This window comes from Pseudomonas sp. PONIH3 (assembly GCF_002934345.1).
Taxonomy (GTDB): domain Bacteria; phylum Pseudomonadota; class Gammaproteobacteria; order Pseudomonadales; family Pseudomonadaceae; genus Aquipseudomonas; species Aquipseudomonas soli.
In genome coordinates, this window is the sequence record NZ_CP026386.1 from 2,105,466 (window position 1) to 2,161,742 (window position 56,277).

Genomic DNA, 56,277 nt, shown 5'->3' on the forward strand with positions numbered 1-56,277 from the left:
CGAATGGTCGGGCAAAGCAATTTGACGCCAATGGGCGCAGGTTATAGCTTGGACCTTATCCGCGGCGTTTGGCCGCCCCCAGCCACTTCAATGTCGAGCGCGAACGTGGAAAAGAACGCCCAGGCCCTGATCGACGGTTTCAACCGCAAAGTCGATTACCTGCGGATGTCGGTTACCGACCGCTGCGACTTTCGCTGCGTCTATTGCATGGCTGAAGACATGCAGTTCCTGCCGCGCCAGCAGATTCTCAGCCTCGAAGAGCTGTACCAGGTCGCCGAGCGTTTCGTCGCCATGGGCACGCGCAAGATCCGCCTGACCGGCGGCGAGCCGCTGGTACGCCAAGGCATCGTCGAGCTCTGCGGGCGCATCGCCGCCCTGCCCGGCCTGCGCGAACTGTGCCTGACCAGCAACGGCTCGCAGCTCGGCCGCCTGGCCCAGCCGCTGTTCGATGCCGGCGTGTCGCGCCTGAACATCAGCCTCGACAGCCTCGACTCCGAGCGTTTCCGCGCCCTGACCCGCACCGGCGACCTTGCGCAGGTGATCGCCGGCATCGACGCCGCCCGCGCCGCGGGCTTTCGCCGCACCAAGCTCAACGCGGTGGTGCTCAAGGGCCGCAACGACCACGAGATCGTCGACCTGGTGCGTTTCGCCATCGACCGCGAACTGGACATCTCCTTCATCGAAGAGATGCCCCTGGGCGTAATCAGCGAGCACGAGCGCGGCGAATCGTTCTGCTCCAGCGACGACGTACGCGCACGCCTGGCCGAGCACTTCACCCTGGTCGAGTCGGCCGAGTCGTCCCAGGGCCCGGCGCGCTACTGGCGCCTGGCCGAGGCGCCCAACACACGGGTCGGTTTCATCTCGCCCCACAGCCACAACTTCTGCGCCACCTGCAACCGCGTGCGCCTGACCGTCGAAGGCCGCCTGTTGCTGTGCCTGGGCAACGAACACTCGGTAGACCTTAAACAGGTCATGCGCCAGCACCCCGGCGACAGCGCCCGCCTGGAAAAAGCCATCCGCGACGCCATGCAGCTCAAACCCTACCGTCACCACTTCGAAGTGGGCGGCGAGGTGCAGATCCTGCGCTTCATGAACATGACCGGCGGCTGATCGGCCGCCTCTGGAACTGCCTTGATCGTCCACTCACGCCCCGACATGCTGCGCGTGCTGTTCACCCTCAAAGGCTCGATCGTCCAGCGCATCGCCCTGCGCTGCCTGGCGGTGACCTTGCTCGCGGCGCTGATCGTGCTGGTCGAGCGGCACTACCCGGCGCTGTTCTACCCGGTCAGCGCCACGCCCTTCACCCTGTTGGGGCTGTCGCTGTCGATCTTCATGAGCTTTCGCAACAACGCCTGCTACGACCGCTGGTGGGAAGGCCGCAAGGCCTGGGGGCGGATGATCATCGAGGTGCGCTCGTTCGTGCGCGAAAGCGTGGCGATCAAGGACGCGGCGCTGCGCGAGGAACTGCTGCGCAGCCTCTGTGCCTTCGCCCATGCCCTCAATGCCCGGCTGCGCAACGAAGACGAGCTCGGCGCCGCCCGCCCCTGGCTGGGCGAGAGGGCGCAGATAGTGACGCACAATGTCTGCGACGGCATCCTGCGCGAGGTGGGCGAACATTGTTCACGGCTGGCGGAGCGTGGAGCGATCAGCGAGTTCCGCTACACCTTGCTGGAGCAGCGCCTGGCCGGCCTGTCGGACGTGCAGGCCACCTGCGAGCGGATCAAGGGTACGCCACTGCCGTTCCCCTACACCCTGCTGCTGCACCGCACCATCTACATCTTCTGCCTGCTGCTGCCGTTCGCCCTGGCCGAACCGCTGGGCTGGCTGGCACCGCTGTTCACCACCATCGTCAGCTACACCTTCTTCGGCCTGGATGCGATCGGCAACGAGCTGGAGGACCCCTTCGGGCGGGATGAGAACGACCTGCCGACCGATGCGCTGGTGCGCACCATAGAGCGTGATGTGCTGTCGGCGCTGGGGCATGAGCCACTGCCACCGGCGTTGGTGCCGGTGGATCATGTGTTGAGTTGAAGTCTCATCGCGGGGCAAGCCCGCTCCCACGCCAGCGTGTGTGCTGAAATAAGATCGGCGTGGGAGCGGGCTTGCCCCGCGATGGAGCCCTGAGGTCAACCGCGGCTTTCGCAGGCCCCGATCGGCTTCAGGTGCGGGACGAAGTTGCACGGCCGGTGCCGCGCATCCAGCTGCTCGGCCAGGATCCCCTCCCATGCCGTGCGGCAGGCGCCGGTCGAGCCCGGCAGGCAACACACCAGGGTACCGTTGGCCATGCCGGCCAGGGCCCGGCTCTGCACGGTCGAGGTACCGATATCGAGAATCGACAAGGCGCGGAACAACTCACCGAACCCGTCGATGCGCTTGTCCAGCAGGCAGTCCACCGCTTCCGGCGTGCTATCGCGGCCAGTGAAACCGGTACCGCCGGTAATCAGCACCACTTGCACCTGTTCGTCTGCGATCCAGGTGGCGACCTGGGCGCGGATCTTGTACAGGTCGTCCTTGAGCAGCTCGCGCGCCACCAGGCGGTGGCCCACGCCGACGGCGCGGCTGGCCAGCAGCTCGCCGGAGGTATCGTTCTCGAAGGTGCGGGTGTCGCTGACGGTCAGCACCGCGATGTTCAGCGGTACGAACACCGCGTCCGGTTTCACGCTCATGGCCTTTGCTCCAGGATTGGCTTGGCGGCCACGTTAGAGAGAAGCCCCGGTAGCGTCCAATCGATAGAGCGTACCGGGTGATCGACGGTTTCTATCGCCTGCCCGCCACGGGCCGACGAATTTGTCAGCAATGATTAGCCAGGTGCTTCACTCTTGGTTAAGGTCTACCCACCCCGCAACCCAGGCCGCACCATGGACATCAAACAGCTCAAGTTCCTCATCGCCCTCGACCAGACCCGCCACTTCGGCCAGGCCGCGGCGCTGTGCCACATCACCCAGCCGACCCTGTCCATGCGCCTGCGCAACCTCGAAGACGAACTCGACCTGGTGCTGGTCAAGCGCGGCCAGCGCTTCGAAGGCTTCACCGAAGCCGGCGAACGTATTCTGGCCTGGGCCCGCACCCTGCTTGCCGCCCACGACGGCCTGCAGGCCGAGGCTGCCAGCTGCCGGGGCCAGGTGGTCGGCAGCCTGCGCCTGGGTACCGTGCCGCTGGCCAGCTTCAACCCCATGCAACTGCTAATGCCGTTGCGCGCAAAGTACCCCGAGCTGCATTTCCAGCTGTCGTCGCTGAGCTCCGAGCAGGTGATCGACGGCCTGAGCCGCAACCAGCTCGACCTGGGCATCTGCTACCTCGACCAGGTCAACACCAGCTTCTTCGAAGTGATCGAACTGAGCATCACCACCATGGGCCTGCTGCACGACACCCGGCACTTCCAGTTCGAGGCCGACAGCCTGCACTGGGAAGACCTCGGCGACCTGCCGCTGGGCCTGCTGAGCAAAGGCATGCACTACCGCCAATCCCTCGACCTGAGCTTCCGCAGCCGCGGCCTTACGCCCAACGCCGTGCTCGAGAGCGACTCGACCTTCCAGCTGATCCAGGCGATCAACACCGGCGTGTGCTGCGCGATCATGCCACTGGACTGCGGCCTGGAAGAGCTCAGCCAGCACATGCGCATCATTCCCGTGCAAGAGGCGAGCATCCACAGCCCGGTCGGCCTGCTGCTGCGCCGCAGCGAGCCACGCTCGGCCATCGCCGAGCAGTGTTTCGACGAAGCCCGCGCCCTGTTTCAAGCTTCCTGAGCCGTCGCTTGACGGTACTGGCGCGGGGTAAACCCGGTCAGTTGCCTGAACTGCCGGCTGAACGCGCTGTGGTCGGTGTAGCCACAGCGCAGCGCCACCTCGATGATCGGCAGGTCGCTGTGCAGCAGGTGGTGCGCATGTTCCAGGCGGGCCTTGTGGATCATCTGCCGGGGGGTGAGGTGGAACACCCGCTTGCAGTAGCGCTCCAGTTGCGCAACCGAGATGCCGGCGATGCGCGTCAGCTCGCCCATGCTGATCGGCTGGTGGAAATGCGCGCGGATATGCGCGTCCACAGCGGCCAGGCGCTGGTAGGCGGGGTGGGTGTCGGCGGCTGACTGCAGGTCGACCGAAATACCCACCAGGCCGATGATCGCCCCCGCCGCGTCATACAGCGGGCGTTTGTGGGTCAGGCACCAGCCCGGTTCGCGGCTGCCGTACAGGTGCAGCTCGAGCTGGTCCTCCAGCACCTGGCCCTGCTCCAGCACCCGGCGATCCTGCTCGGTGTAGCCAGGGCCCAGGCGCGCCGGGAACACCTCGGCGCTGGTCTTGCCCAGCAGCGGTTGCAGGCGTTTCAAACCGCAGCGCTGGACCAGCGTGCGGTTTGCCAGCACATAGCGGGCGTGGTCGTCCTTGATGAAGATCGCCGCATTGGCGATGACGTCCAGCATCGGCAGCAGCCAGACCACGCCGGTCAGCAAGGCTTCGAGGGATTCGGGGCGGTGCTGGTCGAGGTGCTGGTACAGGGCAGTCAACGGTTGCTCGGACATGCGGTTATCTCTAGTGGTTCTGGCGCCCTGCAAGCCTAGTCAGCAGCCCCCTCCGAGCGCCAGCACTTGCTCCCGACTATGCCGATTTCGTCACCCACCTTGCAGAAAACCATCAAGAACCGAGCCCCCGATCGGTCCACTCTATGCCCCACGCAAGCCGCCCCACGACCTACAAGAACGCGGCGCATGCCGCCGCATCGTGACATCAGACCTGCCTATCCAAAACCTACAAGAAGGCGCCCCCATGTCAGGCAAATTCAAAAAACAGCTGTCACTGCTGGACCTCACCTTCATCGGCCTAGGTGCCATCTTCGGCTCGGGCTGGCTGTTCGCCGCCAGCCACGTCTCGGCCATCGCCGGGCCGGCCGGCATCCTCTCCTGGTTCCTCGGCGGTTTCGCCGTGCTGCTGCTGGGCATCGTCTACTGCGAGCTCGGCGCCGCCCTGCCACGGGCCGGCGGCGTGGTGCGCTACCCGGTGTACTCCCACGGCCCACTGCTCGGCTACCTGATGGGTTTCATCACCCTGATCGCCTTCTCCAGCCTGATCGCCATCGAGGTGGTCGCCTCGCGCCAGTACGCCGCGGCCTGGTTCCCGGCCTTGACCAAGGCCGGCTCCAGCGACCCGACGGTGCTTGGCTGGCTGGTGCAGTTCGCGCTGCTCGGGCTGTTCTTCCTTCTCAACTACCGCAGCGTGAAGACCTTCGCCAAGGCCAACAACCTGATCAGCGTGTTCAAGTTCATCGTGCCGCTGCTGGTGATCGGCGTACTGTTCACCTTCTTCAAGCCGGAGAACTTCGAGGTCCAGGGCTTCGCCCCGTTCGGCCTGTCCGGGGTGGAGATGGCGGTGTCGGCCGGCGGCATCATCTTCGCCTACCTGGGCCTGACCCCGATCATCTCGGTGGCCAGCGAGGTGAAGAACCCGCAGCGCACCATCCCCATCGCGCTGATTCTCTCGGTGCTGCTGTCCACCGCGATCTATGCCCTGCTGCAACTGGCGTTCCTCGGCAGCGTGCCGACCGAGATGATCGCCAACGGCTGGGCCGGGGTGACCAAGGAACTGGCCCTGCCCTACCGTGACATCGCCCTGGCCCTGGGCGTCGGCTGGCTGGCCTACCTGGTGGTGGCCGACGCGGTGATCTCGCCCAGCGGCTGCGGCAACATCTACATGAACGCCACCCCGCGAGTGATCTACGGCTGGGCGCAGACCGGCACCTTCTTCAAGTACTTCACCCGCATCGACGAGCAATCCGGCATCCCGCGCCCGGCGCTGTGGCTGACCTTCGCCCTGGCGGTGTTCTGGACCCTGCCGTTCCCGTCGTGGGAGGCGCTGATCAACGTGGTCTCCGCCGCGCTGGTGCTGAGCTACGCCGTAGCCCCGGTGTCCGTGGCCGCCCTGCGTCGCAGCGCCCCGGACATGGCCCGGCCGTTCCGGGTCAAGGGCATGGGCGTGCTCGGCCCGCTGTCGTTCATCATCGCCGCGCTGATCGTCTACTGGTCGGGCTGGAACACCGTGTCCTGGCTGCTGGCGCTGCAGATCGTGATGTTCGTGCTGTACCTGCTGTGCCGCCGTTTCGTGCCTACCGAACACCTGTCGCTGGGCCAGCAGGTGCGCTCGTCGGCCTGGCTGATCGGCTTCTACGCCGTGACCATTTTCCTCTCCTGGCTGGGCAGCTTCGGTGGCCTGGGCGTGATCGGCCACCCGCTGGATACCGTGGTCGTGGCTGCCAGTGCCCTGGGCATCTACTACTGGGGCGCCGCCACCGGCGTGCCGGCGCGGCTGGTGCGCCTCGATGGCGACGATGAAAGCGAAGCCAGCAGCGAAACCCATGCCGGCCGACAGCCCGCCGCTGTCGCCTCCTGACCCACTACACAATGGACACGCTGATGAAACAGGTTCATGTCATCGACTCCCACACCGGCGGCGAACCGACCCGCCTGGTGATGAAGGGCTTCCCGCCACTGCACGGCCACAGCATGGCCGAGCAGCGCGACGAACTGCGCGAGCTGCACGACCACTGGCGCCGCGCCTGCCTGCTGGAGCCGCGCGGCAACGACGTGCTGGTGGGCGCGCTGTACTGCCCCCCGGTGTCCGCGGATGCGACCTGCGGGGTGATCTTCTTCAACAACGCCGGCTACCTGAACATGTGCGGTCACGGCACCATCGGCCTGGTCGCTTCGCTGCGCCACCTCGGCCTGATCGAACCTGGCGTGCACAAGATCGATACACCGGTCGGCCAGGTCAGTGCCACCTTGCATGACGACGGCTCCGTCACTGTCGGCAACGTGCCGTCCTACCGCTACCGCCGGCAGGTCGCGGTGCAAGTGCCTGGGCATGGCCAGGTGCATGGCGACATCGCCTGGGGCGGCAACTGGTTCTTCCTGGTCTCCGACCACGGCCAGCGTATCGAGCTGGACAACCGTGAAGCCCTCACCGACTACACCTGGGCCCTGCTCAAGGCCCTCGAGGCCCAGGGCATCACCGGCGAACACGATGCCCCGATCGACCATGTCGAACTGTTCGCCGACGACGCCAACGCCGACAGCCGCAACTTCGTCATGTGCCCCGGCAAGGCCTACGACCGCTCGCCCTGTGGTACCGGCACCAGCGCCAAGCTGGCGTGCCTGGCCGCCGACGGCAAGCTCGCCGAAGGCCAGACCTGGGTCCAGGCCAGCATCACCGGCAGCCGCTTCCAGGGCCGCTACGAACGCGACGGCGAACGCATTCGCCCGTTCATCACCGGCCGCGCCCACATGACCGCCGACAGCACCCTGCTGATCGACGAACAGGATCCGTTCGCCTGGGGCATCTGACCCCATTCATTTCCCACTGAATACCGCCAGGAGTGACAACAATGACCGACAACATCTTCACCGGCACCATGCCCGCCCTGATGACCCCCTGCACCGCCGAGCGCAAGCCGGACTTCGACGCCCTGGTGCGCAAGGGCCGCGAACTGATCGACGCCGGCATGAGCGCGGTGGTGTACTGCGGCTCGATGGGCGACTGGCCGCTGCTGACCGAGGCCGAGCGCCAGGAAGGCGTGGCGCGCCTGGTGGCCGCCGGCATCCCGACCATCGTCGGCACCGGCGCGGTGAACACCCGCGAAGCCGTATCCCATGCCGCCCACGCCGCCAAGGTTGGTGCCGCCGGCCTGATGGTCATCCCTCGCGTGCTGTCCCGTGGTGCCTCGCTGATCGCCCAGAAGCACCACTTCTCGGCGATCCTCGCTGCCGCGCCGAAGCTGCCGGCGGTGATCTACAACAGCCCCTACTACGGCTTCGCCACCCGCGCCGACTTGTTCTTTGAGCTGCGCCGCGAGTACCCGAACCTGATCGGTTTCAAGGAGTTCGGCGGTGGCGCCGACCTGCGCTACGCCGCCGAGCACATCACCTCCCAGGACGAGGCTGTGACCCTGATGGTGGGCGTCGACACGCAAGTGGTGCATGGCTTCGTCAACTGCAACGCCACCGGCGCCATCACCGGCATCGGCAACGCGCTGCCCCGCGAAGTGCTGCAGCTGGTCAGCCTGAGCAAGCGCGCCGCCAAGGGCGATGCCAAGGCCCGACGCCAGGCCCGGGAGCTGGAAGCAGCGCTGGCGGTACTGTCGTCGTTCGATGAAGGCTGCGACCTGGTGCTGTACTACAAGCACCTGATGGTGCTCAACGGCGACACCGAGTACCGCCTGCACTTCAACGAAACCGACGCCCTCAGCGACGCCCAGCGCAACTATGCCGAGCAGCAGTACGCGCTGTTCCGCAGCTGGTACGCCAGCTGGTCGGCCGAGCAGAACATCGCCTGATAACGAGGACACTGGTGGGAGCGGGCTTGCCCCGCGAAGCAGGCGACGCAGTACCTGGCACCGGATTGGTCGGTGTTCGCGGGGCAAGCCAGCTCCCACGCCCTCCGCTCCCATACTTGATTCCAAAGGACGCCCCATGACCCTGACAGGCAACCTGCTGATCGGCCAGCGTGCCGTGCCCGGCAACCGCGAAACAATCCGCGCCATCGATCCGAGCAGCAACCAGGCCCTGGAACCCGCCTATGCCGGCGCCAGCAGCGAACAGATGGCTCAGGCCTGCACCCTGGCCTGGGCGGCATTCGATACCTACCGCGAAACACCTCTCGAACAACGCGCCGGTTTTCTCGAAACCATCGCCGAACAGATCGAAGCCCTGGGCGATGCGTTGATCGACCGCGCCCACGCCGAGACCGGCCTGCCCAAGGCCCGCCTGCTGGGTGAACGTGGCCGCACCTGTGCCCAGCTGCGCACCTTCGCCCGGGTGGTACGCGCCGGTGAGTGGCTGGATGTGCGCGTGGACAATGCCCTGCCCGAGCGCCAGCCGCTGCCCCGCCCGGACCTGCGCCAACGCCAGGTGGCCCTGGGCCCGGTGGCGGTGTTTGGCGCCAGTAACTTCCCGCTGGCCTTCTCGGTAGCCGGCGGCGACACCGCCTCGGCACTGGCCGCGGGCTGCCCGGTGGTGGTCAAGGCCCACGGCGCCCACCCCGGCACCAGCGAACTGGTTGGCCTGGCCGTGGCCCGGGCAGTCGCGCAGTGCGAACTGCCCGAAGGCGTGTTTTCCCTGTTGTACGGCGCGGGCCGTGAACTAGGCATCGGCCTGGTCACTGATCCACGTATCAAGGCGGTCGGCTTCACCGGTTCGCGCAGCGGTGGCCTCGCCCTTTGCCAGGCGGCCCAGGCGCGCCCGGAGCCGATCCCGGTCTATGCCGAAATGAGCGCTATCAACCCGGTGTTCCTGTTCGATGGCGCCTTGCGCTCGCGCAGTGAAACCCTGGCGCAAGGCTTTGTCACTTCGCTGACCCAAGGCGCCGGCCAGTTCTGCACCAATCCCGGGCTGGTGGTCGCCCGGCAGGGCCCGGCCCTCGAGCACTTCCTGGTTGTCGCCAGCGCCCATGTTGGCCAAGCGGCGGCGCAGACCATGCTCACCCCGGCTATCGCCAATGCCTATGCTGACGGCGTGGCAGCACTGAGCGAGAACCAAAACGCCCGCTGCGCGGCGAACAGCCTGCCGGCGCAGGGGCCGAACCAGTGCCAGGCTCAGTTGTTCGTCACCACCGCGCAGGCGTTTCTTGCCGACCCTACGCTGCAAGCCGAAGTGTTCGGCGCCGCCTCGCTGGTGGTGGCATGCGACAACGATGAGCAAATCCGCCAGGTGGCCGAGCATCTGGAAGGCCAACTGACCGCCACCCTGCACCTCGACGAGGCCGATCTGGACAGCGCCCGCCGCCTGCTGCCAACTCTCGAACGCAAGGCCGGACGAATTCTGGTCAATGGCTGGCCGACCGGAGTTGAGGTCAGCGACGCCATGGTCCATGGCGGCCCGTTCCCGGCCACCTCGGACGCCCGCAGTACCTCGGTGGGCACTGCGGCGATCCTGCGCTTCTTGCGCCCGGTGTGCTACCAGGACTTCCCCGACGCCCTGCTGCCCGGGGCATTGCAGCAGGCCAATCCGCTGCACCTGCGGCGGCTGCTCGATGGCCAGCGGGAAGCCTGAACCATGACCGCCACTGACACGGACATCGCCGTGGTCGGCGCCGGCATCGTCGGCGTCGCCTGCGCCCTGCAGCTGGCACGCCAGGGCCGCCGGGTGCTGCTGATCGATCGCCAGGCACCGGGCCATGGCGCTTCGTATGGCAACGCCGGGCACCTGGCCACCGAGCAGGTGTTTCCCATCGCCGACCTGTCGATCCTCAAGCGCCTGCCGGCGATGTTGCTGGACCCGATGGGCCCGCTGCGCCTGGACTGGAAGTACCTGCCGCGCGCCCTGCCCTGGTTCACCCGGCTGCTGCTGAACCTGCGCCCGGCGCCGTTCCAGCGCAGCGTGGCCGGCATTCGGGCGTTGAATGAAAACAGCCTTGGCGCCTGGCAACGGCTGCTCGCATCCATCGACCGCAGCCCCTTGCTCAAGGAAGACGGGTCGCTGCTGGTGTTCGAACGCCACGAATCGCGCCAGGCCCTCGCGGCGTTACGCGCCCGCATGCAGGCACAGGGCGTACCCGTGGACCTGTGGTCGGCAGAGGCAGTGAGCGAAGCGGCGCCGCAGTTGAGCCCGTCGATCCTGGGTGGCCTGTTCTTCCCGCGTACCGGTCACTTCCTCGACCCCTATCATGTGGTCTGCGAAATGTTCAGCGCCGCAAAGGCCGGCGGCGTACGCTTTCTTCGCGCCGAGGTCAGTGGCGGTCGGGTGCATGGCCAGGGCGTCAGCCTTGCCAGCGACCAGGGCCCCCTCGAGGCCAGCCAGGTGTTGATCAGTGCCGGCGCCCACTCGGCCAAGCTCACCGCCACCCTGACCGGCCGGCGGGTGCCCCTGGATACCGAGCGCGGCTACCACCTGATGCTGCCGGCGGAGCACCAGCGCCTGCCGTTCGCCGTCACCTCGCTGGAGCGCAAGTTCATCATGACGCCCATGGCCGACGGCCTGCGCCTGGCCGGCACGGTGGAATTCGCCGGACTCGAGGCGCCGCCTAGCATGCAGCGGGCGTGGCAACTGCATCGGTTGAGCAAGGGCTTGTTCCGGCGCGAGCTGGATGCCGAGGGGGCGACGCCGTGGATGGGGTTCCGGCCTTCGTTGCCGGATTCGCTGCCAGTGATCGACCGAGTGGCCGATGGCAAGGTGCTGCTAGCGTTCGGTCATCAGCACCTGGGGTTGACCCAGGCGGCGGTGACGGCGGAATGGATGGGGCGGTTGGTAAATGGCGAAGACTGCCCGCAAATCAGCGCCTACCGATTGAGCCGGTTTTGAAACCGGGGCCGCGTGGCGGCCCCTGCCTCACTCAGCGATAACGCTCGAGCCAGTGCGCATAAGGCGCTGGCAAGGTCCACGAAGCCTTGTCCACGCCCAGGGCCTTGGCAGCGGCATACGGCCAGTGCGGGTCAGCCAGGTGCGCACGCCCTACCGACACCAAGTCCAGCTGGTTGGCCTGCAGCGCGCCTTCGGCCAGCTCCGGGGTGCCGAAGCCCCAGGCCGAGGTCACCGGCAGCTTGGCCTCGCGACGCACACGTTCGGCGATCGGGCCCATGAACGCCGGCCCCCACGGGATGTTGGTCTCGGGAATGGTAAAGCCAACGCTGACGCTCAGCAGGTCCAGGCCACCGGCCTTGAACCGGCGCGCCAGTTCGATGGATTCCTGCAGGGTCTGCTCGTCACGGCCGTCATACTCCAGCACGCCGAAGCGAGCGGTCAGCGGCAGGTTCTCCGGCCACACCTCGCGCACGGCGGCCAGGGTTTCCAAAAGGAAGCGCGTGCGGTTGTCGAAGCTACCGCCGTAGGCGTCGGTGCGCTGGTTGGAATGCTCGGAGAAGAAGCTCTGGCCCAGGTAACCATGGGCAAAATGCAGCTCGATCCATTCGAAACCGGCATCGCGGGCACGCCGTGCGGCATCGACGAAGTCTTGCTTGACCCGGGCGATATCGTCCAGGGTCATGGCCTTCGGCACTTTCGGCAGGTGGGCGCCGAAGGCGATGGCGGACGGGGCGATGGTGTCCCAGCCGCGGGCATCGTCGGCGGCGATGTGGTCGTCACCTTCCCAGGGGCGGTTGGCGCTGGCCTTGCGCCCGGCGTGGGCGATCTGGATGCCCGGCACGGAACCGGCGGCCTTGATCGCCTTGACCACCGGCACGAACGCCTGGGCCTGGGTGTCGTTCCAGATGCCGGCGCAGCCGGGGGTGATGCGCCCTTCCGGGGACACCGCGGTGGCCTCGACCACCACCAGCCCGGCGCCACCACGGGCCAGGCCCGCGTAATGCACCTGGTGCCAGTCATTGATCAGGCCATCTTCGGCCATGTACTGGCACATCGGCGGAACGGCGATGCGGTTGCGCAGGTTGACGTCTTTGAGGGCGTAGGGTTCGAACAATGCGGCCATGAGGTAACTCCAGGGATGGGGTTGGATACGATTGTTCGATCATATTCGAACTATGGCAATTTGTGAAACCCCCGTTATCATGTCAACCATGCGAGCCTATACCCACCCCAATCCCGAAGACCTGACGCTGGAGCGCTTGCTCTACGCGCTGAGCGACCCTGTGCGCATGGATATCGTGCGCCGCCTGGCGGGTGTCGCCGAAGCCAGCTGCGGCGAGCTGGACGGCGGCCGGCCCAAGTCGAGCATGTCCCATCACTTCCGTGTATTGCGTGACTCGGGGCTGGTGTACACCCGCAATGTCGGTACCACGCACATGAACTCGTTGCGCAGCGATGAGCTCGAAAGCCGTTTTCCAGGGTTGCTGGGCAGCATTCTCGAACAACGTTGAACCCCTGCCTGCCGCCGGCGGGGCTGTTTCTCTCGATTATCCAGGCACAAAAAAACCACGAGGCCGCCAGGGGCGATCCTCGTGGTTGGTGTTGCCGGGCAAGCCCGGCCAACATGGGCCTTACAGCGCCATGTCGTTCGCAGGCTTACTCTCGACCGGCGCGCCTGGGGCAGCGGTGGTCTTGACGCTCTGATCGAGCACCGGCGGCTTCTCCAGTTGCAGGACTTCAGCGGTGTAATCCCACTCTTTCTGGGTGGCAGCGGCCGAGTCGTTCAGCTTGGTACCGTAGCTCGGCACGATTTCCTTGATCTTGGCCTGCCATTCAGGGGTGGCGACCTTCTCCTTGAACACGGTTTCGAGCACGTTGAGCATGATCGGCGCGGCAGTCGAGGCACCTGGCGAGGCGCCCAGCAGGCCGGCGATGGTGCGGTCCTGGGAAGCCACGACCTCGGTGCCCAGCTTCAGCACGCCGCCCTTCTCTTCGTCACGCTTGATGATCTGCACGCGCTGACCGGCCTGCCACAGCTTCCAGTCTTCCTTCTTGGCGTTCGGGAAGTAGGTCTGCAGGGCGGCGAAACGGTCGTCGTCGGACTGCATCAGCTGGCCGGCGAGGTACTCGACCAGCGGGTACTGGTCGATGCCGACGCGGGCCATCGGCCAGACGTTGTGGGTGGTGGCGCTGCTCAGCAGGTCCAGGTACGAGCCGTTCTTCAGGAACTTGGTCGAGAAGGTGGCGAATGGCCCGAACAGGATCACGCGCTTGCCGTCCAGCACGCGGGTGTCCAGGTGCGGTACCGACATGGGTGGCGCGCCGGTCGAGGCGATGCCGTAGGCCTTGGCCATGTGCTGCATGGCAACGGTCGGGTTCTCGGTCACCAGGAACGAGCCACCAACCGGGAAGCCTGCGTATTCCTTGGCCTCGGGGATGCCCGACTTCTGCAGCAGCTTCAGCGCGCCGCCGCCGGCACCGATGAACAGGAACTTGGCGTCGGTGGCCGATTCGGTACCGTCCTTCAGGTTCTTGTACTCGACGTGCCAGGAGCCGTCTTCGTTGCGGGTGATGTCCTGCACTTCGGTGGACAGCTTCAGGTCGAAGTTCTTTTTGGTCTGCAGGCTGCCAACGAACTGGCGGGTGATCTCGCCGAAGTTGACGTCAGTGCCGATCGGGGTCCAGGTAACCGCCAGCTTCTGGTTCGGGTCACGGCCTTCCATCATCAGCGGGACCCACTTGGCGATCTGCGCGTGGTCCTCGGAATACTGCATCGGACGGAACAGCGGGCTGGCCTGCAGGGCGTCGTAGCGCTTCTTCAGGAACTTGATGTTGTCATCGCCCCAGACGAAGCTCATGTGCGGAGTGGTGTTGATGAACGAGTGCGGGTTCTTCAGCACGCCCTGGCGTACCTGCCAGGCCCAGAACTGGCGGGAGATCTGGAACGACTCGTTGATCTCGATGGCCTTGGTGATGTTGACCTTGCCGTCTTTGTCTTCCGGGGTGTAGTTCAGCTCGGCCAGCGCGGAGTGGCCGGTACCGGCGTTGTTCCAGCCGTTGGAGCTTTCTTCGGCGACGCCGTCCAGGCGCTCGACCATCTCCATCGACCAGCTTGGCTCCAGCTCGTTGAGCCAGACAGCCAGGGTGGAGCTCATGATGCCGCCGCCAACCAGCAGCACGTCGACTTTCTTGGTGTCGGCAGCGTGCGCTTGCATGAAGCTCGCCGCGACAGCCAGACCCAGCAAGGTCTTGCCAGCTTTCTTGAACATTGATCGATTCCAGTCAGTAGAACGGAGGGTGGGCCTGTGGCTGGCCCAGGTATTCCATGTTCTTCAGCGCAGGCTTGTTGTGATCATTGTTCAGCAGCCAGAGAGACATTGGACGCGCCAGCCTTTGGTCGGATTGACCGACAAGGCTGAAACGATTTACGGATTGTAACCGAATTGCCAGCACAAACAAACGCGGGCCGGGGCGTCAAGACGACAGGTTGCCACGCGACAAGCCACCACGCCCCGGAAAACAAAAACCCCCGGCCACATCCATGGTCGGGGGTCTTGGATCAGGCCGTGAACGGCCGGATCAGGGTAATCCCAAGATTACTGCTGCTGAGGCAGTTTATCGATCGGACCGCAGCCGCCGATGATCTTGGAGATGGAAACCGATGGGTGGAACAGGTAGTCGTACGAGCAGTTCTTAGGCTGGTTGTAGACCTGGCCGGTGCAGCCGGACAGCAGGGCAACGCCCGAAACGACAGCAACAGCGACAGTAGCTTTGATCAGCTTTTTCATAAAAATCCTTTAGTCCATGATCCACCATCAAACGGATGGCGCGCGGATCATACGGAAAAGGGCCGCGCAGTGAAAGCCATTAGTGCAACGCTGGCCCTGGGGTTACATACACTCACAAGTGTCCAGACTAAAACTAAGCCAGTTCAGCCACTGCTTAATCGTTACAGGATCGGTAGTTTGCATCGTCTGCGCCGAGCGGCCTGATCGAAGGCGACCACTTGATGCTTGAACTAGAAGAGGCAATGGAAAGCGCCGAGCTTGAATACGGTATTTTGCGTAGCGATTGGACAAGCCGGCAAGCGATCTCACCGAAATAGGGTTTGCGGCGCTAGTGAATGAAGCTGTTTTTTACAGCGAGGACAAGCAGTTTCCATGGACTGGCAAATGTCGAAATCGTCTCTTCACCGCCGGTTTAAAAAAAAAGCCCGCGCAAGGCGGGCAAAGAAGGGGGGTCGGTTAAATCTGGTGGCTGTAGAACAGCGAGTAGGATTCAATACCGTCGTTGGGCTGCTTGATCCCTGCGTTGGAATAATGAATGGCGCGAAGGCCTACCTTTTGGGTTTCACCAATTTTCAGGCCGGCCCCGAGACGGTCTTCGAAGTTGAACGCCGAGCCGAACTCTTGATCGCCTGCCGCCGTTCCGGAGAATACCGCGACACCAATGCCCGCTTCCACGAACGGTTTAATATGGCCGTTACCGAATTCATAGACAAAGACCGGAGCGAACGAAAGCGAGTGTGCTCCGCCGGAAGCATCACCAGCTTCCCAATAGGTGTAACCCGCGTCCCAGTAGCCAGTCAGGCGCCCTGTGCTCGACTCGAACCAGCTTTTATCCCAGTTAAAACCCAGGCCTGCACGAGCGGTGATGCCGCCTTGGCTCGTCGCGCCAATGGCACCAGATAACTCCGCAGCGCCAGTTGTCGCGGCAAAAAGGGACAGCATCGCCACAGCGATGAATGTTTTCATGATCACGGTCTTCCATGGTTTGTTTACTTAGCTAGCGATCAGAAGCAAAGTGACATCAAAACGTTCAATACTTTTAAATTTTTTTTGTCGCGTTTGCCGGAATGCTTGTAGACGCGGGTGCTCCTGACCGACTCGTCACTTGATTTGCTGAGTGTCCAGCGCCCACCAAACATGCCGAGATGCCACGGCGCCAGCGGCTGATGACAAGCCTCCAGGGCGCGAAGCTGACGTAGGTCGACTATCGCACTCCTTGCTACCCTTCGGCATTCGAGTCGTTCGACAAGGGTCGGTCCAGGTCATCTCTGGCATGTAGCAGTCCAGGGCCCCGACGAGCGCTGTGCTCTCGTCATCGCGCATGTAGACGAAGCGCGCAGGCAACATGTCGCCTTCGGCAGCCCATCGCCGGGCTCAGCCTTGGATCCGGGGGGGCAAGCGGTTGGGTTTTGCCTGCGATGGATCTGGACGCGCCAGGCCTCGCCGCGCTTTTCGTGGTACGCCTCGGCGGGATGACTTCGAATGCTTGGAGGAATATCACCCTCCCCCAAAATGCACCCGGACGAAAAAAGCCCCGAGGGCTATACAGCGCTCGGGGCCTTCAATATGGCGGAGAGATAGGGATTTGAACCCTAGGTACTGTTGCCAGTACAACGGATTTCGAATCCGTCCCGTTCGACCACTCCGGCATCTCTCCAATGGCGCGCATCATACCAGCGATTTCGTTTCTGGCAAATCTTTTTTGAAAAAAATTCGCGTGGTATCAGGCGCTTGCGTGAACGCGCCGCTTACAGCGGCACGCCCAGGCGCTTGGCCACTTCTTCATAGGCTTCGATCACGTCGCCCAGGCCCTGGCGGAAGCGGTCCTTGTCCATCTTCTTGCGGGTCTCTTTGTCCCACAGGCGGCAGCCGTCCGGGCTGAACTCGTCGCCGAGGACGATCTGGCCGTGGAACACACCGAACTCCAGCTTGAAGTCGACCAGCAGCAGGCCTGCGTCGTCGAACAGCTTGCTCAGCACTTCGTTGACCTTCAGCGACAGTTTCTTCATCTCTGCCAGCTGCTCGGCAGTGCCCCAGCCGAAGGCAACAACGTGGGATTCGTTGATGAAGGGATCACCCTTCTCGTCGTTCTTCAAGAACAGCTCGAAGGTGGACGGCTCCAGCTTGATGCCCTCTTCCACGCCCAGACGCTTGACCAGGCTGCCGGCGGCGTAGTTGCGTACCACGCACTCGACCGGGATCATGTCGAGCTTCTTAACCAGGCATTCGTTGTCGCCCAGCAGCTTGTCGAACTGGGTCGGCACGCCGGCTTCTTCGAGCTTCTGCATGATGAAGGCATTGAACTTGTTGTTCACCATGCCCTTGCGATCGAGTTGTTCGATGCGCTTGCCGTCGAACGCCGAGGTGTCGTTACGGAACAGCAGGATCAAGCGGTCGGCGTCGTCGGTCTTGTAAACCGATTTGGCCTTGCCGCGGTAGAGTTCGTCGCGTTTTTCCATGATGGGCTCCGCTTGCTTGAGTAGGTGGGCTAGGCGATTTGGCGCCAGTCGAGCCCTTGATCCTGATTCGCCACCTGGAGCCAGTCCGGGTCGCACCCGAGGGCGTCGACGAAGCACTGGCGGGCCAGATGTGGCAGGTTGTTCTTGCTGCTGAGGTGGGCCAGCACCAGGTGCTGCAGGTTTTGCCAGCCCAACTCGGCCACCAGGCTCGCGGCCTGGTGGTTGTTCAAATGTCCCTGGCTGCCGCCGACCCGCAGCTTGAGAAAGCGCGGGTAATGCCCACGAGCCAGCAGGTCGCGGCAATGGTTGGCTTCGATCAGCAGGGCATCGAGCCCCTGATAGCGCTCCAACAACTGCGCGTCGTAACTGCCCAGGTCGGTGAGCATACCGAAGCGGCGGCGACCGTCGCTGATCACGTACTGCAACGGCTCGTAGGCATCATGCTCGACCCGTGCCGCGCTGACCTGCAGATCGCCGATCTGCACGACATCGCCGCAACCGAGAAAACCGGCCACCTCCACCGGCTTGCGCATGCCGCGCAAGGTGCCCTGGCTGAGGTAGACCGGTACATTGTAGCGCCGTGACAGCAACCCCACGCCATGCACGTGGTCGGCATGTTCATGGGTCACCAGCACCGCGCTCAGCTGCGTGGCCGACACCCCGAGCAGCGACAGGCGCCGCTCGGTCTCGCGCAGGGAAAAGCCGCAATCGACCAGGATGACCGTGTCACCACTGGCGATAAGCGTGCCGTTTCCCTGGCTACCGCTTCCCAGAACCGCGAAGCGCACTTAGCCCAGGTGGTCCTGGATCGCGCTCAGCACGCGGCGGGCGACATCGGCCGGTGCCACGGTGTTGATGTTCTTCTCGACGGTCACCTGGACGTTCTCACCCACCTTGCTCAGGCGTACCTGATAGCGCTCGGCGCGGGCTTCACGCTCTTCCTTGCTCGGCTCGCTGCCGAACAGGCGGCTGAAGAAGCCTGGCTCCTTTTGCTTGTCGTCGGGTTTTTCGGACAGGTTGATGTAGTACAGACCCAGGCTGCGGTTGATGTCTTCGACACGCCACTCGCCCTGTTCCAGGGCGCGACCGACGCCGGACCAGGCGCGGTCCAGGTCGGACCCCAGGAACAGCACCGGGTTGCCGCTGCCGTCCTCGCTCAGGCTGACCTGGCTCGGGGCATCGAAGTCGCGCGCGGCCAGCAGCGAGACCGACCCGCCCTTCTCGGCGCTGCGGTTCATGCTGGCGAGCATTTCGTCGACCAGCAGGGCGTCGGTGCCGGTATTGCTGGAGGCGGAGGGGAAGTCAGGCTCGGCAGTGCTGCCGGCTGGGCGCTCGACGCTGACCACGTACACCTCGGAAGTGTTGCGCTGCACGCCGGGCTCCATGCGTACCCGCACGCGGACTTCGCTGTCCGGGCTGCTGGAGGTGCTGGCCAGGCGCTGGCCGAGGGAGGCCGACAGCTCGTCGAAACGCTGCCAGGTGGTGTTGAATTCGCCGGTCTGCGGGCGCTCTTCAGCGATGCGGAAACCGTTGTCCTCAAAGAACTGGCGAGTCACCGGCCAGACTTCGGCGGGCGAGCGCTGGGCCAGCACCCAACGGCTGTTGCCGCTGCGCTGCAGGCTGAAATCGCTGATGTCGGCGGTGGCCGACAGCGGCTGTGGACGGGGTACCTCGAACTCGCCAGTGGCGCGATCGTCGGCCACGTTGCGCGGGATCGGCAGCAGCGGATCCAGGCGCTTGACGTTGCTGGCGTCCGGCGGCAGCTGCATCGGCGCGGTTGGCTGCGCCTGCAGGTAGTCGCTGCCACGGTCGCGGAAATAGCCATCCTCGCCCCACAGCCAGCCGCACCCGCTGGTGCTGGAAATGATCAGGGCGAGAGCGGAAAGACCAGCCAGTCGCTTCATGCGGTGTACTTCCTCGATTAAACCAGTACGCCGGACTGGCGCAAGGCAGTACGGACTTTTTCGTGACAGCCTTCGCTCAGCCAGGTCAGCGGCAGGCGGATACCTTGTTGCATCAGACCCATTTCAACCAGCGCCCATTTCACCGGGATCGGGTTGGCTTCGCAGAACAGGTCCTTGTGCAGCGGCATGAGTTTTTCGTTGATTGCGCGGGCCTTCTCGGCATTGCCCGCAAGGGCGGCCTCGCACAGGTCGGCCATTTCGCGCGGGGCGACGTTGGCGGTGACGGAGATGTTGCCCTTGCCGCCCATCAGGATCAGCTCGACGGCGGTCGGATCGTCGCCAGACAGGACGATGAAGTCCTTGTCGACGCCGTCCAGGATCTGTTTGGCACGGGCCAGGTCGCCAGTGGCTTCCTTGATGCCGATGATGTTCTTGACTTTCGACAGCCGGATCACGGTCTCGGCCTGCATGTCGCAGGAGGTGCGGCCGGGCACGTTGTACAGGATCTGCGGGATGTCGACGGCTTCGGCGATGTGCTTGAAATGCTGGAACAGGCCTTCCTGGGTCGGCTTGTTGTAGTACGGGACTACCAGCAGGCAGGCGTCGGCGCCAGCATTCTTGGCGTTCTGGGTCAGGTGCACGGCTTCGGCGGTGGAGTTGGCACCGGTACCGGCGATCACCGGGATCGGCTTCTTGCTGTGCTTGACCCGCTCAACCACGTGCTTGATGACCAGGATGTGTTCTTCGACATCCAGGGTGGCGGACTCGCCGGTGGTGCCGACAGCTACGATCGCGTGGGTGCCGTTTTCCAGGTGGAAGTCTACAAGTTTGTCGAGGCTTACCCAGTCCAGACGCCCTTGTGCATCCATGGGTGTGACCAACGCCACCATACTGCCCGCAATCATGTAATTGCTCCTGCCGGAAAAAGAGAGCGGTAATGGTACTGGCGCCATCGGCCTTGCACAAGCGAAGCAGGCGGGCGGAGCATTCCCCTTCGCGCCGCTTTTCGCTACCCTTGATCCTTTGATCGATACAGCGCGGCCCGTCGGGCCGTCGACAGTGCTCCTCGCCTGCGTCCACCGCCGCCTAAACCGGCCGGGGCCCTGCTGGAAAAGGAGGCTTGCCCCCGTCCTGTACCGACCGCTCATCGCTTTAGGAATGCTGCATGTCCACCCCCACCGTTCGCGAACAATTCCTCGTCATCAGCGCCCTGGGCCCCAACCCCATGGAGCTGGCCAACGTCCTCAGCCGCGCGGCCTTCGACAATCGCTGCGCGGTGGTCACCTCGCGCCTGTCGCGCCACGGCGAAACCAGCGCCCTGGTGCTGCAGGTCGGCGGCAGCTGGGATGCCCTGGCCCGCCTTGAGGCCACCCTGCCGGGCCTGGGCAAGAAGCACGGCCTGACGCTGGACGTGGTCCGCAGCGCCGACCAGGAGGTGCGCCCGCAGGCCCTGCCTTACGTGGCCTACGTCAGCGCCGCCTATCGCCCCGACATCATCAACGAGCTGTGCCAGTTCTTCCTCGACCACCGCGTCGAACTGGAAGCCATGACCTGCGACACCTACCTCGCCCCGCAGACCGGCAGCAGCATGCTCAACGCCCAGTTCACCGTGATCCTGCCAGCCGGCACCCAGATCAGCTGGCTGCGCGACCAGTTCCTCGACTTCGCCGACGCCCTGAACCTGGACGCGCTGATCGAACCGTGGCGCCCACAGAACCCTGTCTAAGGAAGCTCCCATGGCCGTAGCAATCGACCAACCCGTCGCCGATTTCCAGGTCCAGGCCACCAGCGGCCAGACCGTCAGCCTGGCTGAGCTGAAAGGCCAGCAAGTGGTGCTGTACTTCTACCCCAAGGACAGCACTCCGGGCTGCACCACCGAGGGCCAGGGTTTCCGCGACCAGCATGCGGCATTCCAGGCCGCCAACACCGTGGTGTTCGGCGTTTCGCGCGATGGCATCAAGTCCCATGAGAACTTCAAGGCCAAGCAGGCCTTCCCCTTCGAGCTGATCAGCGACAAGGACGAGGCGCTGTGCCAGCTGTTCGACGTGATCAAGCTGAAGAAGCTGTATGGCAAGGAGTACCTGGGCGTGGACCGCAGCACCTTCCTGATCGACAAGGACGGTGTTCTGCGCCAGGAATGGCGTGGGGTGAAGGTGCCCGGGCATGTGGATGCGGTACTGGCTGCGGCCGAGGCCTTGAACAAGGCCTGATACCGGATACCGTGGGAGCGGGCAAGCCCGCTCCCACGAGTAGCCCTAAAGCATCGGCGCCACAGACGTTTCCTGCCGCGGCCAGGCATCCAGCACCGCCTTGAACAGCGTCGCCAGCGGGATCGCGAAGAAGATCCCCCAGAACCCCCACAGCCCGCCGAACAGCAGCACCGCGCAGATGATCGCCACCGGGTGCAAGCTCACCGCCTCGGAAAACAGTAGCGGCACCAGCACGTTGCCATCGAGCGCCTGGATGATCGCGTACACCGCCATCAGGTAGATGAACTGGTCGCCCCAGCCCCACTGGAACAGCGCGATCAGGGTCACCGGCACCGTCACCACCACCGCGCCGACATACGGCACCACCACCGACAGCCCCACCAGCAGCGCCAGCAAGGCGGCATAGTTGAGCCCCAGGCTGATGAAGGCGATATAGGTGGCAATCCCGCAGATCAGGATCTCGATGCCCTTGCCGCGGATATAGTTGGCGATCTGCCGGTTCATCTCGTCGCCCACCCGGTTGAGCAACGTGCGCTCACGCGGCAGGTAGCCACTGACCCAGCGCCCGATCAGCTCGCGATCCTTGAGGAAGAAAAACACCAGGATCGGCACCAGTACCAGGTAGATCATGGCATTGACCAGCAACGGCAGGCTCGACAAGGAGAAGGTCAACGCCCACTGGCCGAACTTGCCGATTTCACCGCGCACCGACTCGATGGCGCGCAGCACCTGCTCGTCCGACACCAGGTGCGGGTAGCGTTCGGGCAACAGCAGCAATAGCGACTGCCACTTGCCGAGCATGCCGGGCAGCTCGTTGAACAAGGTGATCAGCTGATGCCAGAGCAGCGGCACCAGCACCAGCATGAACACCGCCAGCGCACCCATGAACAGCGCGAACACCAGCCATACGGCCAGCCGCGTCGGCACCTTCAAGCGCTCCAGGGCATTGACCAGCCCCTGCATGAGAAACGCCAGGACCATGCCCGCCAGCACCGGCGCGAGCATGCCGCCCAGGGTCAGCACCACGGTGAAGGCCAGGAACAGCAGGACCGCCAGCACCACCGCCTCCTCGTCGGAGAAGTAGCGCTGCATCCAGTCGCGAAGTACTTTGAACATTGACGATCCTAGGTTCTGTACGAAAAGCCTTGAGACACAGGTCAGGCAAGGCGAAAACAGCCGCGGAACGGCCGGGGTCGCGCCCGACTGTACTAGAGTACATGAGCATTCCGAGGCTGTTTTCAACGCAGCATGAACAAGTCTCAAGGCTTTTCGTATAGAGCCTAATGAAGGGAATCAGGCCTTGCGCAGCCAGTAGGTGTAGACCCCGGCCTCGGCCGTTTCATGCAGCAGCGTATGACCGGCCAACTGGGCGAACGTGCGGAAATCGCGCTGGGAACCGGCATCGGTGGCGAGCACCTTGAGCACCGCGCCGCTGGCCAGGCGATTGAGCTCCATCTTCGCCTTGAGCAGCGGCAATGGACAGTTGAGACCGCTGGCATCGAGCTCGGCGTCACAAGTCGGGGTGTCACTCATCGGGCAGCGCTCCAGAACCGCATGGGGAAGGCCGCTAGGATACCGCCACTGGTCGGCATCGCGCGACCCGGCTACAGTAAGGCTTTTGACCGACGCGAGCTTCTGCATGAATCTACTGCGCCCCACCCTGTTGACGCTGGCCTGCCTGATGGCCCTCCCCGGCCACGCCGACGACCTGCCGTCACTGGGCGACGCCAGCTCCGCGATCGTCTCGCCACAACAGGAACACCAGCTCGGCCGCGCCTGGCTGAGCCTGTTGCGCGGCCAGGTGAACCAGCTCAACGACCCGCAGCTCAAGGACTTCGTCGAGACCAGCGTGTACAAGCTGGCCGAGACCAGCCAGCTGCAGGACCGGCGCCTGGAGTTCATCCTTATCGACAGCAAGGAACTCAACGCCTTTGCCGCACCCGGTGGCATCGTCGGGGTCAACGGCGGCCTGTTCCTCAATGCCCAGACCGAAGGCGAGTACGCCTCGGTACTGGCCCACGAACTGGCGCACTTGTCGCAACGCCACTTCGCCCGGGGCGTCGAAGCCCAGCAACGCATGCAGCTGCCGATGATGGCAGCCTTGCTGGCCGGCATCGTGCTGGCGGCGGGCGGCGGCGGCGATGCCGGCATTGGCGTGATCGCCGGCACCCAGGCCGCGGCAATCCAGGAACAGCGGCGCTTTTCCCGGCAGAACGAACAGGAAGCCGACCGTTTCGGCATCCTCAACCTGGAAAAGGCCGGCTACGATCCACGCAACATGCCCAGCATGTTCGAACGCCTGGCCCGCCAGTACCGCTACGATGCCAAGCCGCCGGAATTCCTGCTGACCCACCCGGTCACCGAATCGCGTATCGCCGACACCCGCAACCGCGCCGAACAGGCGCCAAAGGGCGGCGTGGAAGACAGCCTGCGCTACCAGTTGATCCGCGCCCGCGTGCAGCTCACCTACGAAGGCACGCCGGGCATGGCCGCCAAGCGTTTCCGCGCCCAGCTCGACGAAACCCCGAACATGGATGCCGCCCGCTACGGCCTGGCCCTGGCGCAGATCAAGGGTGGCCAGCTCAACGAAGCGCGGGAAAACCTCAAGCCACTGCTGGCCAAGGCGCCCAACGACATCACCTACAACCTGGCACAGATCGATCTGGACATCACCAATAACCGCCTGGCCGACGCCCAGCAGCGCGCACAGCGCATGCAGGCGCTGTACCCAGGCAACTATCCGTTGAAACAGGTGCGCGCCGATCTGCTGGTCAAGCAGAACAAGCCGGCCGAAGCGGAAAAGGTGCTGGATGACTTGGTCAAGAACCGCCCGGACGATCCGGACGTCTGGTACGACGTGGCCGAAGTGCGCGGACTGTCAGGCAACACCATCGGTCTGCACCGCGCCCGCGCCGAATACTTCACCCTGGTCGGCGACTTCGACCAGGCGATCCAGCAGCTCGACTACGCCAAGCGCCGCTCGGGCAGCAACTTCCCGCTGGCTTCGCAGATCGACCAGCGCCAGCGCGAGATCATGGAGCAGCAGCGCATGGTCAAGGAAATGATGGGGCGCTGATACACAGCCAGAAAAAATCGCGGGGCAAGTCGGGTCGCCGCATCGCCGCTCCCACGCCAGGTATCACCGTGGCGTGGGAGCGGCGATGCGGCGACCCGCGACTTGCCCCGCGATGGTTTGTGCAACCAGTCAGGCGTTACCGGACAACTTCAAACGCGCCGCCTGGGTGAAGTCGAGCATGCGGTTCAACGGCTTGATCGCCTTGGGGATCAGCGCCGGCTCGACGAAGATCTCGTTGCTGCCATTGCGCAGGCAGTCCAGCACCCGCTCCAGGGTGTTCATGGCCATCCACGGGCAGTGCGCGCAGCTGCGGCAGGCCGCGCCGTTGCCAGCGGTCGGCGCCTCGACGAATTCCTTGTCCGGGCACAGCTGCTGCATCTTGTAGAAGATGCCGCGGTCGGTGGCGACGATGAAGGTCTTGTTCGGCAAGGTCTGCGCCGCCTTGATCAGCTGGCTGGTGGAGCCTACCGCGTCGGCCAGCTCGATCACCGCTTCCGGCGACTCCGGATGCACCAGGATCGCGGCGTCCGGGTACAGCGCCTTCATGTCGGCCAACTGGCGCGACTTGAACTCTTCATGAACGATGCAGGCGCCATCCCACAGCAGCATGTCGGCACCGGTCTGCTTCTGGATGTAGCGGCCGAGGTGTTGGTCCGGCCCCCAGATGATGGTCTCGCCGTTGTCCATCAGGCTTTCGACGATTTCCAGCGCGCAGCTGGAGGTCACCACCCAGTCGGCCCGGGCTTTAACTGCCGCGGAAGTGTTGGCGTAGACCACCACGGTGCGCTCGGGATGCTGGTCGCAGAAGTCCGAGAACTCCTTGACCGGGCAACCCAGGTCGAGGGAGCAGGTCGCTTCCAGGGTCGGCATCAGCACGCGCTTTTCCGGGGTGAGGATCTTCGCCGTCTCGCCCATGAAGCGCACCCCCGCCACCACCACAGTCTCGGCGGGGTGATTCTTGCCGAAGCGCGCCATCTCCAGCGAGTCAGACACGCAGCCGCCGGTTTCCTCGGCCAGGGCCTGGATCACCGGATCGCAATAGTAGTGGGCCACCAGCACGGCGTTCTGCTTCTTCAGCTCGGCAGCGATGGCCGCACGGTAATCGGCCTCCTGCGCGGGCGTCAGCGGGTTGGGCTGCTTGGCATCAAGGTGCGCCTGGACCAACAGGCGTTCGGAAATCTGGGTCATGATCGCTGGACCTGCAGGGCGCTTGAGCGCGTCAGTCGAGTGTATCACCCGGCCCTGGCAGATCGGCTAGCGGTGCCGGACGGCCAGCGTCTCGGCCCCTCTGCGGGCGCGGATTATTGTCGGACGCGAAGGCTACAGGCAATCGGAAGGATGCAAAAGGGGTTTTTGCAGCCCTCCGTCGCGGGGTAAGTCGGGTCGCCGCATCGCCGCTCCCACGATGATGGGAGCGGGTCTGCCCGAGAGGTCAGCCCTGCGGCTGCAACGCCGCCAGGTGGCCGCTGATCAGCATGGCGAACTCTTCGACGGTCATCTTCTTGCCATTGAAGTCGACCATGCCATCAGCGTATTGCAGGCTCGATACCACATCAGTGCCTTCTACCGTGGCCATGCCGCTCTGCAATGCCATCATGCCGACCATTTCACCGGCCTGACTGGACTGCTGGGCGATGGCCTGGGCGTCGGTCTCGCCCTCAAGCAGGGCTTGCAATGTGGTCAGGTCGGCGACCATCGGCTTTGAAACGCTGAGCTTGGCCTTCAGCTGGGTCAACAGCTGCTTGCCGAGCTGGTCAGGGGGCAGGTCGAAGGAGCTGGGGCTGGCGAAGTCCATTGCCAGGTTGAAGTGGCTTTCGCCATTGGCGGTCTTGAATGCCAGCTTCTCCACGGCCACCTGGGGTTTGGCCACCAGCAACCGCTGCAGGTCGGCCTGGACCTTGGCCTGTTCCTCGGGGGTCATTTCCAGCGACGGGGCCTCGCCCTCGGCCGCCGCCTGCTGCATCTGCGGCAACTGGGTCTGGTACCACTCCATCAGCGCCTGCATGGCCGCGATGTCGATGGACTTCATGGTCAGGACCATTTCTGCGCTGCCGACCTTGCGCCCGGCGTAGCTGATGTCGGCAACCTTGTATTCCAGGCGCCCGGCCAGCTTGTCCTTGGCCTCGCCCTCGGCGTTGTACAGGTTGTTCTGCTGCAGGCCCTTGAGCACCAGCACTTCCTGCTTCGGCCCGAAGGTCACCTGGGTGTCGGCCAGGGCCAGGTCGAAGTTGCCGACATAGACCATGTCGTGGGCGGTTTCGTGGAGCTTGCCACCGGCCTTGAAGCCGTTGAGCAGGATCTTCACCGGCGCCTGTTGCTCATCGACGAAATTCAACTCCAGGTGCTCGGCATTGCCGTGGATCTCCACCGCCTTGCCGTCGCGGTCTCCGCGCAGTTGCAGTTGCAGGCCGGAGAAGTCCAGGACGTTGCCGTCGTCTTCCTTGAGCGTCACCGGCGCCAGGCGGATATCGCTGTCGACGCTGCCGTTGTAGCCGAGGCTGACCTGGGCGGTGACCGGTGCCTTGTCGCCAGCGGCAGTGAACCAGCCCTCGGTGAAGTCATCCTTGTCCAAAGCGCTGTTGCTGGTGGCCATGACCGGCATCAGCTTGAACGCCTTGACCCGCGACCAGGGGAACGGGCCGTGCTCGATCTGGTCGGTCACGCCAACCTGGAAGTTCAGCGCCTCGGCCTCCCCGAGCTGCACGTTCTCGGCCTTCAGACGGTAGTGCGCGGTGCTGGTGAAGAAGTGCTGGTCCAGCGAGACCAGCTCGATGGTCATGCTGCCGCCGTTGCCTGCTAGGGCCTTCTTCAGCTCTTCGTTGCCGCGCGCCACGGAGCGTTCCAGCTCCGCGGGCAGTTGCTTGCCGGTGTACCAGGCGCCAGCGGTGGTTGCAACGGCGATGGCGAGCGCCAGGCCGGAAAGGATGCCTACTGATTTCTTCATGAATAGAACCGATTGCTGTCCATAGGGAGGGCGATTGGGCGGACCACGGAAACGAGGGCACGCGGGGTGGCAAGAATACCATCGGCACCCGGCCGGCGCGGTAATGCTTGCTGGATTTCGTTTGTCGGCACCCCAAGGACAGCCTGCCTTGGCCAAAAGAAATGTAAATTTTTACGAACATCAAAATCGACTTACGATCCGCTCAATCGGCCAATAACAGTGCATAACGGCCAAAAAAACCGATTCCCCTTCCATCCAACTGACTACCTGTCATGTTTAACTTGACACCCAAACGACCATCGTTGTTTATTTCGCGCACCCTGCAGCTCCAACATAAAAGGTGAACAACATGGAGCCCATCCGCTCGACCTTGTCGTGCCCGTCACTCGCCGTGCCCGTTGTTTCGACACAGGAGCAGCGCCCGCATGCAGCCTGATCACAGCGCTCCCGGCGATGCCCAGTTCCGCAAGTCCCTGCGCCTTTGGCACGTGGTGATCATCGGCCTGGCCTACCTCACCCCGATGACCGTGTTCGACACCTTCGGCATCGTCTCTGGCATCACTGCCGGGCATGTGCCCAGCGCCTACATCCTGGCCCTGGCCGGCATCCTGTTCACCGCCGTGAGCTATGGCACCCTGGTGCGACGCTTCCCGCAGTCGGGCTCGGCGTACACCTACACCCAGCGCGCCATCAATCCACACGTGGGCTTCCTGGTCGGCTGGTCGTCGCTGCTGGACTACCTGCTGCTGCCCATGGTCAATGCACTGCTGGCCAAGCTCTACCTGTCGGCAATGTTCCCCGAAGTGCCGGCCTGGGCGTGGGTGGCCGGCTTCGTCACCCTGATCAGCCTGATCAACATGCGCAGCATCAACCTGGTGGCGCACTTCAACCTGCTGTTCGTCGCCGTGCAGGTGGCGATCATTTCGGTATTCATCTACCTCTGCTGGCGCGGCCTGGGCCATGGCGAAGGCCTGGGCACGGCCTGGAGCCTGGTACCGTTCGCCGATGACCAGACCCAGTTCGCCGCCCTCGCCGCCGGTGCGACCATCCTGTGCTTCTCGTTCCTGGGCTTCGATGCAGTGACCTGCCTGTCGGAGGAAACCCGCGACCCGGGCAAGACCATCCCCCGGGCGATCTTCCTCACGGCGCTGATCGGCGGCGTGGTGTTCATCGGCGTGTCCTACTTCATCCAGGCCTACTTCCCGACCATGCAGCGCTTCCACGACCAGGAAGCGGCCCTGCCGGAAATCGCCCTGTACGTCGGCGGCAAGCTGTTCCAATCGGTATTCATCGCCTGCACCGTGATCAACACCATCGCCTCGGGCCTGGCCTCGCAGACCAGCGTGTCGCGCCTGCTGTACGTGATGGGCCGCGACAACGTGATCCCGGCCGGGGTGTTCGCCCGCCTGCACCCGCGCTACAAGACCCCAGTGCTGAACATTGCGGTGGTCGGCCTGATTTCGCTGTCGGCGATCTTCTTCGACCTGGTCACCGCCACCTCGGTGATCAACTTCGGCGCGCTGGTGGCGTTCAGCTTCGTCAACCTCTCGGTGATCAACCACTGCTATATCCGTGAGAGGCAGAACAAGGGCCTGACGAACAACCTCAAGTATCTGGTGGCGCCGACGATAGGCTTCTGCATCATCGTCTCGCTGTGGCTGGACCTGAACGAACACTCCTTGCTGTTCGGCGGTGTCTGGGCCCTGCTTGGCGTGCTCTACCTGGCCTGGCTGACGAAGGCCTTCAGGGTTGCGCCACCGAACTGCATCGCCGAATGACCCCATCGACGCCCGCCTGACCGCGGGCGTTGTGTTTGCCCGAGAAGGAAAAGCCCATGTCGCAGCGAAGTCTGTCCATCCAGTGGAAGATCACCCTGCTCGCCGGCCTGTGCCTGCTGGCCATCGTCGCCCTGCTGGTGACTACCTCGCTTACCCAGGCGCGGCGCAGCGCAGCGCAGGTGTTCCAGGCCAATACCGAACTGCTCGACCACAGTGCCCGCCTGCGCTTGCAGGCCCACGGCGAAGCCCAGGCCCTGCGTATCCAGCGCTACTTCATGGATGCCTACCAGTACGGCAACGGCTTCGCAAGGCTGGTGCAGGCACTCAAAGCTCGCGGCGGTGACGACCTGCGTGCCGAACTCAGCCGCGAGGCTCGCGCCACCCTGGCCGGCAACACCGACCTGATCGGCCTGTATCTGGTGTTCCAACCCAACGCCCTGGACCAGCAAGATGCGCGCTTCGTTGACCAGGCCGAGAATGGCAGCAATGACAGCGGCCGCTTTTCGCTGTACTGGTCGCAGCCGGGCAGTGGCGCCCTGGAGGTGGAGACCATGCCCGAATCGATGCTCGCCGACACCAGCATCGGCGCCAATGGCTCGCCTTACAACCGGTGGCTGACCTGCCCTCTGGAGACGGCAAAGGCCTGCGTACTGGACCCGTATTTCGATGAAGTCAACGGTCATCAGGTACTGATGACGAGCATCGCCCTGCCGTTGCTGGACAACGGCAAGGTGGTGGGTGTGGTCGGCCTGGATATCGGCCTGGACAACCTGCAGCAACTAAGCCTGGCGGGTCGCCAGGAGCTGTTCGACGGCCAGGGCCAGGTCAGTATCATCAGCCCCGCAGGGCTGCTGGCCGGCCACAGCCAGGATGCCGGCCAGTTGAGCAAGACGGTACAGCAAGCGTTCGGCGCCAGCGCCATCGCCCTGGCAGCGCCGCTGCGCGCCGGCCAGGCTGTCGAGCGGCTGGACCAAGGCACCATGCGCATTTCCCGGCCCTTCACGCCAATTCCCGGCGCGGCACCTTGGCAAGTACTGCTCGAATTGCCCGAACAGGTGCTGCAAGCGCCTGCGGTCACTCTCAACCAGCGCCTGGATAGCCAGAACCAGCAGGCCAACTTCGTCAGCCTGCTGATAGGAATGGTTGCGGCCGTGCTGGGCCTGTTGCTGGTGTGGCTTACCGCCCGCGGCGTAACTCGGCCGATCCTGGCCGTGGCTGCCCGCCTGCAGGACATCGCCAGCGGCGAAGGCGACCTGACCCGACGCCTGGAGTACGCCCGCGATGACGAACTGGGCCAGCTCACCGGTTGGTTCAACCGTTTCCTCGACAAGCTCCAGCCGGTGATCGCCCAGCTCAAGGCCTCCCTGCATGAGGCCCGCGGCACGGCAGACCAATCGGCGCTGATCGCCAGTCAGACCAGCGATGGCATGCAGCAACAGCACCGCGAGATCGAGCAGGTAGCTACCGCCGCCAACGAGATGAGCGCTACCGCCCACGACGTCGCCCACAATGCCGCCCAGGCGGCACAAGCCGCGCGCGGCGCCGACCAGGCGACCCGCGACGGCCTGGCGCGAGTGACCGCCACCCGCGAGGCGATCGGCCAGCTGGCGGGCGGCATGGACGCGGCCATGGACGAGGCGCGTGCCTTGGCAAGCCGCGGTGAGCAGATCGGTTCGGTGCTTGAGGTAATCCGTGCCATTGCCGAGCAGACCAACCTGCTGGCACTCAATGCCGCCATCGAGGCTGCCCGCGCCGGTGAGGCTGGGCGTGGTTTCGCAGTGGTCGCCGACGAGGTGCGCAACCTGGCTCAGCGTACGCAGGTATCGGTAGAGGAGATCCGCCAGGTGATCGAGGGACTGCAGCAAGGCACACAGGACGTGGTCGGTGCCATGCATGCCGGCCAGCGCCAGGCTCAGGACAGCGCGGCGCAGATGGAGCAGACCTTGCCGGCGCTGCAACGCATCGGCGAGGCGGTGACGGTGATCACCGACATGAACCTGCAGATCGCCTCGGCGGCCGAGGAACAGAGTGCCGTGGCTGAAGAAGTCAATCGCAACGTGGCGGGGATTCGCGATGTGACCGAGGCGTTGTCTGGACAGGCCGACGAATCAGCACGAATCAGCCAAGCGCTGAACCGCTTGGCCAACCAGCAGCAAGTCTTGATGGAGCAGTTCCGGGTATAGCGCTGTGTTACGCCTGATCGTTATCCACAGATCAACTTCTCCCCACTCGCCACCGCTACGCCAACCCAGCAGCCCTAAAGCCGCGACTTCAGGAGCCACCTTTTGGCCTCCTGAAGCCGCAAGCTGTATCGCCTGAACGATCACGCGCCTGGCAACAACAAGCTCACCTGCCATATAGAGCACTCGTCGGTCTCTGCGGGCCTTTCATGAATTGTTGACGATCTTTTCACGCCGCCCCCTTTAGCTTCGCCTGCCAACCGATCCGGCAGGCAACCGCTCTCTGAGGCACACGTGTCCCGCACAACTCTTCCCGCTCGCACATCCATCGACTGGCCTGGCCTCGGCTGGCTCCTGCTGTTCTTCTGGTACTTCTCCGGCGTGACCCAGGCCTTGCTGCTGTTCAGTGGCACCACCGGCTTCGCCGGCTTTCGCGATGCCCTGTTCCTCAGCAGCCTGTGGCTGGCCCCGGTACTGCTGCTGCCACGCCTGACCCGCCCGCTCGCCGCAGTGATTGGGCTAGTGCTGTGGGCTGGATCGCTGGTGGGCCTCAGCTATTTCGGCATCTACCGGCAGGAGTTCTCACAAAGCGTCATCTTCGTGATGTTCGAATCCAACACCGCTGAAGCCGGCGAATATTTCAGCCAGTACTTCAGCACTTGGCTGTGCCTGGGGCTGCTGCTCTACAGCGCGATCGCCGTGCTGCTGTGGCGGCGCATCCGCCCGGTCACCCTGCCGCTGTACAGCCGTCTGCCGGTGGTTGCGGTGCTGCTGACTGCGACCCTGGGCTACCCGTTCTACAAACAGATGGTCTCCCAGCAACGCAATTTCGCAGACGCTCGCGAAAAGGTTGAACAACGCATGGCGGCTGCAGTGCCCTGGCAACTGGTGGTCGGCTACCGGCAATATCGACAGCAGTTGGACAACATGCAGGCACTGCTTCAACAGAACGCCGCCCTGCCGCCCCTGCAAAACCTCAAGGACAGTAGCGGCGACGCGCCGCGCACCCTGGTGCTGGTGCTAGGCGAATCCACCACACGCGAACACATGCATTTGTACGGCTACGACCGCGACACCACGCCGAACCTCGACGCCCTGGCCGCTCACGACAAAGGGCTCACCGTATTCCGTAATGTCGTCTCGCCACGCCCCTACACCATTGAGGTGATGCAGCAAATCCTGACCTTTGGCGACCAGCAGCACCCTGACCGTTTCCTCACCGACCCATCGCTGATCAACCTGATGAAACAGGCTGGCTACAAGACGTTCTGGATCACCAACCAACAAACCATGACCAAGCGCAACACCATGCTCACGACCTTCTCCCAGCAGACGGACGTGCCGGTCTACCTGAACAACCAGCGCAACCAAAACGCCAGCCAGTATGACAGCGTGGTGCTGGAACCTTTCGACAAGGCCCTGCGCGACCCCGCCGACAAGAAGCTGATCATTGTCCACCTGCTCGGCACGCACATGGACTACCGCTATCGCTATCCCGCCCAGTTCGATCATTTCAAGGACGCGACCGGCGCGCCGGCGGCGCTGGCACCCGAACAGGTACGCACCTACAACTTTTACGACAACGCCGTGCGCTACAACGACTTCGTGGTCTCAGACCTGATCAAGCGTTATTCGGCAAGCACGCCGAACGGCTTCCTGCTGTACCTGTCCGACCACGGCGAGGATGTCTATAGCTCCGGCAACCATGATCGCCTGGGCCGCAACGAGGCCAATCCAACCCGGCCGATGTACACCATCCCTTTCCTGCTCTGGACCTCGCCCAGCTGGCAGGCGACGCACCCGCGCGACCTGCAGGCGATGGTCAACCGTCCGTACAGCAGCGCACACCTGATCCATACCCTGTCCGACCTGGCAGGCCTGAGCTACGACCGCTACGAGCCGGCCAAGAGCCTGGTCAACGACAGTTTCACCGCCAGCCCGCGCTGGATCGGCGACCCGTACGCGAAAAATGGGCTGCACAAGTTCGACAACCTGCCCGGCACCCAAGCCAAGCCAGAACAACGGACCGCTAGCAGCAGTACGCTTCACCCTGACGAAGGTTGACTGCCCGCGACCAGGAAGCCCCCATAGCACGCCCTTCGCTTGAAGGGCTCCCCCCAAAAACCGATATCTGGCCTCCAGGTATCGGTGTTTTTTGCCGCTAAATGATGAATAAATTTCCGGCATATTGTTTCGTACATTTCATACCGATGACAAAACGACAATATAACAAAGCAAAATGACGTCTATTGCCCTCAGTAAATATGGGCAATTCAGTTGGATGCGTGCAACTAAACGGTTTTACTCAGGAAAATATGACGAAACCATGTATTCCAAAAAGTAATGATGTAGCAACTAATTGTCGTTTGTTGCGAACACCTTTCAACGCCAATACTGATTTCAATCAAAGCAATCGTTCCGCGCCGCAGCTCTGGAGAAGCTGTAGGCAGATCGAGGGCCTATCCGCCCGACAACTGCAAACTTGAAGTGGTCAGTTCACAACAAAAACAACAACTCACTCGCATGCAGATCCAATAGGTTGCCCATGACCCATTCGTACAACAACGGAAGTTTGACTGCAGCAGCCCCACCTTCCGGACACCTGAAACGCACCCTCACCAGCCGTCACCTGAACATGATCGCCATTGGCGGCTCTATCGGGACCGGCCTGTTCGTATCCTCTGGCGCCACTATTGCCCAGTCCGGCCCCGGTGGCGCGCTGCTGGCCTTCGCGGTGATCGGCCTGATGGTGTATTTCCTGATGACCAGCCTCGGCGAGCTGGCCGCATGCATGCCGGTCAGCGGTTCGTTCTCTACCTACGCCTCACACTACGTGGACGAAAGCTTCGGCTTCGCCCTGGGCTGGAACTACTGGTATTCATGGGCAGTGACCATCGCCGTGGACCTGGTGGCCGTGCAGATCATCATGGTCTACTGGTTCCCGGACACCCCGGGCGTAATCTGGAGCGCAGCCTTCCTGGTCCTGCTGTTCGCCCTCAACGTCGCCTCGGTGCGCTTCTTCGGCGAAGCCGAATTCTGGTTCGCGCTGATCAAGGTCGTCACCATCATCCTGTTCATTGGCGTGGGCATCCTGATGCTGCTGGGCATCCTTGACGGTGGGCAGGAGGGCGGCACCCACCTCTGGCAGCTCGGCGATGCGCCGATCGCCGGCGGCCTGCCTGCCCTGATCGGCGTGGCGATGATCGTCGGCTTCTCATTCCAGGGTACCGAGTTCGTCGGCATCGCCGCAGGCGAAACGGAAAACCCTGGGCGCAACATTCCCAAGGCAGTTCGCCAGATCTTCTGGCGCATCCTGCTGTTCTATGTGTTCACCATCATCGTGATCGGCCTGTTGATCCCCTACACCGACCCCCGCCTGCTCAAGGACGGCCTTTCGGACATCACCATCAGCCCATTTACCCTGATTTTCTCAAAGGCTGACATGCTCGCCGCCGCCGCAGTGATGAACGCGGTAATCCTGACCTCAGTGTTGTCCGCCGGCAACTCGGGCATGTACGCCTCCTCGCGCATGCTCTACAGCCTCGCCCTGGAGCGCAAGGCGCCGGCGATATTCGCCCGGGTGACGCGCAGCGGCACCCCGGTGTGGGCGCTGCTGGCAACTGCAGCGGTCGCCGGCCTGTGCTTGCTGAGCTTCCTGTTCAGCCCCGGCAAGCTGTACCTGTGGCTGCTGAACACTTCCGGCATGCTCGGCTTCATTGCCTGGCTTGGCATCGCCATCAGCCACTACCGCTTCCGTCGCGGATACCTGTTCCATGGCAACGACCTGGCGAAACTGCCGTATGTCTCGAAGTACTTCCCATTCGGCCCCCTGTTCGCCTTCGGCCTGTGCATGGTGGTGATGCTCGGGCAGAACTACCAGGCCTTCATCGGCGGCCAGATCGACTGGATCGGCGCCTTCGCCACCTATGTCGGGCTGGTGCTGTTCGTGGTGGTGTGGCTCGGACGCAAGCTGCTTACCGGCTCCAGGGTGGTGCGCTACAGGGAAATGGATTTCTCCTATATCGAGACACGCAAGACCCAACACAGCAACGCAGAGCCCTGCGTCGAGGCGGTCGCGGCCAGCCAGCAGCCCGCCTGAAAACTCCATTGGCGGACCCGCCTCGGTCCGCCCACCTGCGTCATGGAACCCTTATGAACAGCACCCTCGACTCCTACTACGAAGCCAGTGCCAGCAGAACCCTCTACCCTGCCCAAACGGGACGCACCGATGCCCGTGTGTGCATCCTGGGCGGCGGTCTGGCCGGGCTTTCGACCGCGATAGGGCTTGCCGAGCGCGGAGTGAGCGACGTGACGATTCTTGAATCACAACGTATCGGCCACGGTGCCTCGGGGCGTAATGGCGGCTTCGTCTTCGGCGGCTACAGTCTCGGCAGCGCGGACTTGCTGTCGGCACTGGGCGCCGACGAGGCCCGCAAGCTGTATCGACTGACCCTCGAGGCCGTCGACCTCATTCGCGAGCGCACCCATCGCTACGCCATCGATTGCGATCTGGTCGACCAGGGCGTGATCCTCGCCAACTGGTTCAACGACCCATCGCGCCTGGACAAGCCGCGCCAGTTGATGAAGGAGGCCTATGGCGTCGACTGGCAATACATCACCCCAGGCGAACTGAAGGAACAGCTCAGGACCGGACGCTATTACGGCGGGTTGCTGGAGCGCAACGCATTCCACTTCCACCCGCTCAAATACGTCTGCGGCATCGCCGAGGCTGCCACCCTAGCCGGGGTGACAATCTACGAGCAGTCGCCGGTGACCGGCATCGAAAAGAAGGCTGGCGGTTACATCGTGCGCACCCGCCAGGGCGAGGTTCATGCCGAGGAGGTCGTGTTCAGCGCAGGGGGCTACGCCCGAGGCGTCTACCCCCCGATCGAGCGCGCCGTGCTACCGATCGCCACCTATATAGTGACCACTCCACCACTGGGCGCGCACCTGCCGGATGCCATCAACTGCCAGTCGGCCATCTACGACACACGCTTCGCCTTCGACTACTACCGCCCGTTGAAAGACACCCGGATCCTCTGGGGTGGACGCATCTCCATCCTCGACCGCGGGCCCCAGGCCATCGCCAGGTTGCTCAAGGCTGACTTGGTCAGCGTCTACCCGCAACTCGAAGACGTGGAACTGGAATACGCCTGGGGCGGCTTGATGAGCTACGGACGCCACCAGATGGCGCAGATTGGCCAGGATGGTAACGGCATATGGCATGCGGTCGGATTCGGCGGCCATGGCATGGCACCGACCACCGTTGCCGGCGAAGTCCTGGCGCAGGCCATCGCTCACCGCCAGCCGATCCCGAGCGGTTTCAGCCAGTTCGGCCTAGACCGGACCTTTGGCGTGGCCGGCCTGCTGGCGGCGCAGGCCACCTACACCGCTTATCAAGCACGAGACGCCTTCGATGCACGGCGCCTAAACCGCTGACGTCGGCACGCCATTGCTGGAAATGCCTAGAAGAAGACGGTACGCCATCAGCCCAAACGCACTACCGCGCGCTTGACCTTGTCGAGCAACTCCGACATTTTGAATGGCTTGACCAGCATGTCCATCCCAGCCCCCAGGAACGCTTGGCGGTCCAGCGCCGCATCGGCATACCCGGTCATGAACAGCACCGGCAGCCCCGGTCGATGCAACCGTGCGATATCAGCCAGCTCTCGCCCACTCATGGTGGGTAATCCAACATCAGTCAGCAACAGGTCGATGCTCTGCAGTTGCTGCAGATGCTGCAACGCCTCATCGGTGGTCGACGCCAGTGTGCAGCGGTACCCTGCCTCGCCCAGCGCCTCGGCCACCGACAGTCGGACCGAGGCCGTGTCCTCCACGATCAGCACGTGCTCGCCATTGCCCTGCTGGTCATTCCCTACCTCGCGGTCCACGCTGACCGCCGCCTCATCGCTGGCCGGCAGCAACAGCGTCACCTCGGTACCCTCGCCAACAACGCTGCGCAGCTCCACATGCCCACCCGACTGGCGAGCGAAACCGTAGATGGTCGACAAGCCCAGACCAGTGCCCTGGCCGAGGGGCTTGGTGGTGAAGAACGGATCGAAGACCTTGTCGATCAAGCCGGCCTCGATGCCGCTGCCGTTGTCGCGCACGGTCACGGCAACGTAGGCGCCATCGGCGAGGTTGGCGTCGCCTTGGCACCAGACCGCCGAGGTATTGACCCAGATGTGCCCGCCTTTGGGCAGGGCATCGCGGGCGTTGATGACCAGGTTGAGCACCGCGCTTTCCAGTTGCACCGGGTCGACCAGGGCGATGGCCGGCAGGGTGGACAGCTCCAGGGTCAGGGTGACTCGTTCACCGATCGTGCGGGTCACCAGTTCCTCAAGCGAGCGCACGTGCTGGTTGACGTCAACTGGACGGGTATCGAGCGGTTGCTGACGGGCAAAGGCCAGCAGCCGCTGGGTGAGCACAGCGGCGCTGTTGGCCGAGCTCAGCGCCACCTCGGCGTACTTCGGCACCTTATCCACACGGTTTTCCGCCACCCGCTTGCGGATCAGCTCAAGGCTGGTGATGATGCCGGTAAGCAGGTTGTTGAAATCGTGGGCGATGCCCCCGGTGAGACTGCCCAGGGCGTCCATTTTCTGCAACTGCAACAGTTGCGCCTCGGTGCGCACGCGCTCGGCTACTTCCTTGGCCAATTGGCTGTTGGCATCGTCCAGGCGTGCCAGGTGCGAGCGCTCGCGGTGACGGTGTTCGGTAATGTCCTCGACGAACACCAGGCATAGGCCAGGCGCCTGGTACGGGGAAAGTTGCCACTCAGTGTCGCGCGGTTGACCATGCAGACGCATGCCCAGCGTGCCTTTCCAGCGCGCCCCCCGTACCAGGTGCTGGCGCAACTCCTCAAGCGCGTTCAGCTGGCCATCGGCGAAGCACTCGTACAGGCGTTGCGGATCGCGGTTGTCCTGCACCAGGTGGGCGAAGGCATGATTGCATTCGTGCACCTTCAGGTTGCCGTCGAGTACGGCAATGGGGGCGGACACACCCCGGAAGATTTCCTGGAAGCGCGCCTCGCTCTGGCGCAAGGCCCGCTCGGTATCGCGCACCCTCAACAGGGTGCGCAGGGTGGCCAGCAGCACATCCGGGTCTACCGGGTGGACCAGATAGGCATCAGCACCGGCATTCAAGCCGGTAATGATATCGCCGCTCTGGATCGATGCCGCCGACACGTGGATCACCGGCAACAGCGCCGTGCGGCTGTCCTCACGCAGCAGCCGGACAATGTCGAAACCGCTCATGTCCGGCAGGTTGACGTCGAGGATCAGTGCATCCACTTGCTCGTCGCGAATCAGCGCCAGCCCCTCCCCGCCGGTGCCCGCCTCAAGCACTTCGTAACCGTGCGCACCGAGACGACGACGCAGGGCGTAACGGGTGGCGACGTTGTCGTCGACGATCAGCAAGCGCAGGTCAGGTTTCATCAACGTTATCCTGGGCCAAAGCCAGTGGAATGATCACGAAGAACGTTGAACCGACACCCGGCTCGCTGTGCACGCCCACCTCCCCGCCTAGCAGCGCGACGAAACGCTTGCATAATGACAGCCCCAGCCCGGTGCCACGCAGGCGTTTTTGCAACGGTGAATCGACCTGGGCGAAATCCTCGAATAGCGTACCCAACAGGTCCGAGGCGATGCCGATGCCGGTGTCGCTGACGGCGAAGCGGATGTGTTGAGCATCGACGAGTTGCGCCGATACCCGCACTTCACCGCGGGTGGTGAACTTCAAGGCATTGGAGATGAAGTTGCGCAAGATCTGCGCTAGTTTCTTGTCGTCGGTGTAGAGACGCGGCAGCCCCACCGGCTCTTCGAAAATCAGGTCGACCGCCGTGGCGTCGACGATCGGCCGAAACATCCCGCGCAGCGCCGCGAACAGGTCGAACATGTCGAACCAGGCCGGCGAGATGGTGATGCGCCCGGCTTCGATCTTGGCGAGGTCGAGCAGGTCATCGACCATGTCCGACAACTCGCGGGTCGCATTGCTGACAAAGGCCACTTGGCGGTGCTGCTCTTCCGACAGCGGCCCGTCGAGCTCGTCGGCCAGCAGACTGGTGATGCTCAGTATCGAGCCCAGCGGGGTGCGGAACTCGTGGCTCATGTACGACAGGAAGCGACTTTTCAGGTCTGACGCCTGGCGCAAGTGCTCGGCCTGGATGTCGAGCTCGGCATACAGGGCCAGCACTCCTTGATTGGTTTCTTCAAGCTCGGCGCGCAGGGCCTCATTTTCAGCCTGCAGGCGCGCAAACTGCTCGGCGTCTTGCATGGGAAGCTCAGCCATGGTCTGGCTCCAGGTCGATGACCAGCACCGTCACGTCGTCCCGCCCCCGGCAAAAATCGCGGTGCAGCACGGTAGCAATCACCGCCGGATGGCGATGCACCAACCCGGGGTACTCTTGCAGGTTCCAGCGCGACTGCAGGCCGTCGCTGTAGAGGATCAGCAGGTTGCCAGTCACGTCAGCGTAGTCGAAGACCTGGGCCTTGCGATATTGCCCGCCGACGATCCCTGGCAGCGAAGGCATACCGCGCATCCGCGTCGGCGCCACCAGGCTGGCGCCGATGTTACCGATGCCGGTGAAGGCCATATGGCCGCTGCGCAGATCGTGTTGGGCGATGGCCACCGCGCCGCCGCGGGTACTGCTCATCGCCAGGTGCAGCCGCTCGATCAGCAGAAGTGGATCCATAAAGGCGTGCTCGGCGAATGCCGCTGCAGCGCTCTGGGCCGCCTCCTCGGCTTGCGTGCCATGCCCCAGGCCGTCGACCAGCAAGGCGCTGAGGCGCCCATGGGTGAGCTTGACGTGCCAGGTGTCGCCGCAAGCCGGATCGTCATGTAACGCATGATGGCTTACACCGATGCGCAGATCGCGGTTCTTGGCATCGCGTCGGTACACGCGAGCCATGATCACCGAGCCGCGAGCGTCGGTGTGCATATCGAACACCTCGGCCAGGCGTGTCACCGCTCCCAGGCCAATACCCTGGGTGCCGCCGGTGGAATAACCATCGGCCAGGCATGTCTGAGCATCGAACCCCTGGGCCCGGTCCACTGCCACCAACTCGATGCCCAGGCCACTGGCACCAGGCACGGTGCGCAGGTGCAAGGCGCCCTGTCCGGCGTGCTTGAGCACGTTGCTGGCCAGCTCGGTAGCCAGCAATGCCACTCGGCCAGCCTCCTCGCTGTCGAAGCCTTGTTGCTCTGCCAGGCGCTGTGCGGTGCGCCGGGCGTGCCCGACCTGGCTGGCCTCATCCAGGGGCAGGACCAGCGTCCTGCTGGCGGGAATGTTCATATCCATCGCGTGATCGTCACTCGCGTGCCCTCTCCTGGCACGGTGTCGAGCTCGAACTCGTCCACCAGACGGCGCGCACCGGTCAAGCCCAGGCCAAGGCCATTGCCGGAGGTCCAGCCATCGGTCAGGGCCAGCTTCAGGTCGGCGATGCCTGGCCCTTCGTCGCGAAATAACAAGCGCACACCGGTGCGGCCCGCTTCCTCGAGCACCTGCCAATCCATATCGCCCCCGCCGCCATAGACCACGGTGTTGCGTGCCAGCTCGCTGACGGCGGTAACCAGCTTGGTCAGATCCACCAGGCGCATGCCGCAGTCGCTGGCCAGTTTGCGTGCCAACTGCCGGGCCAGTACCACATCCTGCTCGATGCGTACCGGCAGGCTGCCACTGTGCTCGCCGCTCATGGCCGCCTCACATGCTGGCTGAGCCGCTGCATGCCACGCTCCACATCCAACGCCGTGCTCACCCCAGGTAGGGTCAAGCCCAGCTCCACCAAGGTAATGGCCACGGCCGGCTGCATGCCCACCACCATCACTCGGGCATCCATCAGCCGCGACAGGCTGGCGATGTCAGCGATCATCCGGCCAATGAACGAATCGACCATGTCCAGCGCCGAGATGTCGAGCAACACCCCTCGGGCGGAAGTGGCGCTGATGCGGTCGGTAAGGTCGTCCTGCAAGCGCATGGCCAGCTTGTCATGCATGTCGACCTGAATGGTAACGAGCAGGAACTCGCCCATCCGCAAAATCGGGATACGCTCCATGGGCTTATACCTGCTCGCCCAGGTTCACGCCCAAGCGCTTGAGCGCGAGCTTCAGGGCATCGGCGAGGTTGGCCTTGGTGGTCAGGGTGCCCAGGTCCAGCCCCAGATGCACGATGGTCTGCGCGATCTGCGGGCGCACGCCGCTGATGATGCAGTCGGCGCCCATCAGACGGATGGCGGTGACGGTCTTGAGCAGATGCTGGGCGACCAGGGTATCGACAGTCGGCACACCAGTGATGTCGATGATGGCGATTTCCGAACCGGTGTCGACGATACGTTGCAGCAACGACTCCATCACGGTCTGGCTTCGTTGCGAATCGAGCGTGCCGATCAGCGGCAGGGCCAGCACGCCATCCCACAGCTTGACCACCGGAGTGGACAGCTCCAGCAACTCTTCCTGCTGGCGCTTGATAACCGCTTCGCGGGTCTTTTGGAAGGTGCGGATGGTGTGCATCCCTAAAGTGTCGAGCAATTCGGAGATCAACCACAGTTGCTCGGCCAAGCGCGCCGGGTCGTCGCTGAAATGCGTTTGCAGCAGGCTGAACAGGGGCCGCTTGAGGGCGAAGATGAAATACGCCGCCTGGTGCGAGTCGTGCCCCAGTTGGGCACGGCTGGCCGAGAGCCTTTCCAGGAACCGGCGGGCTTCGTCCCAGTCGCTGCTGACAATGTCATTGCCACTGTCTGCCTGCAAGACATCGATCAGCAGTTGCAGGAAATCGCGGGTTTCCTGCGACAGGGTTTGCTCCTTGATATTACGGGTAGCGCCATTGGCCTCAAGCGCCGCTACCCATTGCACCAACAGTTGCGCATGATTGTGCTTGATTGCTTCCAATGTGCTGCCGTGCAGTGATGCCATGTGCGTTCGCTCCTATGCGGTTAGGCCGGCATCCCCATGAACAGCCGACCTGCCAAGAATGACATTTAGCGCTGCAAATAGTTGTAGAGAATGAAAAGATAAATGCAAAAAGCCACCGCGCCGGAGAAGCGGGCATTTGCGAAGGGAATAATGAGAGTGGCTGGATCAGCGACAACGTGCGATAGAGCGTGTCAGCTCAAAAAGCACCAAGTCTTTGTGTATTTTGGCCCAGAAACGAAAAAACCCGCCAATAGGGCGGGTTTTTCGTATCAACCATTCCAGACCGGAAAGGCTGAGAATATGGTGGGTCGTGTAGGATTCGAACCTACGACCAATTGGTTAAAAGCCAACTGCTCTACCAACTGAGCTAACGACCCGTTGGATGGCGCGTATATTACTGATTTCTCAGAAGAATTCAACACCCAATCGCAACTTTTTTCAAAAATACCGAGTGGGGTCCTCTACGCCGGCGGCCTTGAATCCATCAGCGCGCAAGCGGCAGCTGTCGCACTTGCCGCAAGCACGCCCGTCATCATCGGCCTGGTAGCAAGAAACGGTCAGACTGTAGTCCACGCCACGGGCGATACCCGCCTGGACGATCTGCGCCTTGCTCAGGTTCTGCAGTGGCGCCTGAATACGGAAGCCCTGCCCTTCCACCCCGGCCTTGGTAGCCAGGTTGGCCATGCGCTCGAAGGCCTCGACGAACTCCGGGCGGCAGTCCGGGTAGCCGGAATAGTCCACGGCGTTGACGCCGATGAAGATGTCACGAGCTTCAAGCACTTCCGCCCAGCCCAGCGCCAGAGACAGGAACACGGTGTTGCGAGCCGGCACGTAGGTGACCGGGATCCCTTCGCTCGGCGCCTCAGGCACATCGATGCTGCTGTCGGTCAGGGCCGAGCCACCGATGCCATCGAGGTTCAGGCCGATCACCTTGTGCTCGACCACGCCCAGGTCACGGGCAACCCGTGCCGCGGCGTTGAGCTCGGCGCGATGGCGCTGGCCGTAGTCGAAGCTCATGGTGTAGCACTGGTAGCCGTCGGCCTTGGCCATGGCTACCACAGTGGCCGAATCCAGGCCACCGGACAGCAGGATTACCGCGCGTTTGTCAGTCATGTCTTTCTCCTCAGCGTCCAGGTTCGTCGTTCCACAGCAGCTTGTGCAGCTGCAGCTGGAAGCGCACGGGCAGGTTGTCGGCGACGATCCAGTCGGCCAGGTCGGTGGCGCTCACCTGATGGTGGCTGGGCGAAAACAGCACTTCACCGGCGCGCTCGGCCAGGTTGTACTGGATCAGCTTGGAAACCGCCCAATCGTAGTCCTCGCGAGAACAGATGACGAACTTGACCTGATCGTTGCCGGTCAGCAGCTCGATATTCTCGTAGCGATTGCGGTGAGACTCCTCGGAGCCTGGAGTCTTGAGATCGACCACACGGCTGACCCTTGTGTCGACACCACTTATATCGAGGGCGCCACTGGTCTCCAGCGACACTTCATAACCGGCGTCGCACAGCTGTTGCAGCAGAGGCAGCGCGTTGGGCTGTGCCAATGGCTCGCCGCCGGTCACGCAAACATAGCGCGGTTTGAAGCCGGCCACCTGCTCTAGGATGGACTCGAGGGTGCGGATAGTGCCGCCATTGAATGCATAGGCACTGTCACAGTACTGGCAGCGCAGGGGGCAACCGGTCAGGCGCACGAAAACCGTGGGCAGCCCGGCCGTTCGCGTTTCACCCTGCAACGAGTAAAACACTTCGGTGATGCGTAATGTGTCTTGCATGATCGCCACGGGCGTGACAGCTGAACAGGCTGTCCGCCTCCGTCAGGCACTGTCGCGGACTCGACAAAGCGTTATCCGCGGCAGCGTGTTTACGAAAAAAGGGCCGTGATTCTAACGAAAAAACCCGCGACAAGCGCGGGTTTCTTCTTCAACGGATCGTTCAAAGCTTTTGCAGGTCGCGTTGCGCCAGTTGCGCGGCGGAAGTGCCGGGGTACTGGGTGATGACCTGCTGCAGGATACCCTTGACCTTGTCGGTGTGGCCCATGCGGCGCTCGACGTCGGCCAGCTTGTACAGCGAATCCGGCACCTTGCTGTGTTTCGGGTACTTCTGGCCGACCTCGGCGAACGCCTGGCTGGCGCCTTGCAGGTCGCCCTTGGCCAGGTTGACCTCGCCAAGCCAGTACTGGGCATTGCCGGCGTACTGACTGTTGGGGTATTTGCGCAGGAAGGCGTTGAAGGCCTGGCTGGCCTTGTCGAAGTCCTTCTGCTTGATCAGGTCGAAAGCGGCGTCGTAATACAGCTTCTCTTTCGCCGGATCGCCCGGCTCGCTGCTCGCGGCCGGTGGCTGCGCGGCATTGGCGCCGGCGGCCGCACCCGTGGCTGCGCTGTTCGCGCCACCGGTGGAAGAATTGTCTGGAGTCGCGGCAGGCGCGGCACCGCTGCTGATGCGGCGGTCGAGATCCTGGTAGCGCTCGAGGTTTTCCTGCTTCATGCGCGACACATCGTTCTGCAGCTCTTCGATGATGCCCTGCTGGCGGGAAATCTGGTCCTGCATCTGCTGCAGCTGCATGAACAGCTGGCCATTAGCAGAAGCAGGGGCCGAAGCCCCTGCTCCGGCATAGGCGCCGCTCGTGCCATAACCCGCGGGTGGATAACCACCCGCGTTGTCATCTACTACGGGAACCGCAGCCCACGCCGAAAGGGGCAGGCTGAGTGCGAGGACGGTTACAGCACGACGGCACATACGCATAGGAACTTACTTACGCAGTTCTACGCGACGGTTCTGAGCCCAGGACTGCTCGTCGTTGCCGGTGGCAACTGGACGCTCTTCGCCGTAGGAAACCAGTTCCAGTTGAGCAGGGGAAACGCCCTGCAGAACCAGGTAGCGCTGAACGGCCTTGGCACGACGCTCACCCAGAGCCATGTTGTACTCGCGGGTGCCGCGCTCGTCGGTGTTGCCTTCCAGGACAACGCGGTTGCCGTTGGACTTCAGGTCCTTGGCGTGAACGTCCAGAGCGCGCATGGCTTCTGGCTTCAGGTCCGAGCTGTCGTATTCGAAGTAGAAGGTGGTGATTGCGCGCAGGGCGGCTTCTTCGCTCAGGGAACCGTCGACAGCGCCAGTGTTGGCACCGTAGCCAGCGTTCGGATCAACAGCGCCTTCACCAGCGTTGTCGCCGCCTTTCGAGGAGCAACCTACAGCTACAGCCATGGCCAGAGCCAGCGCAGCGAATTTACCAAACTTCAGCATTTCCATCGTGAAACTCCTAATGAAACCCCAGTGTGTTAAGCAAAACGTGTTACGCCGCAATCAGTTCAGGTAAGGGGACCAGGACGGTTCTCTGACTTCGCCTTGAGCGGTAGGAAGCGGGAGCCTCACGCGGCCGTTAAGCGACACGAGCATCAAGACTCCCCGGCCCTGCTGGCGGGTGGCGTAGATTAGCATGGTGCCGTTTGGCGCAACAGTGGGAGACTCATCAAGACTGGTCTCGGAGAGAATCTTTACACTTCCACGTTGCAGGTCCTGCGCGGCCACCTTGAAGTTGGTGAAACCCTGCTGGCGATGGATCATCACCAGGGTCTTTTCGTCCGCCGAAAGTTTCGGGTTGGCGTTGTAGTTACCCACGAATGTCACGCGCTCGGCACCACCACCACCGACCGACTGTTTGTAGATCTGCGGCTTGCCGCCACGGTCGGAGGTGAAGTACAGGGTGTTGCCATCCTTGCCCCAGAACGGCTCGGTATTGATACCTGGGCCGGCGGTGACACGGCTGATCTGGCGCGAAGCCACGTTCATCACATAGATGTCCGGGTTGCCGTCTTTCGACAGCACGAACGCCAGGCGGGTGCCGTCAGGCGACCAGGCGGGAGCGCCGTTCAGGCCTTCGAAGTTGGTGATCTGCTCGCGGCGACCGGTGTCGATGTGCTGGATGAAGATGCGCGGGCGCTTCTGCTCGAACGAGACATAGGCGATACGCTTGCCATCCGGCGCGAAACGTGGCGACAGGATCGGTTCACGCGACTGCAGCAGGGTTACTGCACGGGCACCGTCGTAGTCCGAACGCTGCAGGGTGTAGCGGGTGTTATTGGTCGAGAAGCGCTCGGCGGTCACGTACAGCATGCGGGTGGAGAACGCACCCTTGATGCCGGTGAGCTTCTCGAACGACTGGTCGGCGATGTAGTGCGACATGTCGCGTAGCTGGTCGACGCCACCGGCCACGCTGCCGGTCAGGACCTGCTGCTCGGTGGCGACATTGAACAGGGCGTACTGCACCTGCAGGCGACCACCAGCCGGCACGATGCTGCCGACCATGACGTACTGGGCGCCCAGCGCTTTCCAATCACGGAAGATCACTTCGCTGGCCTGGCTTGGCTGGCTGATCATGTTCTGCCGCGGGATCGGCGCGTAGTAGCCGGAGTTGCGCAGGTCGTTGCCGATGATATCGGCCATGTCTTCCGGCAGCACGCTGCCGCCCTGGACACCGAACGGCACTACCGCAATTGGCGTTGCCCGGTCGCTACCGCTTGTGACCAGGATGTTCTTTTCCTCTGCCATCGCCATGCCTGCCACACAGCAGAGCAAGACCAGGAGTCCTCTCAGACGTTTAATCACAACGCTAGATCCTCAGGTGTAAATGTCATCTTGAATGAACGATACGGATTGAAATCGCTCGGCTTCAAGCCCTGCATCTCGGTCAACCGACCAATGTTCTTAACTGCGGCCACGGCCGAGCTATCGAACGGACCGTCACCACTGGACTTGGCCACACTCACGTTGGTGATGGTGCCGTCCGGCAGCATGTTGATCTGCAGAACTACCGTCATGCCCTTGCGCGCGGATGGCGGACGCGCCCAACCTTCGGCCGCGCGCATGCGAATCAAATCGTCGAAGTCGCCGGCCACCTGGTCACCCTGCTCGTCGGCCAGCGCCTGCTGCCGTTCGGTGGTGTCGGACAACAGCTCGGCGAGTGCCTGGGCCTTCTTGTCTTCCGCCGCCTTGCGGGCCGCTTCCTGTGCCTTTTTCTTCTGGGCGTCTGCAGCGGCCTTTTTCTTGGCCTCTTCAGCTGCCTTCTTCTTCGCGTCCTCGGCCGCCGCTTTCTTCTTGGCGTCCTCGGCTGCTTTTTTCTTCGCGTCTTCGGCGGCTTTCTTCTTCGCCTCTTCCGCGGCCTGTTTCTTGGCTTCTTCCTCGGCCTTCTTCTTGGCTTCGTCCTCAGCCTTCTTCTTGGCGATGTCGGCCTGCTGTTTCTCGGCGGCCTTTTTCGCTTCCTCGGCTTTCTTGGCCTCGGCGGCTTTCTTCTGCTCGGCGGCCTTCGCGGCGTCTTCGGCTTTCTTCGCCTCGGCGGCTTCGCGAGCCTCCTCGGCCTTTTGAGCGGCGTCGGCTTTCTTTTGTTCCGCGGCCTTCACGGCCTCCTGCTCGACCTTCTTCTGCTCCAGCTGTTCGACCTCGGTCTGGCGCGAGGCGGTTTTCTTCGCCTCCCCGGCAATCTTCTGATTGGTCTGGGTGGTCGCCTGACTCTTGGACTTGAGCTGGTACAGCGTGGCCTGGACGATAGGCTTGGAGGGCGGCAGCTCGGGCGTCATGGCAAAGCTGACGAACAGCATGCCGAACACCAGCACGTGCAGCGCAATGGCCCAGACACTGGGCCAGAAGTAGCTTTCCGAGGCGGATGGCTCTCGCTGTTGCATCAGGGCGCCTCGGTAATCAGGCCAACGTTACCGACACCGGCCTTCTGCAACCCGCCCATGGCGCCCATCACCGCACCGTAGTCGACAGCCTTGTCGCCACGGATGAAGACCTGGGTCTGCTTGCCCTGGTCACGACCGGCGGCGATGATCTTGGTCACCGCGCTGGTCATTTCCGGCAAGGTCATGGCCTTGTCCATCTGCTTGTCGGTGTCGACTTCGCTGCCGAGGTTCCAATAGTAGGTCTTGTCGGCCTTGATCGAGATGGTCAGGACCTGGACGTTGTTGTCCTGCGGCAGGGCTTCGCTGGAAACCTTGGGCAGGTCCACCTTCACGCCCTGGTTGAGCATCGGGGCGGTCACCATGAAGATAACCAGTAGCACCAGCATCACGTCGATGTAGGGCACCACGTTCATCTCGGCGACCGGCTTGCGTTTGTGGCGAACTCGGGCCATGGGTTTCTACCTGATCACTCTTCGCTGGTGTGTACTTTGCGGTGCAGGATCGCCTGGAACTCGTCGGCGAACGTGTAGTAGCGCCCGATCAGCACTTCACTGCGCGCGGCAAAACGGTTGTAGGCGATAACAGCCGGGATCGCGGCGAACAGGCCGATCGCAGTGGCGATCAGCGCCTCGGCAATGCCCGGGGCCACGGTGGCCAGGGTGGCTTGCTGGGCGCTGGCCAGGCCACGGAAGGAGTTCATGATGCCCCATACGGTACCGAACAGACCGATGTACGGGCTGGTGGAACCGACAGTGGCCAGGAACGGCAGGCTCTGCTCGAGCTTTTCTTCCTCGCGGGAGATGGCCACGCGCATGGCACGCCCTACCCCTTCCATGACCGCGTCCGGGTCGACACCTGGTTGCTGGCGCAGGCGCGAGAATTCCTTGAAGCCGGCACGGAAGACCTGCTCGACACCCGAGTCCGGGTCAGGGTTGCTGCCCGCCTGGCGGTACAGCTTGGACAGGTCGATGCCCGACCAGAAGCGCTCTTCGAAAGCGTCCAGTGCACGACGACCGGCGCGCAGCATGGTGCTGCGCTGGAAGATCATGATCCAAGAGGTCACCGAGGCTGCCACGAGGGTCAGCATTACCAGCTGAACCACGACACTGGCATTGGCGACCAGGCTCCACATGGAGGTATGGTCGACGACGTTTGCTTCCACGCTTATTCTCCTGCGTTCGATTGAGTACCCGTGCCGTCCGCCAGGAAGGCGTCGCGCAGTTCTGGGGGAATGGCCCGGGGTTTGAAAGTGTCGGCGCGCACGGCGGCCACCAGGAACTGCCCCTCGCAGAGCAGCACTTCATCCTTTGCTCGCCACACCTGCTGCACGAAGCGCAGGCTGGCACGATTCAATTCAAGTACTTGCGCGGTTACCCGCAGCTCGTCGTCCAGGCGGGCCGGCGCGTGATAGCGCGCCTCGCTGGAATGGACCACGAACAGCAAGTTGTCCTGCGCCAGCTGGGCCTGGGAGAACCCCAGGTGACGCAGCCGCTCGGTGCGTGCGCGCTCCATGAATTTGAGGTAGTTGACGTAATACACCACGCCACCGGCGTCGGTATCCTCGTAATAGACGCGACAGCGGTGTGCGAACGGTTCCAGCCCATTTTGCGCGCGCATACTCTAGTGCTTACTCCTGTGCTTGCCAATCCGCTGCGGCAACTGTTTTTGCATCGATAATGTCGTATTGCCAGCGAGCCCTGGGCATGCCAGCGGTAGGACCGCAAAAATGCCGATTCGATCTGTCATTCGTCGTCTTGCGCGGCATATTCGCCACCCTCGCAGAAACGCCCGGGAATGTTGAGGCCGAAGTGCAGGTAGGCATGCCGGGTGACCACGCGCCCACGAGGGGTGCGCATGATATAGCCTTGCTGAATAAGGTAAGGTTCGAGCACGTCTTCGATGGTGTGGCGCTCCTCGCCGATCGCCGCGGCAATATTGTCGAGCCCCACCGGACCACCGTCGAACTTCTCGATCATGGTAAGCAGTAGACGCCGGTCAGAGTGATCGAAGCCACGCTCGTCGACATCCAGCAGGTTCAACGCCATGTCCGCGACCGCCTTGGTGATCTCACCCTTGCCACGCACTTCGGCAAAGTCGCGCACCCGCCGTAGCAGGCGATTGGCGATCCGCGGGGTGCCACGCGCCCGGCGGGCGATCTCGAATGCGCCTTTGTCGTCCATGGGCAAGCCGAGGATGCCGGCCGAACGGCTGACGATGGTCGCCAGGTCCCTGTCGCTGTAGAACTCCAGGCGCTGGACGATACCGAAGCGGTCACGCAGCGGGTTGGTCAGCATCCCGGCACGCGTGGTGGCGCCGACCAAGGTAAACGGAGGTAGGTCGAGCTTGATGGAGCGCGCAGCCGGGCCCTCGCCGATCATGATATCCAGCTGGAAGTCTTCCATCGCCGGATAGAGCACCTCCTCGACCACCGGCGACAAGCGATGGATCTCGTCGATGAACAGCACGTCATGCGGCTCGAGATTGGTCAGCATCGCTGCCAGGTCACCGGGCCGCTCGAGAATCGGGCCGGAGGTGCTCTTGACCGACACGCCCATCTCGTGGGCGATAATGTTGGCCAACGTGGTCTTGCCCAGACCCGGAGGACCGAAGATCAGAGTGTGATCAAGTGATTCGCTGCGCCCGCGCGCGGCCTGGATGAACAGCGACATCTGCTCGCGCACCACCGGCTGGCCGATGTACTCGTCCAGGCTCAGCGGGCGGATCGCACGATCCTGGACCTCTTCGCGGACGCGTCCGGAGGCGGCGATCAGGCGGTCGGTCTCGATCACTTGGTAATCATCCCTTTGAGGCTGCGACGGATCAGTTCCTCACTGCTGAGGCTGGCCTTGCCCTCGATGGCGGCAATCGCCTTGCTGGCTTCCTGCGGCTTGTAACCGAGTGACACCAGGGCGCTGACCGCATCGGCCTCGGCGTTGGAAACACTGGCCACCGGCACCGGGCCGTCGGACACCAGGGCGAACATGGCCGGCGAGGTTTCCCAGGCCTTGAAGCGGTCCTTGAGCTCGACCAACAGGCGCTCGGCAGTTTTCTTGCCCACACCGGGCACTCGCACCAGAGCCGAGGCATCCTGGGCCTGGACGCAGCGCACCAGTTCGTCGGCCTCGAGCCCCGACATCAGCGCCAGCGCCAGTTTCGGGCCAACGCCATTCAGGCGGATCAGCTCACGGAACAGCTCGCGCTCGCGCTTTTCGAAGAAGCCGTACAACAGATGAGCGTCTTCACGCACCACCAGATGGGTGTGCAGGGTGACGGTCTCGCCCAGCTTGGGCAGGCGGTACAGCGTGGTCATCGGCACTTCGAGCTCATAGCCCAGGCCGTTGACGTCGATAATCAGGTGCGGCGGCTGTTTTTCCGCCAGGGTGCCACGCAAACGTCCAATCACGTTCCGATCCTTCCTCTCGGGCGCCGGTCGAAAACCGGTCCACCCTATCAGCAAATGCGCCGGGAGAGTGCTTCACCCGGACAAAATGTGTATCACCGCATGAAGCGGTTACAGACGCAAGCGTCCGCCACGGCGCCGGGCTGTCGCCAACCCGTGGGGGATAAGGCTGGAGCGGGTATGGGCATGGCACAAGGCGATGGCCAGGGCGTCGGAGGCGTCGATCTGCGGTTTCTGGGTCAGCTTGAGCAGGTGCATGACCATCATCATCACCTGCTCCTTGTTGGCGCCGCCGGTGCCGGCCACGGCCTGCTTGACCTGGCTGGCGGTGTATTCGGCGATCTCAAGGCCCGCCTCGGCGGCGGCGACGATGGCCGCCCCCCGGGCCTGGCCAAGCTTGAGCGCCGAATCGGCGTTGCGCGCCATGAACACCCGCTCGATGCCCATGGTCACCGGCTCATGTTGGCGGATTATCTCGCTGACACCGCGAAAGACGATCTGCAGACGCTCGTGCAGCTCACCGCCGCCAGTGCGTATACAGCCCGACGCCACGTACTCGCAGCCACGGGCAGTCTGGCGGACCACGCCAAAACCGGTGATGCGCGAGCCGGGATCGATACCAAGAATGAGAGTCATAGCGCCTACAAAGGTGTGCGAATTTGCCGGCCTTATCGCGGGAAAAGCCCGCCCCCACAAAGACTACACCGCAATCTGGCGCAGGCCTTGTGGGAGCGGGCTTGCCCCGCGCTACAGCCGATAGCCGAAACGATCAGCCCAGCGTTTCCATGATCTCATCGGAGATCTGTGCGTTGGAGTAGACGTTCTGCACGTTATCCAGGTCCTCGAGCATGTCGATCAGCTTGAGCACCTTCTCCGCACCGTCCTGGTCCAGCTCGGCGCTGGTGGTCGGCTGCATCACGATCTCGGCGTCGGACGCCTTGAAGCCGGCCTCTTCCAGGGCGTTGCGCACGGCATAGAAGCTGTTGAACGAGGTGAACACGTCAAAGGAGCCGTCGTCGTTGACCACCACATCGTCGGCATCGGCCTCCATCGCGGCTTCCATCAGCGCATCCTCGTCCACGTTCAACTCGGCAGCGAAGCTGATCTGCCCCTTGCGCTCGAACAGGTAGGCCACCGAACCGTCGGTACCGAGGTTGCCGCCGCACTTGGTGAAGGCATGCCGCACGGCCGCGGCAGTACGGTTGCGGTTGTCGGTCATGGCTTCGACCATGATCGCCACGCCGCCCGGGCCGTAACCCTCGTAGCTGAGCTCTTCGACGTTGTCGCTTTCGTTGGTGCCGGCACCGCGGGCCACGGCGCGATCGATGATGTCGCGGCTCATGTTGGCACCCAGGGCCTTGTCCAGCGCCAGGCGCAGGCGCGGGTTGGACGCCGGATCACCACCACCTTGCTTGGCAGCGACGGTCAGTTCGCGGATCCACTTGGTGAAGATCTTGCCTCTCTTGGCATCCTGGCGTTCTTTGCGGTGCTTGATGTTCGCCCACTTGGAATGACCGGCCATAACGACTCCAAATCCTTGAAACAGAAACAGGTTCCGCCCCGAAGGGCGGAACGTGAAGAATCCTGCGCCTCAAGCGCGGGGGCACCCCGTTACCGGGGCACCCCGATCGATCACTCGACCTTGGTCTGCTCGCGCAGACGGATGTGCAGCTCACGCAGGGCCTTGGCGTCGACCAGGCCCGGGGCCTGGGTCATGACGCACGCGGCGCTCTGGGTTTTCGGGAAGGCGATCACTTCACGGATCGACTGCGCGCCGGTCATCAGCATGACCAGGCGGTCCAGGCCGAAGGCCAGGCCACCGTGAGGCGGTGCGCCGAACTTCAGGGCGTCGAGGAGGAAGCCGAACTTCTCTTCCTGTTCCGCCGCCTCGATACCCAGCAGGCGGAACACCGCCTGTTGCATTTCCTTGCGGTGGATACGGATCGAACCGCCGCCCAACTCGGTGCCGTTGAGCACCATGTCGTAGGCACGCGACAGCGCGGCGGCCGGATTGGCCTCCAGCTCCTCGGGGGTGCACTTCGGCGCGGTGAACGGGTGGTGCAGCGCGGTGAAGCTGCCGTCTTCGTTCTCTTCGAACATCGGGAAGTCGACGACCCACATCGGTGCCCACTGGCAGGTCAGCAGCTCGAAGTCATGACCCAGGCGGATACGCAGCGCGCCCAGGGCTTCGCTGACGATCTTGGCCTTGTCGGCGCCGAAGAACACGATGTCGCCATCGACGGCGCCAACGCGGTCGAGGATGGTGTTGAGGTTGGCCTCGGGGATGTTCTTGACGATCGGCGACTGCAGACCCTCGACACCCTTGGCGCGCTCGTTGACCTTGATGTAGGCCAGGCCCTTGGCACCGTAGATGCCGACGAACTTGGTGTACTCGTCGATCTTGCTGCGCGGCATGCTGGCGCCGCCCGGCAGGCGCAGCGCGGTGACGCGGCACTTCGGATCGTTGGCAGGGCCGGCGAAGACCTTGAAGTCGACATCCTTGAGCTGGTCGGCAACATCGATCAGTTCCAGCGGGATACGCAGGTCCGGCTTGTCGGAGCCGTAGCGGCGCATGGCCTCTTCGTAGGTCATGTGCGGGAAGTCACCGAACTCCAGGTCCAGGACTTCCTTGAACAGCTTGCGGATCATGCTCTCGGTGAGGCCCATGATCTCGGACTCGTCGAGGAAGCTGGTCTCGATGTCGATCTGGGTGAATTCCGGCTGGCGGTCGGCACGCAGGTCTTCGTCGCGGAAGCACTTGGCGATCTGGTAGTAGCGGTCGAAGCCGGCGACCATCAGCAGCTGCTTGAACAGCTGTGGCGACTGCGGCAGTGCAAAGAAGCTGCCGGCGTGGGTACGGCTTGGCACCAGGTAGTCACGGGCGCCTTCCGGCGTGGCGCGGGTGAGGATCGGCGTCTCGACGTCGAGGAAGCCGTTCTCGTCGAGGAAGCGACGGATGCTGCTGGTGATGCGCGAACGCAGGCGCAGCTTGTCGGCCATTTCCGGGCGACGCAGGTCGATGAAGCGGTAGCGCAGGCGGGTTTCTTCGCCCACGTCGGAGTATTCGTTCAGCGGGAACGGCGGCGTTTCCGCCTCGTTGAGCACGGTCAGCTGGTAACCGAGGATCTCGATGGCGCCGGAGGCCATGTTGGCGTTCACCGCGCCATCCGGGCGCTTGCGTACCTTGCCGGTGATCTGCACGACGTATTCGCTGCGCACACGGTCGGCGGCGGCGAAGGTTTCGGCGCGATCCGGGTCGAACACGACCTGGGCCATGCCTTCGCGGTCACGGATATCGAGGAAAATCACCCCGCCGTGGTCGCGGCGACGATGGACCCAGCCGCAGAGGGTGACTTCCTGGCCGTCCAGGGACTCGTTCAGTTGGCCGCAATAATGGCTGCGCATCATGGTCGTGGTTTCGCTTCTCGTGATTCGTATGTTCGGTGGAGGTCTTGGCCGCCCAAGGGGCTAATACTGCAAGACCTGGTCGGTGCAATTCAACTCAGTCGGCCTTGTCGCCGCCTGCCAGATTCTTTTTTGCCCCGGTCTTGAAGTCGGTCTCGTACCAGCCGTTGCCGCTCAGGCGGAAGCCGGGGACCGACAGCTGCTTCTTCAATGCCGGCGCCTGGCATGCCGGGCAATCGGTCAGCGGCGCGGCACTGATCTTCTGCAACACCTCCATGCGGTGTTCGCAGGATGCACATTGATAGTCGTAAAGGGGCATGGCGTCTCTCGTCAACCACATCGCACGCTGCCCAAGGCAGCAAAGAGCGGGATTATATATGGTTAAGGAGTGCTGTGCAGCCCGGCGATCAGTGTACGTCCCGCCCCTCCTGCAACCAGGTGACGCAGATCACCCGGACCAACCCACTGAAATTCCTTACCCCGCCATGGCGCAGGTGCACCTCGCGGTCCACATAGGACAGCACCGCGCTCACCGAACAGCGGTTGGCCTGGGCGATGCGCTCCAGGATGCGCCAGTACACCACCTCCAGACGCAGGCAGGTGGCGAAACCGTTGAGCCGCACCGAGCGTGACACAGGCCCCGCCTGCGCCATGTCGAAGTCCCGCCTGAACGGATCGACCCGGGGGCTGCCCGCACCCTGCCTGTGCCTCGCATTGCCGTCGATACCACGCATCGGATTGTCCACCGCACCGCTCCATCATCTCGAAACCACACCCCCGCCCGCCTTGCGAACGGATCCATGTGTTTCATGAAGCGCCACCCGATCATGCCGATAGCAGCGGCAAAGCCTTCCCCGCAAACGCGCAGGCCCGATACCTATGAAGGCATCGGGCCTGGCTTAGTTGGACCAAACGACGGTCAAGCGGTAATCAGTTCCCGTCGAGCAGGACGCGCAGCATCCATGCCGTTTTTTCGTGCACCTGCATGCGCTGGGTCAGCAGGTCGGCGGTCGGCTCGTCGCTGACCTTGTCCACCACCGGGAAGATGCTGCGAGCGGTACGCACCACGGCCTCCTGCCCCTGCACCAACTGGCGGATCATCTCTTCGGCAGGCGGCACGCCCTCCTCTTCCTTGATCGAAGAGTGGCGAGCATAAAAGGCATAGGAACCCGGCGCCGGGAAGCCCAGGGCACGGATACGCTCGGCGATCGAATCGACCGCCAGGGCAAGCTCGTTGTATTGCTCCTCGAACATCAGGTGCAGGGTGCGGAACGACGGA

At 63.4% G+C, this 56,277-nt stretch carries 53 protein-coding genes, 2 tRNA genes and 2 pseudogenes (1 of these 57 cut by a window edge); 18 read left to right on the forward strand and 39 right to left on the reverse strand.

Annotation, left to right across the window (positions count from 1 at the left end):
• Nucleotides 1–105 precede the first annotated feature (105 nt).
• A complete protein-coding gene (moaA, locus tag C3F42_RS09580; protein WP_094010054.1) occupies nucleotides 106–1,110 on the forward strand; it encodes a GTP 3',8-cyclase MoaA in 1,005 nt (334 codons plus the stop codon).
• A 21-nt stretch (nucleotides 1,111–1,131) separates the two neighbouring features.
• On the forward strand, nucleotides 1,132–2,031 hold the full coding sequence (locus C3F42_RS09585; RefSeq protein WP_023632838.1) for a bestrophin family protein: 900 nt from the start codon (nucleotides 1,132–1,134) through the stop codon (nucleotides 2,029–2,031).
• Nucleotides 2,032–2,126: 95 nt separating this feature from the next.
• Here the strand turns inward: C3F42_RS09585 and moaB are convergent, their stop codons facing one another.
• Nucleotides 2,127–2,666 carry a molybdenum cofactor biosynthesis protein B gene (moaB, locus tag C3F42_RS09590; protein ID WP_023632839.1) on the reverse strand — a complete coding sequence of 180 codons (540 nt, stop codon included), beginning with the start codon at nucleotides 2,664–2,666 and terminating at the stop codon, nucleotides 2,127–2,129.
• Between the two features lie 192 nt (nucleotides 2,667–2,858).
• On the opposite strand from moaB, the gene C3F42_RS09595 reads away from it, so the two are divergent.
• Nucleotides 2,859–3,746, forward strand: a complete 888-nt coding sequence (locus tag C3F42_RS09595) for a LysR family transcriptional regulator (protein WP_038705600.1) — start codon at nucleotides 2,859–2,861, stop codon at nucleotides 3,744–3,746.
• Here the strand turns inward: C3F42_RS09595 and C3F42_RS09600 are convergent.
• Nucleotides 3,734–4,513: an AraC family transcriptional regulator gene (locus tag C3F42_RS09600; protein ID WP_094010056.1), complete on the reverse strand. Its 780-nt coding sequence runs from the start codon at nucleotides 4,511–4,513 to the stop codon at nucleotides 3,734–3,736. The two genes, C3F42_RS09595 and C3F42_RS09600, sit on opposite strands and share 13 nt — an antisense overlap.
• Before the next feature lie 244 nt (nucleotides 4,514–4,757).
• Here C3F42_RS09600 and C3F42_RS09605 point away from each other — a divergent pair, with 244 nt between their 5' ends.
• The 5 genes from C3F42_RS09605 (at nucleotide 4,758) to C3F42_RS09625 (ending at nucleotide 11,275) form a co-directional block, all read left to right on the forward strand.
• Entirely contained in the window at nucleotides 4,758–6,374 is a 1,617-nt protein-coding gene (locus C3F42_RS09605) for an APC family permease (protein ID WP_104444358.1), read from the forward strand.
• Nucleotides 6,375–6,397: 23 nt separating this feature from the next.
• On the forward strand, nucleotides 6,398–7,324 hold the full coding sequence (locus C3F42_RS09610; protein WP_038705599.1) for a 4-hydroxyproline epimerase: 927 nt from the start codon (nucleotides 6,398–6,400) through the stop codon (nucleotides 7,322–7,324).
• A gap of 41 nt (nucleotides 7,325–7,365) precedes the next feature.
• Nucleotides 7,366–8,313, forward strand: coding sequence for a dihydrodipicolinate synthase family protein (locus C3F42_RS09615; protein ID WP_038705598.1), 948 nt, complete (start codon nucleotides 7,366–7,368; stop codon nucleotides 8,311–8,313).
• Between the two features lie 136 nt (nucleotides 8,314–8,449).
• Nucleotides 8,450–10,027 carry an aldehyde dehydrogenase (NADP(+)) gene (locus C3F42_RS09620; RefSeq protein WP_104444359.1) on the forward strand — a complete coding sequence of 526 codons (1,578 nt, stop codon included), beginning with the start codon at nucleotides 8,450–8,452 and terminating at the stop codon, nucleotides 10,025–10,027.
• A gap of 3 nt (nucleotides 10,028–10,030) precedes the next feature.
• Nucleotides 10,031–11,275, forward strand: a complete 1,245-nt coding sequence (locus C3F42_RS09625) for an FAD-binding oxidoreductase (RefSeq protein ID WP_104444360.1) — start codon at nucleotides 10,031–10,033, stop codon at nucleotides 11,273–11,275.
• A gap of 31 nt (nucleotides 11,276–11,306) precedes the next feature.
• On the opposite strand, the gene C3F42_RS09630 is transcribed toward C3F42_RS09625, so the two are convergent.
• A complete protein-coding gene (locus C3F42_RS09630; RefSeq protein WP_104444361.1) occupies nucleotides 11,307–12,398 on the reverse strand; it encodes an NADH:flavin oxidoreductase/NADH oxidase in 1,092 nt (363 codons plus the stop codon).
• Nucleotides 12,399–12,450: 52 nt separating this feature from the next.
• Between C3F42_RS09630 and C3F42_RS09635 the strand changes: the two genes are divergently transcribed.
• Entirely contained in the window at nucleotides 12,451–12,786 is a 336-nt protein-coding gene (locus C3F42_RS09635; protein ID WP_046856709.1) for a helix-turn-helix transcriptional regulator, read from the forward strand.
• Nucleotides 12,787–12,906: 120 nt separating this feature from the next.
• On the opposite strand, the gene mqo is transcribed toward C3F42_RS09635, so the two are convergent.
• From mqo to dapA, 8 genes are all read right to left on the reverse strand, one after another.
• Nucleotides 12,907–14,544 carry a malate dehydrogenase (quinone) gene (gene mqo / locus C3F42_RS09640; RefSeq protein WP_094010061.1) on the reverse strand — a complete coding sequence of 546 codons (1,638 nt, stop codon included), beginning with the start codon at nucleotides 14,542–14,544 and terminating at the stop codon, nucleotides 12,907–12,909.
• Between the two features lie 327 nt (nucleotides 14,545–14,871).
• Nucleotides 14,872–15,063 (reverse strand): DUF4223 family protein, encoded by a 192-nt coding sequence (locus C3F42_RS09645; protein ID WP_023630554.1) that lies wholly within the window; start codon nucleotides 15,061–15,063, stop codon nucleotides 14,872–14,874.
• 456 nt (nucleotides 15,064–15,519) lie between these two features.
• On the reverse strand, nucleotides 15,520–16,029 hold the full coding sequence (locus tag C3F42_RS09650) for an acyloxyacyl hydrolase (RefSeq protein ID WP_094010062.1): 510 nt from the start codon (nucleotides 16,027–16,029) through the stop codon (nucleotides 15,520–15,522).
• Nucleotides 16,030–16,630: 601 nt separating this feature from the next.
• Nucleotides 16,631–16,720: transfer RNA gene (locus tag C3F42_RS09655), tRNA-Ser, on the reverse strand.
• 91 nt (nucleotides 16,721–16,811) lie between these two features.
• Complete coding sequence (purC, locus tag C3F42_RS09660) at nucleotides 16,812–17,522, reverse strand: phosphoribosylaminoimidazolesuccinocarboxamide synthase (RefSeq protein ID WP_004375217.1); 711 nt, start codon at nucleotides 17,520–17,522, stop codon at nucleotides 16,812–16,814.
• A 29-nt stretch (nucleotides 17,523–17,551) separates the two neighbouring features.
• Entirely contained in the window at nucleotides 17,552–18,310 is a 759-nt protein-coding gene (locus tag C3F42_RS09665) for an MBL fold metallo-hydrolase (RefSeq protein WP_023630556.1), read from the reverse strand.
• Nucleotides 18,311–19,426: an outer membrane protein assembly factor BamC gene (bamC, locus tag C3F42_RS09670; RefSeq protein ID WP_028692996.1), complete on the reverse strand. Its 1,116-nt coding sequence runs from the start codon at nucleotides 19,424–19,426 to the stop codon at nucleotides 18,311–18,313.
• Nucleotides 19,427–19,443: 17 nt separating this feature from the next.
• Nucleotides 19,444–20,331, reverse strand: a complete 888-nt coding sequence (gene dapA, locus C3F42_RS09675; RefSeq protein WP_094010077.1) for a 4-hydroxy-tetrahydrodipicolinate synthase — start codon at nucleotides 20,329–20,331, stop codon at nucleotides 19,444–19,446.
• A 260-nt stretch (nucleotides 20,332–20,591) separates the two neighbouring features.
• Between dapA and C3F42_RS09680 the strand changes: the two genes are divergently transcribed.
• A complete protein-coding gene (locus C3F42_RS09680) occupies nucleotides 20,592–21,152 on the forward strand; it encodes a glycine cleavage system protein R (protein ID WP_038705592.1) in 561 nt (186 codons plus the stop codon).
• Between the two features lie 10 nt (nucleotides 21,153–21,162).
• Nucleotides 21,163–21,636, forward strand: coding sequence for a peroxiredoxin (locus C3F42_RS09685; protein ID WP_023630922.1), 474 nt, complete (start codon nucleotides 21,163–21,165; stop codon nucleotides 21,634–21,636).
• Between the two features lie 45 nt (nucleotides 21,637–21,681).
• Here the strand turns inward: C3F42_RS09685 and C3F42_RS09690 are convergent, their stop codons facing one another.
• Both C3F42_RS09690 and C3F42_RS09695 read right to left on the reverse strand, forming a co-directional pair.
• Nucleotides 21,682–22,752: an AI-2E family transporter gene (locus C3F42_RS09690; RefSeq protein ID WP_023630921.1), complete on the reverse strand. Its 1,071-nt coding sequence runs from the start codon at nucleotides 22,750–22,752 to the stop codon at nucleotides 21,682–21,684.
• A 177-nt stretch (nucleotides 22,753–22,929) separates the two neighbouring features.
• On the reverse strand, nucleotides 22,930–23,169 hold the full coding sequence (locus C3F42_RS09695) for a sulfurtransferase TusA family protein (protein WP_023630920.1): 240 nt from the start codon (nucleotides 23,167–23,169) through the stop codon (nucleotides 22,930–22,932).
• Nucleotides 23,170–23,275: 106 nt separating this feature from the next.
• Here C3F42_RS09695 and C3F42_RS09700 point away from each other — a divergent pair, with 106 nt between their 5' ends.
• Nucleotides 23,276–24,712, forward strand: a complete 1,437-nt coding sequence (locus tag C3F42_RS09700; RefSeq protein ID WP_038705591.1) for a M48 family metalloprotease — start codon at nucleotides 23,276–23,278, stop codon at nucleotides 24,710–24,712.
• A 129-nt stretch (nucleotides 24,713–24,841) separates the two neighbouring features.
• Here the strand turns inward: C3F42_RS09700 and nadA are convergent, their stop codons facing one another.
• Nucleotides 24,842–25,900 carry a quinolinate synthase NadA gene (gene nadA, locus C3F42_RS09705; protein WP_046856750.1) on the reverse strand — a complete coding sequence of 353 codons (1,059 nt, stop codon included), beginning with the start codon at nucleotides 25,898–25,900 and terminating at the stop codon, nucleotides 24,842–24,844.
• A gap of 244 nt (nucleotides 25,901–26,144) precedes the next feature.
• Nucleotides 26,145–27,656 (reverse strand): YdgA family protein, encoded by a 1,512-nt coding sequence (locus C3F42_RS09710; RefSeq protein ID WP_094010078.1) that lies wholly within the window; start codon nucleotides 27,654–27,656, stop codon nucleotides 26,145–26,147.
• 425 nt (nucleotides 27,657–28,081) lie between these two features.
• On the opposite strand from C3F42_RS09710, the gene C3F42_RS09715 reads away from it, so the two are divergent.
• The 6 genes and pseudogenes from C3F42_RS09715 (at nucleotide 28,082) to C3F42_RS09735 (ending at nucleotide 37,053) form a co-directional block, all read left to right on the forward strand.
• Nucleotides 28,082–29,434, forward strand: a complete 1,353-nt coding sequence (locus tag C3F42_RS09715; RefSeq protein ID WP_094010079.1) for an APC family permease — start codon at nucleotides 28,082–28,084, stop codon at nucleotides 29,432–29,434.
• Between the two features lie 275 nt (nucleotides 29,435–29,709).
• A pseudogene (locus tag C3F42_RS30220) lies at nucleotides 29,710–30,711 on the forward strand (chemotaxis protein); the annotation flags it as partial.
• Nucleotides 30,712–31,107: 396 nt separating this feature from the next.
• Nucleotides 31,108–31,617, forward strand: a pseudogene (locus C3F42_RS30225) (methyl-accepting chemotaxis protein); the annotation flags it as partial.
• A gap of 291 nt (nucleotides 31,618–31,908) precedes the next feature.
• On the forward strand, nucleotides 31,909–33,678 hold the full coding sequence (locus tag C3F42_RS09725; protein WP_094010081.1) for a phosphoethanolamine transferase CptA: 1,770 nt from the start codon (nucleotides 31,909–31,911) through the stop codon (nucleotides 33,676–33,678).
• Between the two features lie 481 nt (nucleotides 33,679–34,159).
• Nucleotides 34,160–35,713, forward strand: a complete 1,554-nt coding sequence (locus C3F42_RS09730; protein ID WP_094010082.1) for an amino acid permease — start codon at nucleotides 34,160–34,162, stop codon at nucleotides 35,711–35,713.
• A 53-nt stretch (nucleotides 35,714–35,766) separates the two neighbouring features.
• Nucleotides 35,767–37,053 carry an FAD-binding oxidoreductase gene (locus C3F42_RS09735; RefSeq protein ID WP_094010083.1) on the forward strand — a complete coding sequence of 429 codons (1,287 nt, stop codon included), beginning with the start codon at nucleotides 35,767–35,769 and terminating at the stop codon, nucleotides 37,051–37,053.
• 47 nt (nucleotides 37,054–37,100) lie between these two features.
• Here the strand turns inward: C3F42_RS09735 and C3F42_RS09740 are convergent, their stop codons facing one another.
• The 24 genes from C3F42_RS09740 to C3F42_RS09855 form a co-directional block, all read right to left on the reverse strand.
• Nucleotides 37,101–39,047: a response regulator gene (locus C3F42_RS09740; RefSeq protein ID WP_094010084.1), complete on the reverse strand. Its 1,947-nt coding sequence runs from the start codon at nucleotides 39,045–39,047 to the stop codon at nucleotides 37,101–37,103.
• Nucleotides 39,037–39,900 carry a sensor histidine kinase KdpD gene (locus C3F42_RS09745; RefSeq protein WP_094010085.1) on the reverse strand — a complete coding sequence of 288 codons (864 nt, stop codon included), beginning with the start codon at nucleotides 39,898–39,900 and terminating at the stop codon, nucleotides 39,037–39,039. The genes C3F42_RS09740 and C3F42_RS09745 overlap by 11 nt, the downstream gene beginning before the upstream one ends.
• Complete coding sequence (locus tag C3F42_RS09750; RefSeq protein ID WP_094010086.1) at nucleotides 39,893–40,903, reverse strand: ATP-binding protein; 1,011 nt, start codon at nucleotides 40,901–40,903, stop codon at nucleotides 39,893–39,895. Before C3F42_RS09750 ends, C3F42_RS09745 begins: the two co-directional genes overlap by 8 nt.
• Nucleotides 40,900–41,304: an anti-sigma regulatory factor gene (locus tag C3F42_RS09755; RefSeq protein WP_023628759.1), complete on the reverse strand. Its 405-nt coding sequence runs from the start codon at nucleotides 41,302–41,304 to the stop codon at nucleotides 40,900–40,902. The genes C3F42_RS09750 and C3F42_RS09755 overlap by 4 nt, the downstream gene beginning before the upstream one ends.
• Nucleotides 41,301–41,663, reverse strand: a complete 363-nt coding sequence (locus C3F42_RS09760) for an STAS domain-containing protein (RefSeq protein ID WP_023628760.1) — start codon at nucleotides 41,661–41,663, stop codon at nucleotides 41,301–41,303. Before C3F42_RS09760 ends, C3F42_RS09755 begins: the two co-directional genes overlap by 4 nt.
• Before the next feature lie 4 nt (nucleotides 41,664–41,667).
• Complete coding sequence (locus C3F42_RS09765; protein ID WP_094010087.1) at nucleotides 41,668–42,519, reverse strand: STAS domain-containing protein; 852 nt, start codon at nucleotides 42,517–42,519, stop codon at nucleotides 41,668–41,670.
• Nucleotides 42,520–42,820: 301 nt separating this feature from the next.
• Nucleotides 42,821–42,896, reverse strand: a tRNA-Lys gene (locus C3F42_RS09770).
• A gap of 61 nt (nucleotides 42,897–42,957) precedes the next feature.
• Nucleotides 42,958–43,632 (reverse strand): 7-cyano-7-deazaguanine synthase QueC, encoded by a 675-nt coding sequence (gene queC, locus C3F42_RS09775; protein WP_050704481.1) that lies wholly within the window; start codon nucleotides 43,630–43,632, stop codon nucleotides 42,958–42,960.
• 10 nt (nucleotides 43,633–43,642) lie between these two features.
• A complete protein-coding gene (queE, locus tag C3F42_RS09780; protein WP_094010354.1) occupies nucleotides 43,643–44,290 on the reverse strand; it encodes a 7-carboxy-7-deazaguanine synthase QueE in 648 nt (215 codons plus the stop codon).
• 160 nt (nucleotides 44,291–44,450) lie between these two features.
• Nucleotides 44,451–45,260, reverse strand: coding sequence for a tol-pal system protein YbgF (gene ybgF / locus C3F42_RS09785; protein ID WP_023628691.1), 810 nt, complete (start codon nucleotides 45,258–45,260; stop codon nucleotides 44,451–44,453).
• A 6-nt stretch (nucleotides 45,261–45,266) separates the two neighbouring features.
• Nucleotides 45,267–45,764: a peptidoglycan-associated lipoprotein Pal gene (gene pal / locus C3F42_RS09790; protein ID WP_008090230.1), complete on the reverse strand. Its 498-nt coding sequence runs from the start codon at nucleotides 45,762–45,764 to the stop codon at nucleotides 45,267–45,269.
• 54 nt (nucleotides 45,765–45,818) lie between these two features.
• Complete coding sequence (gene tolB, locus C3F42_RS09795; protein WP_201754910.1) at nucleotides 45,819–47,069, reverse strand: Tol-Pal system beta propeller repeat protein TolB; 1,251 nt, start codon at nucleotides 47,067–47,069, stop codon at nucleotides 45,819–45,821.
• A 47-nt stretch (nucleotides 47,070–47,116) separates the two neighbouring features.
• On the reverse strand, nucleotides 47,117–48,193 hold the full coding sequence (gene tolA / locus C3F42_RS09800) for a cell envelope integrity protein TolA (RefSeq protein WP_094010089.1): 1,077 nt from the start codon (nucleotides 48,191–48,193) through the stop codon (nucleotides 47,117–47,119).
• Nucleotides 48,193–48,645 (reverse strand): protein TolR, encoded by a 453-nt coding sequence (tolR, locus tag C3F42_RS09805; RefSeq protein ID WP_023628694.1) that lies wholly within the window; start codon nucleotides 48,643–48,645, stop codon nucleotides 48,193–48,195. Before tolR ends, tolA begins: the two co-directional genes overlap by 1 nt.
• 14 nt (nucleotides 48,646–48,659) lie before the next feature.
• On the reverse strand, nucleotides 48,660–49,355 hold the full coding sequence (gene tolQ, locus C3F42_RS09810; protein WP_023628695.1) for a protein TolQ: 696 nt from the start codon (nucleotides 49,353–49,355) through the stop codon (nucleotides 48,660–48,662).
• A gap of 2 nt (nucleotides 49,356–49,357) precedes the next feature.
• Nucleotides 49,358–49,810, reverse strand: a complete 453-nt coding sequence (gene ybgC / locus C3F42_RS09815; RefSeq protein ID WP_023628696.1) for a tol-pal system-associated acyl-CoA thioesterase — start codon at nucleotides 49,808–49,810, stop codon at nucleotides 49,358–49,360.
• A 125-nt stretch (nucleotides 49,811–49,935) separates the two neighbouring features.
• A complete protein-coding gene (ruvB, locus tag C3F42_RS09820; protein WP_104444362.1) occupies nucleotides 49,936–50,982 on the reverse strand; it encodes a Holliday junction branch migration DNA helicase RuvB in 1,047 nt (348 codons plus the stop codon).
• Nucleotides 50,979–51,596, reverse strand: a complete 618-nt coding sequence (gene ruvA / locus C3F42_RS09825; protein WP_023628698.1) for a Holliday junction branch migration protein RuvA — start codon at nucleotides 51,594–51,596, stop codon at nucleotides 50,979–50,981. Before ruvA ends, ruvB begins: the two co-directional genes overlap by 4 nt.
• A 108-nt stretch (nucleotides 51,597–51,704) precedes the next feature.
• Entirely contained in the window at nucleotides 51,705–52,229 is a 525-nt protein-coding gene (ruvC, locus tag C3F42_RS09830; protein WP_023628699.1) for a crossover junction endodeoxyribonuclease RuvC, read from the reverse strand.
• A 133-nt stretch (nucleotides 52,230–52,362) separates the two neighbouring features.
• A complete protein-coding gene (locus C3F42_RS09835; RefSeq protein WP_104444363.1) occupies nucleotides 52,363–53,115 on the reverse strand; it encodes a YebC/PmpR family DNA-binding transcriptional regulator in 753 nt (250 codons plus the stop codon).
• 110 nt (nucleotides 53,116–53,225) lie between these two features.
• Entirely contained in the window at nucleotides 53,226–55,001 is a 1,776-nt protein-coding gene (aspS, locus tag C3F42_RS09840) for an aspartate--tRNA ligase (protein WP_094010090.1), read from the reverse strand.
• 94 nt (nucleotides 55,002–55,095) lie between these two features.
• A complete protein-coding gene (locus C3F42_RS09845; RefSeq protein ID WP_046856766.1) occupies nucleotides 55,096–55,317 on the reverse strand; it encodes an FmdB family zinc ribbon protein in 222 nt (73 codons plus the stop codon).
• Nucleotides 55,318–55,405: 88 nt separating this feature from the next.
• Complete coding sequence (locus C3F42_RS09850; RefSeq protein WP_052062246.1) at nucleotides 55,406–55,732, reverse strand: ribbon-helix-helix domain-containing protein; 327 nt, start codon at nucleotides 55,730–55,732, stop codon at nucleotides 55,406–55,408.
• Between the two features lie 196 nt (nucleotides 55,733–55,928).
• A protein-coding gene (locus tag C3F42_RS09855) for a Dps family protein (protein ID WP_028690591.1) crosses the window boundary here: on the reverse strand, nucleotides 55,929–56,277 show its 3' portion. It continues 125 nt past the right edge of the window; only the last 349 of its 474 coding nucleotides appear in the window; the start codon falls outside the window, past its right edge; its stop codon occupies nucleotides 55,929–55,931.

Coding starts and splice junctions, on each gene's coding strand:
- moaB (WP_023632839.1), bottom strand. CDS start 2,666: ATGAGCGTGAAACCGGACGCGGTGTTCGTACCGCTGAACATCGCGGTG.
- C3F42_RS09595 (WP_038705600.1), top strand. CDS start 2,859: ATGGACATCAAACAGCTCAAGTTCCTCATCGCCCTCGACCAGACCCGC.
- C3F42_RS09600 (WP_094010056.1), bottom strand. CDS start 4,513: ATGTCCGAGCAACCGTTGACTGCCCTGTACCAGCACCTCGACCAGCAC.
- C3F42_RS09605 (WP_104444358.1), top strand. CDS start 4,758: ATGTCAGGCAAATTCAAAAAACAGCTGTCACTGCTGGACCTCACCTTC.
- C3F42_RS09610 (WP_038705599.1), top strand. CDS start 6,398: ATGAAACAGGTTCATGTCATCGACTCCCACACCGGCGGCGAACCGACC.
- C3F42_RS09615 (WP_038705598.1), top strand. CDS start 7,366: ATGACCGACAACATCTTCACCGGCACCATGCCCGCCCTGATGACCCCC.
- C3F42_RS09620 (WP_104444359.1), top strand. CDS start 8,450: ATGACCCTGACAGGCAACCTGCTGATCGGCCAGCGTGCCGTGCCCGGC.
- C3F42_RS09625 (WP_104444360.1), top strand. CDS start 10,031: ATGACCGCCACTGACACGGACATCGCCGTGGTCGGCGCCGGCATCGTC.
- C3F42_RS09630 (WP_104444361.1), bottom strand. CDS start 12,398: ATGGCCGCATTGTTCGAACCCTACGCCCTCAAAGACGTCAACCTGCGC.
- C3F42_RS09635 (WP_046856709.1), top strand. CDS start 12,451: ATGGCAATTTGTGAAACCCCCGTTATCATGTCAACCATGCGAGCCTAT.
- mqo (WP_094010061.1), bottom strand. CDS start 14,544: ATGTTCAAGAAAGCTGGCAAGACCTTGCTGGGTCTGGCTGTCGCGGCG.
- C3F42_RS09645 (WP_023630554.1), bottom strand. CDS start 15,063: ATGAAAAAGCTGATCAAAGCTACTGTCGCTGTTGCTGTCGTTTCGGGC.
- C3F42_RS09650 (WP_094010062.1), bottom strand. CDS start 16,029: ATGAAAACATTCATCGCTGTGGCGATGCTGTCCCTTTTTGCCGCGACA.
- purC (WP_004375217.1), bottom strand. CDS start 17,522: ATGGAAAAACGCGACGAACTCTACCGCGGCAAGGCCAAATCGGTTTAC.
- bamC (WP_028692996.1), bottom strand. CDS start 19,426: ATGAAGCGACTGGCTGGTCTTTCCGCTCTCGCCCTGATCATTTCCAGC.
- dapA (WP_094010077.1), bottom strand. CDS start 20,331: ATGATTGCGGGCAGTATGGTGGCGTTGGTCACACCCATGGATGCACAA.
- C3F42_RS09680 (WP_038705592.1), top strand. CDS start 20,592: ATGTCCACCCCCACCGTTCGCGAACAATTCCTCGTCATCAGCGCCCTG.
- C3F42_RS09685 (WP_023630922.1), top strand. CDS start 21,163: ATGGCCGTAGCAATCGACCAACCCGTCGCCGATTTCCAGGTCCAGGCC.
- C3F42_RS09690 (WP_023630921.1), bottom strand. CDS start 22,752: ATGTTCAAAGTACTTCGCGACTGGATGCAGCGCTACTTCTCCGACGAG.
- C3F42_RS09695 (WP_023630920.1), bottom strand. CDS start 23,169: ATGAGTGACACCCCGACTTGTGACGCCGAGCTCGATGCCAGCGGTCTC.
- C3F42_RS09700 (WP_038705591.1), top strand. CDS start 23,276: ATGAATCTACTGCGCCCCACCCTGTTGACGCTGGCCTGCCTGATGGCC.
- nadA (WP_046856750.1), bottom strand. CDS start 25,900: ATGACCCAGATTTCCGAACGCCTGTTGGTCCAGGCGCACCTTGATGCC.
- C3F42_RS09710 (WP_094010078.1), bottom strand. CDS start 27,656: ATGAAGAAATCAGTAGGCATCCTTTCCGGCCTGGCGCTCGCCATCGCC.
- C3F42_RS09715 (WP_094010079.1), top strand. CDS start 28,082: ATGCAGCCTGATCACAGCGCTCCCGGCGATGCCCAGTTCCGCAAGTCC.
- C3F42_RS09730 (WP_094010082.1), top strand. CDS start 34,160: ATGACCCATTCGTACAACAACGGAAGTTTGACTGCAGCAGCCCCACCT.
- C3F42_RS09735 (WP_094010083.1), top strand. CDS start 35,767: ATGAACAGCACCCTCGACTCCTACTACGAAGCCAGTGCCAGCAGAACC.
- C3F42_RS09740 (WP_094010084.1), bottom strand. CDS start 39,047: ATGAAACCTGACCTGCGCTTGCTGATCGTCGACGACAACGTCGCCACC.
- C3F42_RS09745 (WP_094010085.1), bottom strand. CDS start 39,900: ATGGCTGAGCTTCCCATGCAAGACGCCGAGCAGTTTGCGCGCCTGCAG.
- C3F42_RS09750 (WP_094010086.1), bottom strand. CDS start 40,903: ATGAACATTCCCGCCAGCAGGACGCTGGTCCTGCCCCTGGATGAGGCC.
- C3F42_RS09755 (WP_023628759.1), bottom strand. CDS start 41,304: ATGAGCGGCGAGCACAGTGGCAGCCTGCCGGTACGCATCGAGCAGGAT.
- C3F42_RS09760 (WP_023628760.1), bottom strand. CDS start 41,663: ATGGAGCGTATCCCGATTTTGCGGATGGGCGAGTTCCTGCTCGTTACC.
- C3F42_RS09765 (WP_094010087.1), bottom strand. CDS start 42,519: ATGGCATCACTGCACGGCAGCACATTGGAAGCAATCAAGCACAATCAT.
- queC (WP_050704481.1), bottom strand. CDS start 43,632: ATGACTGACAAACGCGCGGTAATCCTGCTGTCCGGTGGCCTGGATTCG.
- queE (WP_094010354.1), bottom strand. CDS start 44,290: ATGCAAGACACATTACGCATCACCGAAGTGTTTTACTCGTTGCAGGGT.
- ybgF (WP_023628691.1), bottom strand. CDS start 45,260: ATGCGTATGTGCCGTCGTGCTGTAACCGTCCTCGCACTCAGCCTGCCC.
- pal (WP_008090230.1), bottom strand. CDS start 45,764: ATGGAAATGCTGAAGTTTGGTAAATTCGCTGCGCTGGCTCTGGCCATG.
- tolB (WP_201754910.1), bottom strand. CDS start 47,069: ATGGCGATGGCAGAGGAAAAGAACATCCTGGTCACAAGCGGTAGCGAC.
- tolA (WP_094010089.1), bottom strand. CDS start 48,193: ATGCAACAGCGAGAGCCATCCGCCTCGGAAAGCTACTTCTGGCCCAGT.
- tolR (WP_023628694.1), bottom strand. CDS start 48,645: ATGGCCCGAGTTCGCCACAAACGCAAGCCGGTCGCCGAGATGAACGTG.
- ybgC (WP_023628696.1), bottom strand. CDS start 49,810: ATGCGCGCGCAAAATGGGCTGGAACCGTTCGCACACCGCTGTCGCGTC.
- ruvC (WP_023628699.1), bottom strand. CDS start 52,229: ATGACTCTCATTCTTGGTATCGATCCCGGCTCGCGCATCACCGGTTTT.
- C3F42_RS09835 (WP_104444363.1), bottom strand. CDS start 53,115: ATGGCCGGTCATTCCAAGTGGGCGAACATCAAGCACCGCAAAGAACGC.
- aspS (WP_094010090.1), bottom strand. CDS start 55,001: ATGATGCGCAGCCATTATTGCGGCCAACTGAACGAGTCCCTGGACGGC.
- C3F42_RS09845 (WP_046856766.1), bottom strand. CDS start 55,317: ATGCCCCTTTACGACTATCAATGTGCATCCTGCGAACACCGCATGGAG.
- C3F42_RS09850 (WP_052062246.1), bottom strand. CDS start 55,732: ATGCGTGGTATCGACGGCAATGCGAGGCACAGGCAGGGTGCGGGCAGC.